We start from the raw sequence: 50,682 nt of genomic DNA, 5'->3' as shown, positions 1-50,682 counted from the left end.
GGAGCACAGGCCATCGGCCCCGTGCTCCAGGGCCTCGCAAAACCCGCAAACGACCTCTCCCGCGGCTGCTCCGCTGATGATGTCCTCCACATGATCGCTATAACCGTCAATCAGGTAATGTGAGGGATATCGCGTTGCTTGTGGGAGCATTGTCCGACTACCGGAGAGGCTTCTTCATGATCAATGGTCCATCCGATGCAGGTGCCGTATATCGCATTACGACCCGGATTGTCCGAGACTTGACCGGAGTTTTGTCCGCACATTCATTCAACGCCTGTTGAGCGCTGATTGCAAATTCTCGACCTGCCCGCCGAACTGGCTGATACTCGACAGTGACAATGCGCACCAACTCGCCCTCGGCATTATATGTAACCTCGAAAGTTGCAGACGCTCGTTGATAGTCCATGTCCTCGGGCAACTTCCAGCACTTGGAAGCCATATCGGCGACCAGTTGCGCGTCGTTTGCCACAGCAGGAAAAACTGCAAACAGCATCAGAATGGTTCCAACGACGCCAGTTCTAAGCATATTTCTCCCTTACGTTTTCATAGGCACGACTTCATTCCTATACGTAGTCGTTGAAGTGCGAAGGTGCTAGTCTGATACAGTTTTTGTCTGGAAATGTTGCATGGTCACCAGTCCGGATATTTCCTGTATTTTCCTGTTCATCGTCAGTTCATGCGCTAGGTTTCAGGATGCGAACTTGAAAGGAGTACGCAGAATGAACCTAGTTAAAGGACTGATCGCCGGTGTTCTCGGTGTCGGGATGCTGATCGGAGCGGGTGCAGCGAACGCAGCACCAATGCTTAACGTCGCAAAGCCAGACGTGAGTTCGAATGTCGAACAGGTCCGGGATCATCGGGGCCATCATTCACGGAAACACTGGAAGAAACGGCATCATTACCAGCGAAACCATTGGCGTTCGCATAACCGCCATTATCGTGGACCGCGCTGGCATTCACACCGTCATTACAGGCACAATGCCTGGCGCAACCATCACAGGCACCCCTATTACAGTGGGCCACGAGTGAGGCGGGGCCACTATTAATGACAGGGGCGCGCTACCGCGCGCCCTACTACCTTCGGTGCTGCTCCTTGCTCATTCATCCCTCATTGAGCAGGAAGGCTGCTCCGAAGGCTTGGGGGTTGATTTCCGGGCGACGCTTCGGCGTAGCCATTGCTATACGCAATGTTCCCTTGAGTGTTTGGCGTAAACGCGGTCCATATCGCCTCGGGATTTTGACCATTTTCCTGAGCCAACCAACCCACGCCGCTCACAACGAACGCGCACCATCATTTCGCCCGGTCACCCGGTGCGAATGGCGGCTGAGCAGGTTTCGCAATTGAAACAATTATCTTCATTTGACTTTCCTTTTGTTTTCGATTTTCATTAATTCACTTTCACACCGGCAAAGGCTGAACGTGTGATCGAGCGGAGGAACATGTCAGTTGCAAATGCGCGTGCCCTCTCTTCAGATAACGGTGATATAAACGTCAGAGATATCGCGAGAACGGCAGTCAGACGGGGCTACGTCAGGGCTCTGACCAACACGAATTGTTTTGATCCTGGCCAGCCACTCATGACCGTCAGGGGTAATAGTTGCGCTCTGCGCTATCGTCAAAATTGCGAATTGTCTGCTTATCAAAATAATCCGAACCGGGATTGTTCGAACACAGAAGATGTCTCTGCTTGTCGCGCCGCCTCACGTGAAGGCTCGCGCTTGTTGAGCGCCTGGTGCTGTGCTGTAGTATGTCGGATAGGGTCTTTTGGGAAACCCCGGTATGGTAGCGCCCGCACACTTCGTGAACACGTGACGAGACTGACCGTAGAACAGAAATTGTTGCGAAGAAACAAACTGGGCAGGTTGCTCATAAAGGGTAAGGCACAGTCCCTGAAAGCCCATATTGAGGGGATTAGCCAATAAGCGCAATAATTCCGACGGTTGGAGGAGGCCTCGGGACATATGCTGGAATTGCGAAATATCACGAAAATGGTGGGTGGAGAGACTCATATCCATTCCACAAGCCTCATTCTTCCACGCGGAAGCCTGAATGTCCTGCTCGGCCCCACCTTGTCTGGCAAGACTTCACTGATGCGTCTGATGGCCGGACTGGACAAGCCAAGCGAGGGCTCGATCCTGTTCGACGGGCAGGATGTTACCGGCATGCCCGTGCAGAAGCGCAATGTGGCGATGGTTTATCAGCAATTCATCAATTACCCGGCCTTGACCGTCTACGAAAACATTGCCTCGCCAATGCGCATTGCCGGCAAGGCACAATCGGAAATCGACAGTGAGGTTCGCAAGGCAGCGGAACTTCTCAAGCTGACGCCTTATCTGGATCGTACACCGCTCAACCTTTCCGGTGGCCAGCAACAGCGCACGGCGATTGCCCGGGCCATCGTGAAAAAGGCCAATCTGGTGCTGCTTGACGAACCGCTGGCAAATCTCGACTACAAGCTGCGTGAGGAATTACGCGAAGAGCTGCCGCGCATCTTTGCCGAATCCGGCGCAATCTTCGTCTATGCAACGACCGAACCTTCGGAAGCCCTGCTGCTCGGCGGCAATACGGCTGCGCTCTCGCAAGGCCGCATCACCCAGTTTGGCCGTACAATTGATGTATATCGCCGCCCTCTCGACCTCGTCACAGCACGCACATTTGCCGACCCGCCCTTGAACACGGCGCGCATGGTCAAGTCAGGCGACCGTTTCCTGCGGGCCGATCGCCCCGCCCTTCCCGTGCCGGGCCAGTTGGCCAAATTAAGCGACGGTCCGCTGACCATCGCCTTTCAGCCGCATCACCTGCTTGTGCAGCCAACCGAGAACACGACGGTTCCCATTCGAGCCCGTACTCTGGTGTCCGAGATCGCCGGATCGGAGAGCTTTATACATCTCGATTACGAAGGGGACCGTTGGGTCATGCTGGCGCACGGCATCCAGATCCTCGAGCCCGACCGCGAAATCGAAGTCTATCTCGACACGCGACACCTGATGGCATTCGACGAAACCGGTCGTGCAGTCGGCCATGCGGTCGATCTGGCGACGTAGGAGGGCGACGATGGCACGTATCACTCTCGATCATATCCGACACGCCTATAATGCAAAGGCACAGGCCGCAGGTGAATATGCGCTCAACATGGTCAATTATGAGTGGGAGGACGGCGGTGCCTATGCGCTGCTCGGCCCTTCCGGCTGCGGCAAGACAACTCTGCTCAACATCATCTCCGGCCTTCTGCAACCGACCGAAGGGCGTATCCTTTTCGATGGCCAGGACGTGACCGAACTTGCCACTGAGGATCGCAATATTGCGCAGGTTTTCCAGTTTCCTGTCGTTTATGACACGATGACCGTTTTCGACAATCTTGCTTTTCCGCTGCGTAATCGACGTATGCCGGAAGCGGAAGTGCAACGTCGCGTCAAGGACATTCTGGAGATGACGGACCTCGACGGCATTGCCGGGCGGCGCGCGCGCGGACTGACGGCCGATCAGAAGCAGAAGATTTCACTCGGTCGGGGTCTGGTACGCGCGAATGTAAACGCGATCCTTTTTGACGAACCGCTGACGGTTATCGATCCGCACATGAAGTGGGTGTTGCGTTCGCAACTGAAGCGCATGCACCGTCAAACGGGTTTCACGATGGTTTATGTCACACACGACCAGACGGAGGCACTGACATTCGCCGACAAGGTCGTGGTGATGCATAATGGGGAAATCGTACAGATCGGCACCCCGGCGGAATTGTTCGAGCGTCCGAAGCATACATTCGTCGGCTATTTCATCGGCTCGCCGGGCATGAACCTTATGCCAGCCCGGATCGAAGGCCGCACCGCGACAGTGGGCGCGCAAACCATTCCGCTGCCCGGCACACCGCAGACTGGCGATGCAACGCGCATCGAATTGGGTATCCGACCGGAATTTGTCAGGCTCGGTCGTGAAGGTCTGCCGATCCGTATCGACAAGGTAGAGGATATTGGACGTTACCGTATCGTGCGAGCGGGCTTCGAGGGGCAGAAACTGGCCATCGTGATCGGCGAGGATAACGAGATACCCACTGATCCGCATGTGACCTTCGATCCGAAGGCAATCGGTATATTCGCGGATTCGTGGCGCGTGGGAATGGAGGGCTGACTGTGGAAAAAAGCTGGAACAACAAGGCCTGGTTCATGGTCCTGCCGGTGCTGGTGCTGGTCGCCTTTTCTGCCGTCATTCCGCTCATGACAGTAGTGAATTATTCGGTGCAGGATACGTTCGGTAACAACCAGTTCTTCTGGGCTGGAACAGACTGGTTCGAACAGATCCTTCACTCCGGTCGCTTCTGGGATGCGCTTGGGCGCAATCTCATTTTTTCATTCATCATCCTGGCTATCCAGATACCTCTTGGTATCCTGATTGCCCTCAACATGCCCAAAAAGGGCTTCTGGGTCCCGGTGTGTCTGGTCACCATGGCATTGCCCTTGCTGATCCCGTGGAACGTGGTCGGCACGATCTGGCAGGTTTTCGGACGCAGTGACATCGGCTTGCTCGGCTATTACGCCAACTGGCTCGGACTGGATTACAATTACGTCAACGATCCGTTCGATGCCTGGGTGACGGTCATCGTCATGGACGTTTGGCACTGGACCAGCCTTGTGGTGCTGCTGTGTTATGCGAGCCTCGTATCCATCCCCGATGCCTATTATCAGGCAGCAAGGATTGATGGGGCTTCGCGCTTTTCGGTATTTCGCTACATCCAGCTACCCAAGATGAAGCGCGTTCTGCTGATCGCCGTTCTGCTCCGGTTCATGGATAGTTTCATGATCTATACTGAGCCTTTTGTGGTGACTGGCGGCGGGCCGGGCAATTCGACGACTTTCTTGTCGATCGATCTGGTCAAAATGGCACTGGGTCAATTCGATCTGGGGCCAGCAGCGGCTATGTCGCTGATCTACTTCCTCATTATCCTGCTCCTGTCGTGGGTGTTCTACACCGTCATGACAAGCCACGATCAGGAGGTGTGAGATGAACGCCGTGCAAGGAACTTCTGTAGGAGCCTCTGCGGGGACCGTTGTGGGCGGCACGCCTGCCATTGTGCCGGTTGCAAGCACCATCAGACAGCGATCAAGCAGACGAGACACGTCGCGGTTCGGCTGGTTGATCCCGACGATCTATATCGTGTTACTGCTTATCCCGATTTACTGGCTCATCAATATGAGCTTCAAGACCAATCAGGAAATCCTCACGTCGCTGACGCTCTTTCCACACCAGCCGACCTTGCAGAACTATCGCGCCATCTTTACTGACTCCGCCTGGTATTCGGGTTATATCAACTCGATCACCTATGTCGTCATGAACATGGTGATTTCAGTTTCGGTAGCGCTACCCGCGGCTTATGCCTTCTCGCGATACAATTTCCTGGGCGACAAACACCTCTTCTTCTGGCTCCTGACCAACCGAATGGCGCCACCGGCCGTGTTCGCCCTGCCGTTCTTCCAGCTCTATTCAGCCTTCGGGCTCATCGATACCCATATCGCGGTCGCACTGGCGCATTGTCTGTTCAACGTGCCGCTGGCAGTGTGGATTCTGGAAGGCTTCATGTCGGGCGTGCCGAAAGAAATCGACGAAACAGCTTATATCGACGGCTATTCGTTTCCAAAATTCTTCGTGAAGATTTTCATGCCCCTGATCGCATCAGGCATCGGCGTGGCAGCATTCTTCTGCTTCATGTTCTCCTGGGTGGAATTGCTGATTGCGCGCACACTCACGACGACTGACGCGAAGCCCATCGCCGCCACGATGACGCGCACGGTTTCCGCAGCCGGTATGGATTGGGGGCTTCTCGCTGCGGCCGGTGTTCTGACGCTGATACCCGGCGCACTGGTGATCTGGTTTGTCCGCAATTACATCGCCAAGGGCTTCGCCCTGGGGAGGGTATGACAATGTTTCATATGCCCGACTTTTCCTGGATGGCCTGGACCTGGCAGACTGCAGTGTTTTTCAGCGCGATAGCGATTCTGCTGCTGGGCATGTGCGTGTGGGAATATGTCTCGCCCGGCGGCTCGCCGCGCAACGGCATCCTGCGGTTCGAAACAACACGCGGCGACCGTTTGTTCATCTCGCTGCTCGGCAGCGCATTCATCAATCTGGCATGGCTTGGGCTGGTTGGTCCGAACCTATGGTGGGCTGTCGCCATTTCAGTGGTCTACGCCATTGGCGTATTCCGCTTTGTATAAGGAGTCCGAAGCGAGATACGTCCGCTTCATGCAGTAGTGGGCTCGGGGGACATACCGCGCCCAAAAAGTCGATATGCACTCGCAAGCTTTGGGAGGATCAACATGCGACGGCATCTAATGACGACTACGGCACTCATCGTGCTGGCAATGACAGGTGCAGCTTCGGCAGGAATGGATGAGGCGAAGCAATTTCTCGACAAGGAAATCGGCGACCTTTCATCCCTGTCGCGCGCCGATCAGGAAAAGGAAATGCAGTGGTTCATCGATGCGGCCAAGCCTTTCCAGGGCATGGATATTAAAGTCGTTTCGGAATCGCTGACCACCCATGATTATGAATCCAAGGTGCTGGCGCCCGCATTTACCGCCATCACCGGCATCAAGGTCACGCACGACATCATTCAGGAAGGGGATGTCGTCGAAAAAATCCAGACCCAGATGCAGACCGGCCAGAATCTTTATGACGGCTGGGTCAACGACTCCGATCTGATCGGCACGCACTGGCGCTATCAGCAAGTGCGCAACCTGACCGACTTCATGGCCAATGAAGGCAGGGACGTTACCAATCCGGGCCTTGATCTGGACGACTTCATCGGCAGCAAGTTCACCACTGCCCCGGACAAGAAACTCTACCAGCTTCCCGACCAGCAGTTCGCCAACCTCTACTGGTTCCGTTACGACTGGTTCAACGACGAAAAGAACAAGGCCGACTTCAAAGCCAAGTATGGTTACGATCTCGGCGTTCCGGTCAACTGGTCGGCATATGAGGACATCGCCGAATTCTTCACCGGCCGCGAGCTCGATGGCAAAAAGGTCTACGGCCATATGGACTACGGCAAGAAGGACCCGTCACTCGGCTGGCGCTTCACCGATGCCTGGCTCTCCATGGCCGGTAACGGTGACAAGGGCCTGCCGAACGGTTTGCCTGTCGACGAATGGGGCATCAAGGTCGATGACCAGTCGCGTCCCGTCGGCTCGTGCGTCGCGCGCGGCGGCGACACCAACGGGCCGGCTTCAGTCTACGCCATCCAGAAATATCTCGACTGGATCAAGGCCTATGCTCCGGCGGAGGCCCAGGGCATGACCTTCTCGGAATCCGGCCCTGTCCCATCGCAGGGCAATATTGCCCAGCAGATCTTCTGGTACACGGCGTTTACAGCGGATATGGCCAAGCCTGGACTGCCCGTTGTGAATGAGGACGGAACGCCCAAATGGCGCGTTGCCCCCTCCCCGCACGGTGTTTACTGGAAAGACGGCATGAAGCTCGGCTATCAGGACGTGGGTTCCTGGACACTGATGAAATCCACTCCAGATGACCGCGCCAAGGCTGCGTGGCTCTATGCGCAGTTTGTGACGTCCAAGACGGTCGATGTGAAAAAGAGCCATGTGGGACTGACCTTCATTCGTGACTCGTCCATCCATCACCAGAACTTTACGGACAGGGCACCCAAGCTCGGCGGTCTCGTCGAGTTCTATCGGTCTCCGGCCAGGGTACAGTGGTCGCCGACCGGCACCAACGTTCCTGACTATCCAAAGCTGGCCCAGCTTTGGTGGCAGGCGATCGGCGATGCATCGTCAGGCGCGAAAACAGCGCAAGGAGCGATGGATTCGCTTTGCGCGGAACAGGAAAAAGTTCTCGCGCGTCTGGAGCGCGCAGGGGTTCAAGGTGACATCGGACCGAAACTCGCCGAAGAGCATGACATCGAATACTGGAACAAGGATGCCGTTTCCAAGGGCAACCTCGCTCCTCAGTTGAAGATAGAAAACGAGAAGGAAAAGCCGGTTACGGTCAATTACGACGAACTGGTCAAGAGTTGGCAGAAGTAAAGCCGACGCGAAAACTCGTCGGTCGGCCTGTTGCGCCGACCGACAAACTACCTGTGGGAACCACATTGCGTGCAGCGACAATGCAATGTGGTTGGCTACAGAAAACCGTTCGGGACTGACAGTAGCGACAATCCACTCCCGAGGCGTGCAGGTTTATTTGATACGCTGAATTTCCGAATTCAATCTATTATCATCGAATACAGATCAAATCCGTCTTCTTTTAACATGCGGCCTTACAATATCCGCTGATATTGACAAGAAAAACTGCGTGATATTCTATCCTAATGCCGCGTTTTACCAACGCGGATCACCACAAAGGGAGGACAGAATGGATATCAGGCCGTCTATCTTTGCCTGGACTTTGACTTGCTCGCTGGCAGTATCCGGCGTTGCATTTTCGCAGGAGCCTCGCACGAAAGTCATCTTGGACGCTGACATGGTCGAGCTATTCGACGATGGTACCGCCATGCTCCTGCTGGAGCGGGCTCCCAACATCGATCTGCTCGGCGTGACTGTCGTTTCGGGGAATACGCCCATGCCAGCGGGTGTGGCTGCGGGTGTCCGACAACTGGAAGCGCTCGGCTCCGATGTGCCCATCTATGAAGGCAGCCGGTATGGTATTCGCAACTGGCGAGGAAATCGGGCCGCTCCAGACGTTCTGGCAGCCGAATTGCAGATCAGCCCTATCACAGGCTGGGGTGGCTATCTGCGACCGGATGCCGGCAATGAGATCGATGCGGATCCCACGGCAAAATGGCCCGACGTCTATAAGTACAAATATGGCGAAGCGCCAACCTATAAGCGGGTATATGGCCTGGATAATCCGGACCCGGACGGAAACAGAGACGCCGTGGACTTCCTTGTCGACACCGTCAACAAATATCCCGGCCAGGTTAAGCTGGTAGCAATCGGCCCACTCACCAATATTGCGAGGGCTATTCTCAAAGACCCGAGCTTTCCATCGAAGGTCGCCGAAATTGTTTATATGGGTGGCGCTTTCTATGTCCCCGGAAATTCATCAGCGTCGGCAGAGTTCAACTGGTGGGCGGACCCAGAAGCCGCCAAGATCAGTGTCCGAGCCAAATGGGGGGACCCGAAATCCGAAACCTTCAAAGCATACGGCAATCAGGTAATCTCCGGTCTGGAAGCCAATGAACATACAGGAGGAATGCCAGAGGGTCTGTATCGGCAAATGGTCGATAACAGCCCTCCCGGCATCAAGAAGCTCTGGCTTGCACGAGAGGAAAAGATCAAGGCGGACGGCGGGGCAGTATTCGGGCCCGACAATGTGTGGGACCTGTTTGCCGCAGCCTATGTCATCGATCCGTCAATCGTTCTGGCCTGGAACAACGCCCCTCGCCCGGCAAATGGTGCGGCTGCGCCTATCAGCGGTGTGTATGTCGACGTGAACACGGAGATGGGCCTGGACTATGGCCGAAGCCTTGCTTTCACCAACAATGATATTGGAGGCAATGCGGAAGCAAAACCGGGACCGGTCGGCACGCAAAAGGCTGCTATTCAGAACTACATCGATGAAGACAAGTTCTGGAAAGAGATCGTAGTTCCGTTGACCACCAGTTCGAAGAAGTAACTGCAAGCTTTAGCCCGGCGCGATTTGAAACATAAAGCGCCGGGTTCCAGAGCGCGTTTCGATCTGATCGATGGCCCCTTTGACTAGCTTGGACCTACTCTTCCCATCTTACCGTCAGCGAACCCGTCGTAATAGCCTCTCACGATAGGTATCGACAATAACGGCGAGGATGATCACGGTACCGATGATGATTGGTTTGTAGTTATCGCCGATACCGAGCAATTGCAGGCCCGTCGCCAGGACCTGCAGGATGCAGGCACCAGCCAGCGTGCCGACGATTGAACCTTTGCCGCCGAACAGGCTCGTCCCACCGATGATGACGGCCGCGATCGCATTGAGTTCGTAGCCGACGCCTGCAATCGGGCTTCCGATGTTCAGGCGCAGGAGATAAACAACCGCAGCGATACCCGCAGTGACACCGGAAATGACAAAGGCGGCTACTTTGTAGGCGTCAGGATTGTGTCCCGACAAGCGCACCGCCTCATCATTCGCGCCGACCGCATAGATCATGCGGCCGAAGACGGTGAAGCGCAAAATGAACCATCCAACAGCAATCACCACCACTGCGATCAGGAAAATCGACGGCAGGAAACCGCCGACAATCAGATTGCCGAAATCGACGAACCCCTGCGGAAGACCGGTGATGGTGGAATTGTTGGAAACCACACGCGCCGCACCGGCGGCGATATTCAGCATACCCAGAGTGACAATGAAAGACGGGATTTTCCAGTAGGTCGACACCTTGCCGTTGATGAACCCGCACAGCCCGCCAACGGCGATACACCCCAGGACAGCCAGCGGGATTGACAGGGCCGGATCCAGACCCGACGTCATGATAAGGGCGCCGACGACCGTGCATAATGCGAGAACTGAGCCGACTGAAAGGTCAATGCCACCAGTCAGGATGACAAAAGTCATACCCGCAGCCAGAACCGTGTTGATGGCGATCTGAACGAAGATCTTCAGCGCATTGCCCGACGTTGCGAAATAGGGTGCGGTGACGGAAAACACCAGCGTAATCAGGATCAGCGCCAGAAATACACCGGCATCGCGCAACAGAAAGCGCTTCAGCTTCTGGCGGTCAACAGCGCCGGGATGTTCGGCAGGTGCGGAAGTGGGCTCTGTCATGCGTGAACATGCTCCTGATAAGCGAGCGAAAGAATACGCTCTTGGTCGAATTGCGACCGATCCAGTTCTCCCACCAGTTTGCCATTGGAGAAAACAATAATGCGGTGACACATGCCGATCAGCTCGGGCAGATCCGAGGAAATCATGATAATTGCTTTCCGGTTGGCGGCCAGCATCCACAGGAGTTGATAGATTTCGCGCCTTGCGCCAACATCGACCCCACGTGTCGGCTCATCCAGTATCAGTGTGGACGACCCGCGGAACAACCATTTTGCCAGAACCACCTTTTGCTGATTGCCGCCGGAGAGATTACGCACCGGCGTGTCGATGGAAGATGTCTTGACGCGCAGCCGCTCGATGAGCTCGGTCACAGCGGCTTTCTCCACGCTGCTGTCCAACAAACCGCCATGCGAAATCTTTTTCAGATCGGTGATCGTGGCGTTGACGTATACAGGCATATCCAGCAGGAGCCCCTGGCTCTTACGGTCTTCGGTCAGGAAACCGAGACCGTTGCGCACAGCATCACGCGGGTCGCGAATCTTCACCGGCCTGCCATCAACATCGATTTCCCCAGCCGATCTTGGATCCGCGCCAAAGATCGCACGCATCACCTCGGTGCGACCCGATCCGACCAGACCGGCAACACCCAGAATTTCACCTTGCCGGACCGAGAATGAAACCGGTGGAGCCTTGCTGTTGCGCTTCACCCCCTTCACCTCCAACGCGACGGAACCGGGCTTTATATCGGCGTTGAAGCTGTACTCGTCCGCAATGTCACGACCAATCATCATACGCACCAGATCCGGCACATTCAGTCCCTGCAGGTTGCGCGTCTCGACCAGACGGCCGTTGCGCAATACCGTCACGCGGTCGCCAATCTCGAAGACCTCGTGCAGACGGTGGGAAATGTAGATGATCGTGACACCTTTCGTCTTCAGGCGCTTGATGATCGCAAACAGCCGTTCGATTTCCGGCGGCGTCAATGTCGCCGTTGGCTCATCCAGAACCAGCAGTTTGCTGTCATAGCCGAGCGCCTTGGCGATCTCGACCAACTGCATTTGTGCAACGCCAAGCTCCGAAACCGGCATGCGCGGGTCGAGCGCGAGGCCGACCTCGGCCAGCAATTCATCGGCACGCCGGTTCAGTGTTGCCCGGTCCATGATACCGAAACGCCTCGGCAGGCTCTCCAGCATCAGATTTTCCGCAATGGAAAGATGCGACAGCAGGTTGAGTTCCTGATGCACGATGCGAATACCCTGAACCTGCGCATCATGCGGGGTCTTTGGCCTATAGGGCTGGCCGTTCAGAAAAATTTCACCCGTATCGGGCTGGTATATGCCCGCCAGAAGCTTGATAAGGGTCGATTTACCCGCACCGTTTTCGCCTAGGATGATATGCGTCTCGCCGCGCTGCAGCTCCAGCGCGATACCATTCAGCGCAACCACACCCGGAAAGGTCTTGCCGACATTTTCCAATCTCAAAATGACGTCGGCTGACTGCATGTCTGTTCCTGCCTGCCGGATAAAGAGGCGCGGCGCCTGGAGCGCCGCCCCTTAGAACGCGTTTCGATCTGATCGAATCAGATCGGCGCTCTAACCATTTGTTTTGACGCGCATCTTATCCGAAAAGCGTTTCACACTTTTCGGGATGCGCTCTAATTGGCGATGTTTCAGAGATCCTGGGCGGTGATCAGCTTGATATCCGTCTTCACCCAGCCAGAGAATTTCTCGCCCGCCAGTTCCTTGAGGCCGTAATCTATGCCCATGGCAGCCATCTGCGCACCGAATTGATCGACCGTGGCCAACATCTTGCCGTCCTTGATCAAGGGCTGGACAGCAGGAATATTGTCGAAACCCACGACCTTTATCTGACCTGATTTTCCGGCAGCATCCAGCGCCTTCACGACGCCGAGTGCCATGGAATCGTTGGCAGCCATCACGCCCTGAATGTCCTGATATTGGGTCAGGAAGTTTGTCATCAGCGTGTTGGCCTCTTCCGTCTCCCAATGTGCTGTCTTGGAATCGAGCAGCGTCAATCCGCCTTCGGCCACGGCATCGTCAAAACCCTTCTTGCGCTCCTTGGCATTGTCGGCTTCCGGATTGCCTTCGAGGATCACCACCTTGGCACCTTTGCCCAGATCCTTGGCAAGCGCCATGCCGGCAAGCTTTGCTCCTTCGCGATTGTCAGGACCGAAAAAGGCAAGATCGACACCGGCCTGCTTTTTCGCCTCTTCATCGAGCGCCACATCAATGTTGATGACCTTGATTCCGGCTTCCAGAGCCTTCTTCACCGGCGTCACCATGGCTTTGGAATCGGCTGGAGCCAGCACAATCACGTTGAACTGCTGTGTAATAAAATTCTCGACCGCATCGACCTGAGCGGCAAAATCCCGCTCATCCTTCATGCCAACAGCCGCGAATGAGAACTTATCGGTGTTTTTGGCGGCATAATCCTCAGCGCCTGCCTGCATCTGCTTGAAGAACTCGTTGGCGAGCGACTTCATGACCAGACCGACTTTGGGTGTGTCCGCCGCAAAAGATGGTAAGGACGGTAGAAGCAGAGCACCTGCGCCCAGTGCGCTCGAGGTTATAAACTGGCGTCGTGAAATTGAAACCCGACCCAGTCCTGTAAAAATGGAACCTTTAGTCATGAATTCCTCCCCTCACTTCAGTAATAATCTGCCGTGTTACTGCAGCGTAGTGCGGGCGATAGAATACTGTCAAGACGGCAAGTTAAAGGGAGACGTTTACGGTTTCCGCCCTGCATAACGGAAACCATGTGGCATGAACCGGATCACGCTTCGACTGCATGCTGGTTGCTATCACAGGATGTTCAAAGTGTCAGAAGATTTGACTGCGATAGCTGGAACCGGCGACGGTCTGGCTGGTTAATGGCCATGGCGGGCGCAAACCAACAATGGGCAGGTGCCATGTACAAATTTTCGGCAATTGTAGCTGTAATGATATCGGCTCTCGTTTCAACCGTTCCCGCGCACGCACAGAGCATCGAAATAGGCCCTAACGGCATCCAGGTCATTCCGGACGGGGATGGACGCCCCAGCCGCGATGAAATCAGCGAACGTCGGGCAGCGAGAATTGCGCGCAGTGAAGGGATGGAGGAAGTCGACAGCGTTTCAAGACGTAGAAGCGTCTATATTGTCCGGGGAATAGACCGTCGTGACAACGAGATGCGCGTGGTCATTGATCGTCGCACCGGCGAAGTACTCGAAGTGCGCTAACCGTGATGCCAAGATGGGCAATAGCTGCGCCACAGCAGAGGAAATCAAAGCCAAGACGAATGAAGTTCTTGCCGACGATCCCTCAACGACACCTCAGCAGCCTGATCCCGCAACGACCGAGGCTTCACAGCCCCAGCAGAATGAAACACCGGCCCAATAATCGTCAGAAGACAGCGGTGCCCTCCCCGCCTGCCTGCATTACGGCAGGTAACGAGTTCCACCCGCCGAATTAGAGCATAATCCGACCGGAGTGAAACGAGGATCGATAAGATTATGCTTGAAATAGAATAAGTTAGAGCGCCGATCTGATTCATTCAGATCGGCGCTCTAACGGCTGGCGACGGAACGCCCCGGACAATCAACGAAAATGCGGCCCGAAGGCCGCATCTATTTCACGAAAAATATTGGCGCCTCTTAGAGGTCATACTGCTTCCGCGCGATCTCTCCAAGTCCGGCAGCATCCAGGCTTTTCAACGGAGCCAGGAAGGTAACCTGGATCACACCGGGATCACGACCTATTTCGATTGCGCCATTTACAGTCGCACGATTTCGGACTTCCGCCACGCTCATACCAAGCAGTTTCGCAGCTCTTTCCAATCCGTTCACAATAGCCGCATTCATGTTTGGCGCCGTGCCTATAACAGAAATCGGCGCGACCTCTTCCGTATTCTTCACGCCCCACTGTTGAGCCAGCTTTGCCGCCTTCAATTTTTCTTCTGTGCTGAAGGGGCGCGCCAAAGGAGGAAGATCTTCAAGCAAGGGGAAAAGAACGGGACCGTCATTATTGTAGTGCTTGAGTACTTCAACCTGAAGCGTGACACTTCCCGCGACGTCCATCGTGTGCCCGGCTATTTCTCCATCCCCCTGAGAGGCATGCATGTCTCCCATGTAAACACCGGCACCCTTCACCTTCACCGGGCAGACAAGAACGGCTCCGGCGCGAACAGCGTCGACATCCATGTGGCCATCCGTCTTGTGTTCCTGCAATTGCTCGGCTGTGAGTGCGTAATTGTGCGGTGCCCCAACCAGGAACGCGCCGAAATCACCGGCATTATGAGAATCCGGCATCGCTATTGACGGCGTTGTGCCTAGCTGCCCTAGAAATGGACGCATGCGCACGATTGCGCCGACAAGGTCGGACGGCGCATAATTCAAGATAGAATGCTGCACCGAGTTGTCAGGCAACGAGGCGTAATGATCGGCTCTTTCAGCAATCTTCCGCGCAGCATCTTGAGGCAATGTAAGGCCAACCGACTGCGTATCATCGAAAACAACCGTATAACCATGTTCCATTGAGAACGGTTTGACCGCGTTACCGCATTTATTGCATCGAACAGAATTCTGGCCAACGCCTTCGATATGCGTCTCCGGCCAAACCTCGTCACAGGTTGGGCAACGTGCGGCGACAAACGGATCCCCCAGACAAAACTGGTTGGAAACCGTGTCATGTCCGGAAGCCGTTGCCAGCGAGGTCACCGAAATATCGCGAATACGGATGACAACGCCATCACCAACCTCGGCTCCGTCGATGAATACAGGCTTGGTTACTTCGTGACCGCCGCGCAACCGAGGCGTAATCATCGGTCCCCAGCAGCCTGGAGCTGTATTGGCGATAATCGTTCCACCATTTTGAAGAGGCCCGAGCATTGGCTGGTTCGGGTCGAGAACGCTGTTCGTGAAACCGTCAACAAGTATGCTACGTTTGGCGCGCGAAGAATTACTGTCAGCCATGGCTGCCTCCATTTCAATGAATGCCGGCAGGATACGGCGGCCCACAGCGAATAGCATCTGATAATATCGCGTCTTTAAGTCGCGAAAGGCCCCTCCAATAGTCAGGCAATCTATACTAGAGCATTTCCAGCAAAAGTGCGAAGCGGTTTTGCGTAGGATAATGCGACAGAACAAATACTTAGAGCGGGTCGAGAACATCGTAACACATCAGCCCGACAACCGAATGAGATTGTATATCGAGCAATATTGCCTCCGAGAATCTGATCAAGCGCCGTTCACCGCCAGAAATGGATCTCTGGCGGCAAACCAACGGCCCGGCGATGACGGTCATTTTCTGTCAGATGTCGCCGAACACGATGCTATCCGGGCTAATATCCGACAAGGTCACACCTTCGAGCAGAATGCCGTGATCCGTCGCCCCGTTGAAGGAGACGAACAAGCCGGCATCCGTGTCCCGAGATGCCGTCACAAAGCTATCGAAGTCGTCGATACCGGTACTGTTCTGGGCGATGTAGGAAAATTCCAGAACGTCGCCTTCCGCCCCGCTAAAATCCCGTACGGTATCAATGCCTGTTCCGTCAGGTGCCAGAATATCCCATACGAAATTATCTGCGCCTGCGCCTCCGATCAATTCATCCGCACCCTCGCCGCCATCCAGACGGTCATTACCCTCACCGCCATCCAGCCTGTCATCTCCGGCATTGGCATTAAGGAAATCGTCGCCAGCTCGGCCCACCAGGAAATCAGCGCCAGAACCCGTCTGGAAAATATCGCGACCCTCAAAACCATAGAGGCTGTTGTCGTTAGCACCGGATACAGTGACTGCTATTTCCTCGATGTTCATGAAGCTGAGACCTGTCGGGGTTTGTCCAGTCGAAAGATCGAGATCCACCGCCGCGCTCCTGCCATCAAGGCTGACATCGAGATGGTCGAAACCTTCGCCGCCGTCCGCCACGCCAGTGCTTGTGGTTAAAAACCAGTCGTCGCCGCTTCCGCCCCGCATGACGTTGAAACCATCGCCTCCAGACAGGATATCGTTTCCGGAGCCGCCATCAAGAATATCGTCACCTTCATCCCCGTAGATGTCATCATCACCGGCTTCACCAAACAATGTGTCGTTTCCGGTACCGCCTGAGAGCGAATCTCGTCCCGCACCACCCAGAATCCGGTCGTCACCAGCGCCGCCGGACAGAACATAATCGTCGCCATCCGCTCCGTTGATCAGATCGTCGCCATCGCCACCCCAGACGGAATCGCGCCCCGCACCCGCAAAGAGCTGATCGTTACCAGCATCACCATTCAACACATCATCGCCAACACCGGATATGATCACATCATTGCCCGCACCGCCGCTGGCTTTGACAAATGCAAAAGTGGTTGCGTCGAGATAGTCGTTACCCTTGCCTGACTGAATCTCAAGCTGTTCAATACTGCTGAAATAGATGTGGTCGGCGGCACTATTCCCCATCATGAGATGACCGGCGCCAAGGCTGATATCCTGATCGCGCATATAGAGATCGATGATCATGCGATCTACACCCGACCCTCCTGCGATCGCACCGCCTGTATTAAAAATGGCAAACTGGTCGTCTCCACCGTCGCCGTCAATTCTGTCAAATCCATCTGCTGTTCGGATACGGTCGTCGCCCAGGCCTGTCGTGATGAAATCGTTGCCTTTACCTCCGTCTACAACGTCATCACCAGCATAGGTCGCGATATAGTCCGCATTGTCCGTTCCGACGATATGATCGTCTTCCGCCGTCCCTGGAATTCGAGCCATTGTCCTCTCCCTCACTAAATAGAGAGAGTATAATTTTCAATGCCATCAATTCTGTCAAATATATTGAAATGATACCAATATACTTATAAAATTGAAATATCCCCTTCTTTAAAGGAAGAGAAATAAAAATTTATATTGCAGATCGGACTGAATGAGGAGGAGGCGAAGCCAATACCGCCGTGGAAGTGACCGGCCGGATGCAGGCAGAACCACAGGCACAGTAAAGATGAACTGCCAGCGATACGCCTAGAGCATGTCTCCCGAAAGTGGGAACCGGTTTCGGGATAAAGACATGCGTAAAAACAAATGGATAGAGCATTTCCAATGATTCAATCAAAACAGGAAATGCTCTAGCTGCCCTTGAAGCCGAACCGCAGCGGTTCAGCCCTCCTGTTGTCTACCGGATACCGGAATACGCAAAGCGGTATTTGTGTCGAATAGATGCAGGCTATCTGCCATCACGTCGAGCCCTATATTCTGGCCTTCCCGCAGACGCATTGAAGCTGGAACAGCGATATTGAAAAAGTGCTTGCCGGTGCGAATTGTAACCAGACGATTCTCACCGTGAAATTCGTTGCGTTCAATCTCACCGCGAATTTGCCCTCCTTCCTCATTCAGACTGAATGAACCTGGGCGTATGCCGACCGTTACCGGACCCTGATGTAGCCCGGAAGGACAGGGCAAGCGGATGGTTTCGTCTGCAAGCTGTCCATCACTGGCATTGAGTTCGAAGAAATTCATATTGGGCGTGCCAATAAAGCCAGCAGCGAATAGCGTTGCGGGAGCCTGATAGATTTCCTCAGGCGTTCCCATCTGCTCTATGCGGCCATCCTTCATCAGCACGATCCGGTCTGCCAAAGTCATCGCTTCAAGCTGATCGTGGGTTACATAAATGCTGGTCGTCTTCAGTTCATGATGAAGATTGGCGATTTCGACCCGAAGACTCCCACGCAATTTTGCGTCGAGGTTGGACAATGGTTCATCGAACAGGAACACGTCCGGTGTTTTTATCATTGCGCGTGCGATCGCAACGCGCTGCTGCTGCCCTCCAGAGAGTTCCGCAGGTTTGCGTGCGAGATACGCTTCAAGCCCCAGCGCCGTCACCACCGGCGCCAATCGGGTAGCGATGGTCTGTTTGGGGGTGCCCGCGCGCTCCAGCCCGAAAACGATATTCTCCTGAACAGTCATGTGCGGATAGAGCGCATAGTTCTGGAACACCATGGCTATGCCGCGGTCACCGGGGTCGCGATCATTCACTCGCTGGCCGCCGATCATAAGGTCGCCGCCAGTGATTTCTTCAAGCCCGGCAATCATTCTCAGGATTGTGGATTTTCCGCAACCGGAAGGACCAAGGAAAACCACGAACTCATGATCATTGATTGCGAGGTTGAAATCACGGATAACTTCCTGTGCACCATATCGCTTCAGCATGGACCGGCATTCCACGGCGGCCATCAGATTGTCTCCTCGTTCAGGATGATCTGCAGCTTGATATCGGTCGCACGGCCTTCAGCCGCCCGATTGAAAGCGGCAATGGATTGTTCGAACGGAAAAGTCTCCGAAATCAGTGGCTTCAGGTTCACTTTGCCTGCACCAATCAAGGCAAGCGCACGATCGAACACATTGGCATAGCGGAAGACCGTTTCGATCCGGCATTCCCGTGCCGTTGCAGCCGAAATATCGAACGGCACCGGCTCCGGTGGCAAGCCGACCAGCACGACCGTGCCGCCAGGGCGCACGATCTTGAACAGGTCGCGAACGGCTGCCGCCGCTCCAGAACATTCGAAGACGATATCCGCTCCCCAATTGCCGGTTGCATCATTGACTGCATCCACGATGTCCGTTTCGCGAAGATTGATGCCTGTGATGCCATCATAGGTTTCTGCCAGTTTCAGCTTGGCATCCGAAAGATCCGAGATCAGGACGCGGGAACAGCCTCCCGCCAAGGCCGCCAGAGCGACCATGATGCCGATTGTGCCGCAACCGGTCACGACGGCCGTATCGCCCGGATTAATGCGCGCGCGCGTTGCAGCCTGCATGCCAACGGCGAAGGGCTCGACCATCGCGCCTTCTGCAAAAGATACGTTGTCGGGCAGCTTATATGTGAAGTTTGCGGCATGGATCGTTTCGGGACACAAAATTCCGTGGATAGGTGGAGTTGCCCAGAAACGCACAGCCGGATCGACGTTGTAGAGACCAAGCTTCGAAGCGCGAGATAGCGGATCAGGAATGCCCGGCTCCATACAAACACGGTCTCCCGGCTTAAGGTGTGTTACATTCCCGCCGACCTCGATCACCGTGCCTGCTGCTTCATGACCAAGCACCATTGGTTGTTCGACCACGAAGTCTCCGATGCGCCCATGCGTATAATAGTGCACATCGCTCCCGCACACCCCCACCGTATGCAGTTTAATGCGAACGTCATCCGGCCCCATGTCGGCAGGCAGCGCAATATCGCGCAGATTCAATTCGCCGATGCGTTCCAGAACAAGTGCTTTCATCGGATCATTCCTGATTTTGTTTTTTGGTGAAGACAGCATTCAATCCACCCGCAAGAAGCCCAAGCAGGATCAACGGCGGAAGGGAGAGAAGAACGACGGCGGCATTGAGGATGCCCCACGGCACATTCATGCCAAGCTGAGACATTTCAGAAGCGATGATAGGCAGCGTTTTGGCTCGAGACGTCGTCAACATCATTGCCAGAAGAAATTCGTTCCACACGAGAACGAAGGAGAAGGCGATGGCGCCAAATACCTGAAACCGGGCAATCGGCAGGGCAATACGGAAAAATGTTGCATAGCGCCCCAACCCGTCGACCCTGGCGGCTTCTTCCACATGGAGGCTCACGCGCTCAAACGCCGGAACCGACAGCCAAATCGTAATCGATGCGGTAATGATCAGATAAGTGATGATGAGAGAAAGGCGACTGTCATACAAATCGAGCGTGAGCCAGATCACCAACATGGGAATGGCGACCGCAACGGGAGGCAGAAAACGCAGCGATAAAACGAAAAACTGAGCCTCAGTCGTAATCCGGTTTTTGTATCGCGCGATGACATAAGCGGCAGGCACACCAATCAATGCGCCAATGACGACAGCGGACGAGCAGATGATCAGCGAATTCGTAAGCGCACGCGCCACCGAGCGACGGTTGAGCACATAGCTCATATTGTCCCAGACAGGCTGAAAGATGATTTTTGGTGTGCTTACCAGAAGATCGGCATTGGTCTTGAACGCATTGAGCAACGTCCAGAGCAACGGCAAAACGACGAGCGCTGCCGCAAAGACGAGAAGCACGCGCAGAAAGATGGTCGAAATTTTCATCGGTTCAATCTCTTCCAGGCAACAGTGAAAATGACGACGGTAAGCAGCATCATGATGACGGCCATCGATGAGGCGTAGGAGATCTTTCCGGATTCAATGAAGCCTTGCGAATAGGCATACATGTCGAGGGTTTCGGTCGAGATTCCGGGCCCGCCGCGCGTCATCACGTAAACCAGATCGAAAGAACGCAGGCTTTCGATGGCTTTGACGAGCAGAAGACTTATGAGCGGTGTCTTGAGCATCGGTAAAGTGATGAAGCGATGAATTTCCCATCTTCTGGCGCGATCGATACGAGCCGCTTCCATGGGCTGAGGCGGTAATGCTTCGAGCAGTTTCAACACGATGACCGCGAAAAACAAGCCCCATTGCCAAACGTCTACAAAGGCGACGGCGAGCAGCGCCCCGACAGGTGTCGAAAGAATGTCCGGAGTGGCGCCAGTCAGTTCGCGGACAGGCCAGGTCAGAGCGCCATAAAGCGGATGAAACGCGAACTTCCATACGAATGCGGCGCAGACGCGCGGCAGCAGCACAGGAATGATGAACAGGACGCAGAGAAGATTTCGCATACGCGGGCTGGCAGCTTCGAACATCGCAATGCCAAGCCCCACGCCGGTCAACATGGTGAGCACGACCGTCAGGACTTCCCATTTCAGCGAAACCCACAATGCATTGAGAAAACGCGGATCGGAAATCAGGGCCGCGTAGTTCGCAAACCAGACATATTCCGCCGCCGGTTGCGACAAAGTCCTGTTCTGCAGCGAAATGTTGATTGCAAAAACAGTTGGCACCAGCGCCAGGACGACGAGAATGAGCAGGGTTGGCCCCAAGAACAGATATGGGAGCGAGCGTCCGCGTTGCATGGACATTCCTTGTCTGAAGGCGATGATTGAGACAGGTTGCGGCGTGAGGCGCATCTGCCTCCAAAGATCGAAACCTATCCTGGGAGGCGGGGCGGCTCAGCCAATACGGCTATGAAACCGCCCCGAACGCACGACGCCTAGAGCTTTTCCGCGAATGCCTGAAGCTCGTCCAGCGTCGACTTGATATCCTTGCGGCTGCCGGTGATAAGCTCTTCCAGCATGATGCCCCACTGATTTCCCAGCTCCTGCCAGCGCGCGTCCTGCCAGAAGGTCACTGTCGTGCGGGCACCGGTGGCGGCCATTGCATCAGCAAGGTTCTGGCCGAAAGTCTCTGCATATTTCGGGCTTTGATAGGTGCTGGTACGAGTCAGTTCACCCGGCTGGCCTGCAGCCAGACGACGGGCTTCCTGCTCTTTCGACGTTGCCCAGGCAACGAAAAGTCCAGCGCAAGCCTTGTCTTCGTCAGTCGCATTGGCTTTCGACGCAATTGCAAAACCATGCGCGTAACCAGCGCCGGGAAGTGGTGTTGGTGGAACAGCAAAGGCAACCTTGTCGGCGACCTGGCTCTGCGCCTTATCAACCGACATGCCGCCGAGAGGGGCAGATTCGATGATGATTGCCACCTTGCCTGCGCGGAAGGCACCAGTCGATTCATCCCAGGAGCCTGTCTGTGTGCCGGGAGCGGAATACTTGAAAAGATCGAGATATTCCTGGGTTGCCTTCACCGCAGCTTCCGAGTTGAAAGCCGGCTTGCCATCCTTGAACCATTCGCCACCATTTGCCTTGAACAACGGCATCCAGCGCCAGACATTGGCTCCAGAGCCGCGCTGTCCGCGCAATGCGGTTCCGTAGATGCCATTTTCGGGGTCATGCAACTTGGCGACAGCCGCCTTGTATTCGTCCCAGGTCTTGGGTGGCTGAATGCCAGCCTTTTCGAGCAGATCGGTCCGATAGACCATCAGGTCGCCACCGCCCTGAACGGGCGCAAACCACTGCTTGCCATCATATGTGGCAGCCGCACGCATGCCTGCGTCGAAATCGTCGTAATCATATTCCTTGGGGTAGAAAGCCGCGAGTGGAACAATCCAGCCCGAGGACGCAAACAATGCGAGATTGGCCTCATCGACATAGTAGACGTTATAGCTGCCGACCGTGGACGCATCCGCTTGTGATTTGGCACGGCGGTCGTTCTCGTTCAGATAGCTGATTTCGAAACCTGCCCCGGAAAGTTCTTCAAACTCGTCCACATAGTCTTCGAGCAAGGTAAGCCCGTCGCGTGGCTGCGCCAGGACTCTTACATCCTTGCTGCAAACCGCAGCAGCCATAGCATCGGATGCGGCGGTAAGCGCTATGATGGCGCACCCCGTGCGCAAGATTGTGCGTAGCATGTCATCCTCCCAATTATGTTCCCACCGGATGCTCCTCTTCCCGGCACCCTGTGGCCTGAATTTTGTAAAAACGGTCAAAAGGGACTAGTTTGTTTTTCGTCATTAATTGATACTATTTTGACATTGTGACGCGGTATATGGTGTAATATCATGGTAATATCATCGGAATTTTCCTCTACACTTCCGAACGCATACGCCGCCACACGCGAGCGCATCACCCTGCCGGGTGGAAAATCCTATCTCATTCGTCGTGACGATTATCCCAATCCGATCTGCATCTGGAACTATCACCCAGAGTGGGAAATCCATTATATTCCTCACGCGCAGGGATTGGCTTATGTCGGCGATTATGTGGGACCATTTCAGCCCGGCCATCTGGTTCTTACCGGAACGAACCTGCCGCACAACTGGATCACGCCGGGCGCGACATCTGTTCCGGGGCGCGATCTTGTCCTTCAATTCAATGCTGACGCGCTTATTCAGGTGCGGTCCGTCTGCCCCGAATTCGAAGTACTTTATCGTCTGAAGCAGTTGTCCCGCCGCGGGATCGAAATCATCGGTAGAGAAGCGCTCGACATCGGAGAGATGATACTGGAATTACATCGACAGTCGGATGCAGCGGGCCTTGGACTTTTTCTTGAAATACTCAATGCGATTGATGGCGCTGAGCAAAAGCGGGCCTTGGCGAGCGAGCATTTCGTATCGCTCTACAGCGAAGCGTCCGACAAGCGGCACCGGCGTATCGATCAGGCTATCCAGATCCTGCAATCGAGCCCGGACCGCCAGATGCAGGACGTTGCCGAAGCTGTCGGGCTGGACGCGGCGTCTTTCTCCCGCGCTTTCAAACGACTGACGGGTATGACCTTCTCGACCTATAGCCGTTCTGTGCGTGTGTGGCGGGCGCGAACATTGCTGGTCGAAACGGATATCGCAATAACCGACATTTGTTTCGAAGCCGGGTTCAATAATCTCTCCAATTTCAACCGCTATTTTCTACTGGAAACGGGCCTCACTCCACGCGCCTATCGGAACGCGGCACATATCCGCGACAGCTCAATTGCCGCAGCGTCACGATCCCTTTGATTTCGCATCTCAATTTCTCAAATCTCAACATGATCCGGGCTTAGAGCGCGTTTCGATCTGATTGCATCAGATCGGCGCTCTAACTTCTTCTATTTCAAGCATAATCTTATCGATCTTCGTTTCACTCCGGTCGGATTATGCTCTAAAATGAGCTAAAATCCACGACTATGCCGGTTGCGATGATCAGCAGAACCGTTGCCGCGATGACGGCGTAAACGTAATCACGCTCACGCACAAAAAGGTACATCGTCAACACCACACGGACAATCGGCAAGAGGATAAACACCGCAATGCCCGCTTTCACGATGTCGTAGCCGCTGAAGAAAGACTGTGGCGGCTCGATGGCGGTCATGATGACACCGACTGCGATGATGGCAGTGGCGAACCATGTGCCATACCAAAGAAGCGATGCTATGACTTCGTCCCGGCGCCCGACATTTCCAGCAGCTTTCATTTCGAACCTCCAACAATTTCAATACCGAAAGCGCTCAGAAACATCTGGATCGCCAGCACGATGAGGACCACGACAAAGAAAATGCGCAGCTTTTCAGCAGGAAGGCTCATGAGCAGTCGGGCACCGACCAGCGCGCCTATGACCGAACCAAGCGCAATCGGACCCGTGATGCCGATATCGATATCGCCATGCACAAAATAGGCGCTTGCGCTTGCAGCGGCCGTCACACCGATCATGAAGTTGGAGGTGGCGGACGAAACCTTGATAGGCAGCTTCAACGCGGTGTCCATCGCCGGAATTTTGAGAACGCCTGAGCCTATTCCCAGAAGGGCCGAAACAAGTCCTGCTCCATACATCAGTGCCATGCCCAGCGGAACATGCCCGACCCGATAATGCACCTCCTGCCCCGTTATGTGATCGGGAAAGCTGGAATGCAGGCGCAGGCTTGTCGCCAGACTTGTCACGTCGGACGCGTTTGAACCGATTTCCTCGCGCCGTCTTACAAGCATTTGTTTCGCCGAAAGCACTAGAATGGCCGCGAACAAACCGTAGAGAAGTGAAGTCGAAACGATCCCGATGAGGAACACACCGGTCAACGCGCCGAATGTGGTTGCCGTCTCAAGAACAACGGCAAGGCGGATGTTGGTCAGCCGTCGTTTCAGGAGCGGAGCCGCGCTGCCGCAGGAGCAGGCGATGACCGAAACGATGCTCGCGCCGATGGCGACGTGAATGTCCACGCCAAAAAAAAAGCGTGAGTGCCGGCACGATGAAAATGCCGCTTGCCATGCCCAGCACACCGCCGAGCGCACTTGCACCGAAAGCGGCTATAAACAACCATAAAGCCAGCATTTTGCCCCCGGAGCTATTGACGATCACGCGGTCGCCGGGCCAGGCGAGTGACGAAGCTGATGAGGTCGCCGCGATAGTGGAGTTTTTCGTAATCTATCGCCCGATGCCCTTCAGTAAATGATGTACGCTCGATCAAAAACACCGCGCTTCCGGGCTCGACGGCAAGGGCCGCTGCGACGGCAGGCGCAGCGCTTACAGCCTCCAGCCGATACTCGGCCTCGATTAGCGGCAGGTCATATCTGTCTTCAAGCAGTGTGAAGATCGGCTCGACATCCAGGTCGTGCGTGACAATCTTCTCACCGATTTCACGCGGCAGATATGTTTCATCGAAAGACATCGCGACGCCGTCAGCGAACCGGACGCGTCGGATCCGCATGACCAGAGTTCCTGAAGGCAGAGCAAGCTGCCGCGCAACATCTGCATCGGCAGGCACAATCTCCTTGTCGAGCAGTTGCGCCGTCGCGGCCCGACCAAGCGCCTTCATGTCTTCGACGAACCCGGTCAACTCCGTCAATTCCTGAGTGACCTTGGGTTGAGCGACGAACGTGCCCTTGCCGCGGCGGATTTCGACGAGGCCCCGCGCCACCAGATTCTCGACAGCCTTGCGAACAGTCGTCCGGCTGACGCCGAAACGTTCGATCAGCCGCTCTTCCGGCGGAAGCTGGCTGCCAGTGGGCAAGACGCCCGCTGAAATATCGTCCGCCAGCAATGTTTCCACCTTGGCATAGAGCGGAGCATGATCTTCTGTAATTTTCATTAAGACATAATGACATCATGATGTCTCTATGTCAACGAACGCCACCCATGTAAATGAACCTTTTCATTCGTTGTTTGTTAACCATGCTGGAGGACATCGCCATGCAGTTGATTTTTTGGATTGAGATAACAGCGATCCTGGCCGTCAGCGCTGTCGTCTTCGGCATTACCTGGATCGAGACTCACAAGAAATGACGCGATTGTTGCTGATGGACCAGACATGGCTCTGGTTCGGCGTTATCGTGCCGACAGTCGTGGGCTTATATCTGCTCTGGAGACTGCCCCACTGAGATCAGTGGGTGCGACTGCATCCATGTGGCTGTTTCAGATAATCCCTTTCAGGCTCAAAAGCCCGAAGGCAGCGATTGTACAGGCATCTTTGATATCGCCGCGAAGGATCATCTCTATTGCTTCCCCGATAGGAAAACGGCGGCAGATCAGCCCCTGCTCTTCGGCATCAAGACTGGGCTTTCCCATCTGTAGTCCTATGGCGAGAAAGATGTGACACTTGTTGGCTGCAAAACCATAGGCTTCGTAAGTCTCGCCGAGATAGGCCATGTCCCCAGCTGTCAGCCCGGTTTCCTCTCGCAGCTCTCCACGAGCCAGAACCAGTGGATCGACGTCCGCCTGCTCCTGCCACGCTCCTTGCGGAAGTTCCCAGAAGCGGTTCCCGACCGGATAGCGGAACTGCTCCACCAGATAGACGCCGTCCTCGTCGTCCATCGCGAAAATCATTGCCGCATCGTTCTTCTCAACGACGCCATAAATGCTTTCACTGCCGTCCGGATAAACGATGCGATCCTCGCGAACCTTCATCCAACGATTTTCGTAAACCCGCCTGGACCCCAATGTTTTAATTTCGGACATTGCGTCCCCCAATAAAAATTTGTCGTGCTTTTCCGACAGGCTAGCGTCGAGGCTTGCCTGTCGCAAGAGACGGTTGAGTTGGCGCGCAAACTGCGCCAAGGTGCCGGGCATGTTCGATTGGCCACTCATATTTGCCAGCCTGTTAGCTATCGGCGTGGCGGTGTTTTTGATCTACTGTCTTGCGGTGATGATTTTTGCCAAGCCGGACGGCAAGCCTGTCGAGCCAACGGCCATCGACACGGTCGATATGCTGCCGTTCATGAACCACGACGCTGATTGATATCCCGCTCTCAAGGCCCAACCCTGCGCGTCTGAAATCTAGCCAGACGCAGCGCTACCATGCGAATTTTCCTGGTTCAGCGGTTGTTTTGGCATTGATTGCCTCGTTTCCAGCGAGCCAATAGTGCTAAAAATTCCATCAGCAAGAAATAGAATTATTCCTAAAAACAATGCCCGAAACACAACATCACAAGAATGTAATTTAGTACATTTTATAACATCATTATATCATAAACAGACATCACGATCAGCTCTATATCTTGCCAATGGAGATGCAGACCATGATCCACTCGACATCGAATACAGTCGCCTCAGGCGCACGGGCAGCCGGTGTTCGTGCGTTCAGCGGCTCCGGCAGGCTTCAGGAATTGCTTGCCGAAGTCGAAGACGCCAAGCGCAAGGCCAACAACAGCCTGCAACGCGCCCAGTCCGCGCCCAAGCCGCATGTGACGACGAATTCCATTTTCGCGTCTCTTTATGAGGAACATCTGCGGGATCGGGAATTGTTGTTTTCATCATTGCGGCAGCTTGATGATATGCGCAAAAATGCGAATATCTGAGGCGACGCACCCATGAACATGCTTTGCCGTGAAAGAATTACCCAGAATTACGATCAGCCTGCATACGCCATACCTTCTGCCGATATTTCCCCGATGGCTTTGACCGAGGAGCTCGTTTCGCTGAGCCTTCGGCTTGAGGTCGACCGCGGTCCCGATCCGGGCAGAGCACCGATCACCGACAAGGAGGTCGATGAACTGGCCGATCAGCTCTTTCACGAAGCAGGAGACGACCCGCTCTGGGTTTTTGCCTATGGCTCGCTGATCTGGAAACCGGATTTCGATGCGGTGGCCTCGCGCGCCGGAACGGCGAGTGGCTGGCACCGTTCATTCTGCCTCCGGCTGACGCGCTGGCGCGCAACGATGACCCAGCCGGGCCTCATGCTTGCGCTTCGACCGGGCGGTAGCTGCAAAGGGATTGTTTTCCGGTTGTCCGACGAGGACCGGCTTGGACAATTACGCCGAATGATCCGGCGCGAAATCAGTTCGATTGACGATGCCTATTCCATTCGCTGGGTGTCGGTCGATACCGGAGATGGGCCTGTGCGTGCGCTCGTATTCTGGGCCGGCCCGCGCGGAGACAGGCTTTCGGACAACATGCCCCTGACATCGGTAGCCCGACTGCTCGCGCGCGCCTGCGGACATATGGGCTCCTGCGCCGAATATCTCTATCTCACCGTCAAGCATCTGGAAGAAAAAGGCATCCGTGACCGCAATCTGTGGGAATTGCAGCGTCTGGTTGCCGAAGAAATCATCAGCATTTATTGCGAGGATGAAGTTCAAGGTGAATTGAAGCCAGCCTGAACGGGAAGCTGCGCGCTAGTGTGGCGAATCCGAAATTCGTATCACTCTGGAGCGGGGTTGCGAACGAATTTCGGATTCAAAGCCACACTAGGAACCCAATGAATCTAGTGTGGTTTACGGATTTGAAGTTCCTGGACGATGATGCCATGCAAATGACAGGAACTTCAAATCCACCACACTAGTCCTGATAAGCCAGACTATCACTGAAATTGCTGCTGAAATTGCGTCCGGCTTCACGGGCGATATTGGCCACAAGCGTGATCAGCCGCGTTGCCGCGCTCTCCAGATAGATAGCGCTATAGCTCGTCGCCGGGAAAGCAGCATTGGTATTCAGCACCTGCAGCTCGCCAGTCCGCAGCTCTTTCTGGATCACCACCGGCGGAATGACGGAAATCCCGACACCTGCCGAAATCATGTTGATCGTTGTGGTGAGCGAGTTGGAATAATGAACGGTCGCGTCTTTCAGGCGCTCTTCCGTGAAATAATTGATGATCTGCTGATAATTGTAGGAACCGCTCTCATAGGAAATGAGATTGCAGCCGAGCAGGTCATCGCGTGACAGCATGTCGTCTGCCCCGCCCGGAAACTGATTGCTGCGCGATATCCAGAACATGCCGAAAGTGCATATGTCGACGACACGCAAGTTGGGTGTCGGCTCAGGCCTTATGGCGAAAACGATATCGAGCTCTCGCTGCTCCAGCTTCTGCACGATCCCTTTTGATGACGAGGTCGTAATCGAGATACGGATCTGCGGGTAGCGTTGCCGGACAATATCGAGAATGCCCGGCAATATTGTCATGGCAAGGCTTGGAACGATGCCGATCTTCAGCGTTCCTTCAAGCCCGTTTTGCGGGCTCAGGCTTTCCACCAGATCATGGTAACGGCGCACCACATCGCGCGCGCCCTCGACAAAAGCTTCGCCTTCCGCCGTCAGGTTGACGTCGCGGGCATCACGGTCGAAGAGCCGGAAACCGAGCTCCTGCTCCATAGCACCGATACGATTGGATATTGCTGCCGGCGTCATGTTGAGGCGAGCCGCCGTCGCCCGGAAATTACGCAGTTCCGACAACCAGATCACCGTTTCCAGAAAACGGATATTCATGGACGGGTATGTCCCTTCCCATTTCAATTACCCGCGCGCCTGCGTTTCTTGAAGTCCCTTATTGCGCTCCGGGCAACCAGATTCGTCCTTTCTTTCTAAGACACTTGCGGGATGAAAATAAGCAAATAGTCATGTTCCATCCCACAAATGATCGGGGCCGGTCGAAACCGGCCCATATCGGATCAGTTTCCCGCGTGGGCGAGAATTTTATTGGTGGCACCGGACACGTCACCGAGCTTGAGACCGGTCTTCACCGAAGCCTCCCGCACCTTGCCCTTGTCCTGTATGTCGAGCGCGCGCGAGGCGACCGCGTTCACTTCGTCACGCGGCAGGACCAGAACCCCGCTCTCATCGGCCAGAATGGCATCACCGGGATTGACGACGACACCACCGCAGGAGACCGGAATGTTGATGCCGCCGCCCAGATCGTAGAGCCGGGTGGTGATGGGCGAGATGCCCCTTGCCCACATCGGAAAATCGGAATCCTCGATTTCCGTCAGGTCCGTGCAGGGACCATCCACGATCCCGGCGACGGCACCCGAGGCCTTCGCAGCGATGGTCACACCGCCGCCCCAGCACGCATAGCGGTCGTCGCCCATCCGGTCCACCACCAGAATATCGCCGGGACGGAGCATTCCGGTTACGTGGTGAAGCAGGGTGGAATCCGGACCCGGTATGGCGATGGTGACGGCGGTGCCGACCACACGGCGCTTCGGGAGGAGCGGCTGGATGGAACGATGCATGAAGCCAAAGAAGCGCCAGTGCCCGACGGTGGCTGTCTCGACCCCCGACAGGAGCTGGAGGTCACCCGCAGCAACCTGCTCCGGCATGGGATTGATCGTATACATATGACGCCTCCTATGCGCAGGCTTGCAACTGCTTGCCGATGCGGCGATGGCTGACCATGGGGATTAGCGAACGCACACGCTCGATCTGTGCACGCTCGATGCGTGCCGTCACGAAGCCGACGCCGTCGGACGCCCGCGCCACGACATGGCCCCACGGATCGCAGACCAGCGAGTGACCATAGGTATGACGCCGCTCGCCATTCGAAACCGTGCTGCCGGTCTGGCCGCAGGCGGCAAAATAGGTCTGGGTTTCGATGGCACGGGCACGCGCCAGCACCTCCCAATGATCCTTGCCCGTTTGCAGTGTGAATGCGGCAGGAAGAACGATGACATCGGCACCGGCCTTTTCCAGCTCAAGATAAAGCTCGGCAAAGCGAATGTCGTAGCAGATCGCGCAGCCAATCTTGAACCCGTCAAGGTCATAGACGACGACATTCTCGCCCGGCTTGACGGTTGCGGATTCCTTATAGGCCGTCCCGTCCGGTCCGACGATGTCGAACATATGGATCTTGCGATAATGCGCGATCTCCTTGCCTTCGCGATTGAAGACGAAGGTGGAATTGTAGATGCGCTTTTCATTCGGAACCTTTTCCATCAGGGTTCCGGCATGGACGAAGACCTTATGCTCGCGGGCAAAATCCTGCGCCATCTTGTAGGCAGGACCGTCGGGAACGCTCTCTGCCGCTGCAAGCTTTTCTTCCGGAGTACCGCCATAATATTCGAAATATTCGGGCAGCACGATCAAGTCCGGAGAATCCGTGCGCACGGCATCTTCCATCAATCCCCGCGTAATGCGCAGGTTTTCTGCCTTGTCGGTCTGCGGGCTCGTTTGGATCAGACTAATCTTCATTTTTTCCTCCAGCGAATGAGTGGGTATTCAGTTCAGGTAATCGTCAGGCAACGAGGGCTTCGCTTTTGAGCATGTTCACAGTCGAGACCATGCCCTGGCGAAGCGTCATGTTCTGGGTGGCGACGACCAGCATCGTGGCACCCTCTTCCTGTGCGAACCGCCGCTCGGCTTCGGTCCAGGCGGGCATGATCCATGGCTTTCCGGCAGCGCGTGCAGCCGCCGCACAGCGGCGCAGGTCAGCCTTGTCGTCGTCATTGAAAGCGTAGGCTCCCCGACCGCGCGCAAGCGCCAGATCCGAAGGGCCGGGAAACAAGCCGTCGACCGTATCCAGCGCAATGATCTTCTCGACGTCGGCAAGGCTTTCCGCCGTCTCGATCATCGCGAAACATTTGGTGCGCTTGTTCTCTTTTTCGAAGGCATCGGTCGCCGGACGGGCATAACCGAAAATGCGGCCACCGGTATAAGAGCGCGTGCCAACCAGCGGATATTTTGCAGCTTTTGTCACCTGATGAGCATGTTCCACACCGAGAATATGCGGAACGATGACGCCGTCCGATCCGAAATCCAGCGCCTGCTGGATGGCTTCCGGCGTCGGTGCCAGCACCTTGGTCAGGGTGGAGAGACCCTGCGCCTTGGTGAAAGCCAGAAACTGGTCCAGCGTCGACAGATCGAAAGTGCCGTGTTCGAGTTCGAGAACGAAGGATGAGAAGCCGCAGGTCCGGGCAATTTCCAGATAGCTGAAATGCGGTTGCGACATCCAGAGGGCGATATTTTCCATGCTTGCAGTCACTTTCAGTTGGGAGGTTATTTGCCGATTGTGCGTGACAATCCGAGTGTGCGTTCGATGACGAAGATGATGAGCAGCGTCGCCGTAATCAGCACGACCGAAATGGCTGCTGTCATCGGGTCGGTGCGGCTTTCGACATAGTTGAAGATTTCCACCGGCAGCGTCGTCATGCGCGGCCCGGTGATGAAGAGCGAGATCACCACCTCATCGAAAGACAGGAGGAAGGACAGAGCTGCACTTGCCACCAGACCCGGCATCATCAACGGCAGGGTGATGCGACGAAACACGGTGAACGGCGATGCGCCCAGCATCGTGGCGGCCTCTTCGACCGATGGCGGCAGGGTCGAGAACGCCGTTATCATGATGCGGATGACGTAAGGGGTCGTCACGATCAGATGGGCGATCACGAGGCCCGTAAATGTGCCGAGCAGTTCCAGCCTCACGAAGACCAGCAGAATGGCAAGGCCAAGCACGATGGACGGCAGAAGCAGCGGCGCGGTAAAGAGGTTCAGCACCGCTTCGCGTCCACGGAACTGATAACGGCGGATCGCATAGGCCGCCGGGATACCTGCCAGAAGCGACAGGACGGTGACGACCGATGCAATGCCGAGGCTGATCCAGAACGCCTGAATGAGCGTTTCATGGTGCAGCATTTCCGCATACCACCGCACGCCCCAGCTCTGCGGCGGAAAAGTGAGATAGTTGTCGTTGCTGAACGATAGCGGCACGACCACCAGAATGGGGGCCAGCAGAAACAGATACAGCAGGCCGACCAGAAGGCGGAATGGCAATGAAGTTGAACCAATCATCTCGTTTCTCCTTTGCCAATCAGTCGATGTGACGTGCGATGCGGGAATAGACCATCAAGGCGAGACCGAAGATGATCAGGACAATGACGGAGGTTGCGGCGGCTCGCGGCCATTCAAGCTGGATCACAGCCTGATCGTAGATTTCCGTCGCCAGCAGGAACACGCGTCCGCCGCCCAGCAATTTCGGCGTGATGAAGGAGCTGATCGCCAGCACGAAGCAAAGCAGGCAGCCAAGCGCTATACCCGGCAAGGTGAGCGGCAGGATGATCCGGCGAAACCGCGTGAAGGCATTGGCGCCGAGTGATGCCGCAGCCTCCTCAAGCGAGGCGTTCAGACGCCCGAAACCGGCAATCAGCGACAGCGCCATATAGGGGATCAGGATTTCGACCATGCCGATGAATACGCCGAGCGTATTGTTGACGAGCCTGATGGGGGAGGAAATGATGCCAAGGTTCATCAAGGCTCCATTGACGAGCCCCTGGTCGCCGAGAAGCACCATCCAGCCATAGGTGCGCACCACGCTGCTGACGAGCAGCGGCGAGACCGTCACCACGAAAAGGAAGTTGCGCCAGACCGGCGAAACACGATGCAGGAAAAGCGCTATTGGATAGGCGCAAACCAGCGTTGCCAGCGTGATGAACGCGCTCAGCCAGAGCGAGTTGAACACAAGCCCCCAATTGAAGCTGTCGGTGAAGAAATTGATGTAGTTTTCGAACGTGTAGCGGTCTGTCAGGACGCCGCCGCTTTCGCTCTGCAGGAAGGATATTTGAGCCAGATGCGCAACCGGCGCGATGAAGGCGATGAGATTGATCAAGGCCATCGGCAGAAGCAGCGCAACTGCGACGAGACTATAGCGCCGGCGTCTCGATGACTTTGCCGGAATGATTTCGGTTGATGTGATCGCTGTCATGACATCAGCTCCCGAAAACCAGCATATCTTCCGGTTTCCATTCGCACAGCAGCCGGTCGCCGGTATGGAATGCATGTCCCGCGCTGGCGGTCGGCACTTCAACTTTCAGGCAGGCGCCCTCGATTTCGATGTCGTATTGAACGATGTCACCGATATAGGTCGTGCGCTCGACCACGCCGTGCGCGCTGTTGGTAACGACACTGACCAGATTGCGATCGCGGTTGGGGGTCAGATTGATGCGATGCGGTCGAATGGCGATCTGCCCGGTCCCGCGTGTCTTTCCATGCGTGTTGCAGCGATAGGCGGCGCTGCCCAGACGGCAGACATTCTCATCGACGATCTCGCAATTGTGGACATTGGCGCGACCGACAAATTTGGCCACAAACAGGGAGGACGGCTTTTCATAGATTTCTTCCGGCGAACCGAGCTGCGCCAGCTTACCGCTATCCATCACGCCGACGACATCGCACATTGTGAGTGCTTCGACCTGGTCATGTGTGACGAAAACTGTCGTGATGTCGAGGCGCTTCTGAATCTCGCGGATTTCGATCCGCATGTCGTCGCGCAGCTTCGCATCCAGATTGGACAGGGGCTCGTCGAGCAGAAGAATGCGCGGGCGGATAACCAGCGCGCGTGCCAATGCCACACGCTGCTGCTGGCCACCGGACATTTCCTTGGGTTTACGCGAACCATAGCCGGGAAGCCGCACCATTTCGAGCGCTTCCTCAACGCGCTTCTTCGCCTCAGCCTTGCCGACCTTGCGCATATCGAGACCGAAAGCGACATTTTCGGCCACGGTCATGTGTGGGAACAGGGCGTAGTTCTGGAAAACCAGACCGATATCGCGCTGATGGGGCGGCCTGTGCGAAATATCGTTGCCATCAATCAGGATGTTGCCGTCCGAGATCGATGCGAGACCGGCAATCATGCGCAATGTCGTCGTCTTGCCGCAGCCCGACGGGCCGAGGAGGCCGAGCAGTTTTCCGCGCGGCAGATCGAGATGAAGATCGTCCACTGCCCGGTAGTTGTTACCGTAAAGCTTGGTAAGGGCCTTCAACTGTAGAAATGAGCTTTCTGCTACCATATCGAAACCTGTGAGGGGTCGTTGCCGCCCCGGCGAAACGGGGCGGAAGCGTGAATTTCAGGGTGAGGTAGGGTTTTAACGACCAGCCGGAATGATCTGGCGACGCCAGGGATTGAGCAGCTTGTCGCGCATATCGCCGATTGTCATCCAGTTGACCGGAATAAGCTTTTCGCGCTGGGCCGTATCCATGTACGGAATGCGCTTCTTCGTTTCGTCGTTCACATCCGCTTTCGTGTTCGATGGCGCATAGAACATGATCTCGGCGAAACGGGCCTGCGCCTCGGGGCTTATCGCGTAATCGATGAATGTCTTGGTTGCATCCATATTCTTGCCGTTGGCAATCGCACTGATGACGTTCACCTGCGCAGCCGTACCTTCCTTCGGACCAACCGACTGAAGCTTTCCGCCGGTCTGGTCGAAATAGAACTGGGCGCGGGCATTGTAACCGATCGACAAGGTCGCCGTGCCGTTTGCAACCAGCGTATAGGCATCGGGCTTCGGTTCCCACGTCTGCACGGCGGGTGCGAGTTCCACCAGCTTGTCGACGCCCGGCTTCACGGTCTTCGTATAGTCGTCTTCACCGGCGAGGCGGTTCGCGATGATCGTCAGCAGGATGGCCTGAATATCGCCACCGCCCTGTGCCGGGATGATGACCTTGCCGCTTTGCTGCTTGTCCCAGAGCGCTTCCCAGCTATCCGGTGGGCTTTCCGCAAATGCATCGTGATTATAAAGCAGCGAAAGCGTGTCATATGTGATCGGAATTGCGGAGCCAGCGAGTTCCTTGCCGAGATCGGCGACATCCGCATAATTTTTGAGCGATGCTGGATCGAGCTTTTCGACCAGCCCTTCCTCATCAGCAATCTTGGCGACCGAAAGGTCATAGATCACCGCATCCGTCTGGGGTGAGGATTTCTGGGCGCGCATGTTGCCGAGCGATGTCGCTGCATTCTGCACGCCGTAATACGTGACCTTGATGTCGGGATGTTCCTTCTGGAACGGTTCGATGACGGCCTTGACGTAATTGTCCTGGAATGCGCCGCGATAACCCATCACGGTGATTTCCGCAGCATTGGCCGCCAAAACAGTCATTGCCGAAACACTCAACGCCAGGCTTGCCAGAAAAGCCGATTTTCTTTTGATCGAACGTGCCATCAGTCACTCCCCTTTTGTTTGAGGACAAGGTGAAGAATGGTGGCCGGAGCGTCCAACGACTTATTCTGTCCGCTTGTTCGATTTTGCTTTATGCCTTTGAATTTCCGGGCTTTCTGCCCCCCGTGACACGCGACGACACGTTAATGATGCAGCCTGCATTTCAGGCGTGATGAAATAGTAATCCGTTGCCTGTTTTTTAAGCAGACACTTTGCACTCTCCATTGCACAAATCTTGGCGGTTTGATCGCAATGGCCTTTGCCGCCTTGAAAACGCGCCAAATTCGAAACTGGCACGGTCCTTGCTTCTATTAAATCGAACACCGAGCCGCGCGACACTGCATGACTTGGGGTGATTGATCAACCGAGGATGACAGAGAGACTAGCGATGACCAAGTACAAGCTCGAATACATTTGGCTCGATGGATGCACCCCTGCCGCGGGCCTGCGCGGCAAGACGCAGATCAAGGAATTCGATGCTTTCCCTACGCTTGAGCAACTGCCGCTCTGGGGCTTCGACGGTTCATCGACGATGCAGGCCGAAGGCCACAGCTCCGATTGCGTCTTGAAGCCAGTCGCGATCTATCCCGATCCTGCGCGCAAGAACGGCGTTCTCGTGATGTGCGAAGTCATGATGCCGGATGGCGTCACGCCGCATCCGTCCAACAGCCGCGCAACCGTCCTCGAAGACGACGATGCATGGTTCGGCTTCGAGCAGGAATATTTCTTCTACAAGGATGGTCGCCCGCTCGGTTTCCCGGAACAGGGTTTCCCTGCCCCGCAGGGTCCATATTACACCGGCGTCGGCTACAAGAATATCGGCTCCATCGCCCGCAAGATCGTCGAGGAACATCTCGATCTCTGCCTCGATGCCGGCATCAATCACGAAGGCATCAATGCGGAAGTGGCCAAGGGCCAGTGGGAATTCCAGATTTTCGGCAAGGGCTCCAAGAACGCCGCCGACCAGATCTGGATGGCCCGCTATCTCCTGCTTCGCCTCTGCGAACAGTATGAAATCGATATCGAATTCCACTGCAAGCCGCTTGGCGATACCGATTGGAACGGTTCGGGCATGCACTGCAACTTCTCGACCAAATATATGCGTGAGGTGGGCGGCAAGGACTATTTCGAAGCGCTCATGGCGCAGTTCGACAAGAACCTGCAGGACCATATCGACGTTTACGGCCCGGACAACCACATGCGCCTGACCGGCAAGCATGAAACCGCCCCGTGGAACAAGTTCTCCTACGGCGTTGCCGACCGTGGCGCGTCGATCCGCGTTCCACACGCATTCGTCAGGGATGGATATCGCGGTTATCTGGAAGATCGCCGCCCGAATTCGCAGGGCTGCCCGTACCAGATCGCTTCGCAGGTTCTGAAGACGATTTCCGAAGTCCCGACCTCGGAAGACGAAGCACTCGCTGCTTAATTTTTAGACAAATGGCCTGCTTGAAAAATTTAGCAGGCCGTTTTGCTTCATTCTCGCGAAACTGCAGACAACAAAAAAGGCCGGGGCGAAAACGCACCGACCTTCCTCATCATCGCTTTCCTACCAGTGCCAGTACATCCGTGGTCAAAAGCATCAAGCGATGAAGGCTATTGCGAGCGACAGACGCGTTCCAGCGCTCTTAAGCAATGCCTATGACAACCATATAGGTGCACATCTTGTTCAAAACAAGGTCGTGCAACAATTTAGTTCGCAACAGCCTAATCTAGCTTTTTCCCTTCCCGCGCAGGGCACCCGAATAGTTCCATAGCGACTTGTTGCTTGAGGAAACAGCGATTGCACCCTGTGTCATCGCTGTGCCGACATCGCTTTCGTTGCAGATGAATCCTGACGCTACGATAGGCGGCAGACGGCGCTTGTCCTCCACGGAGAGATAGCCCAGCATCGGCGATGGCATGATCTGCACCAGATTGGGTGCGCTTTGCGAGATCGCCTTCAGGCTGCGGGGCCAGGTGGAGCGGTCGGTCACAAAGACCTTCTGCATGGTCAGAAGGCCGCATTGAGCGGCCTTCTGGATGGTTGGAACGCGGGTCGACAGCAGAACCGAAATGCCAATCTCGGCAAGAAACTCGATGGCTCCCTTGTCCTGCGACAGGCCTTCGCAACTGTCGATGTTCAGAACGATCAGCTTGTTGCTTTTCTTGAGCGCGTTCAGCACTTCAGCCACATGGCGCAGGGCAATGTTGGCAACGATGCCAACTTCCGCCTTGCTGTCCAGAAATGCCTGAAGATTGTCTACGCCGTAGAGCGTTGCCATGACTGGCGCCCGCAAAAGCCGCTCACCGATCGTTCTGTCCAATGTCATTCCATCATTTTCCGTCTCTTGGCATGTCGAGCGAAAGTCCGAGCTTGCCGGGGTTAAGCAGGTTGTCCGGGTCGAGCGCCTTCTTCACCGTTTCCAGCAGCGGAAATGCCGATCCGAGAGCGTCCTTCATGTAAGGCGCGCGGAGCAGTCCGACGCCGTGGTGATGGCTCAATGCTGCACCATACTTGATTAGAACGGCATTGGCAGCATCCCATGCAGCACGATACCATTCAGCGCGTTTTTCCACGTCCACGTCACCGCGCAGCGAGAAATAGAGGCAGGCGCCGTCGACATAGGCATGCGACTGGTGCGCCGAACCGGCCAGCGTACCCGGCACTGCATTGATGGCGGCAACGACCTCATCATAGATCGCAGGCAGATCGCGCCAGCATCCGGTCATTTCCAGCGTATCGGCAACAAAGCCTGGGCTGCGCTTGAAGCCCTCCGCACTCTTGCCGGTCAGATAGCGCGTATCGAGCCACTTCTCAAAGATCGTATCGCCATCGAGCTTGTCACCGAGTTCGGCGCAAACCTTTTCACTGATCGCCATAACGGCATCGACCATTTCCTTCGCGCCTTCATCGGCAATCAGCAGCACGTTGCTTTCTGGGAGATTGAACTGCACACCGCTTTCCAGCTCGTCGTAAAGACGTAACGCAGCCGGATTGGCACCGCCCTGCATGATACGACGGCAGGCTTCCAGACCGATGCCGAAGCTCTTGAACCCATAGGCGATAGCGCGGGCATAGTCCGGCAGGCGATGCAGTTTCAGGCGCGCCTTCACGATAATGCCGAGCGTGCCTTCCGAACCGATGAAGATCTGCTGCAGATCGGGGCCGATCGCTGCGCGGGCATAGTTTCCAACCGTCACCAGCGAACCGTCGGCCAGCACGACTTCCATGCCGTAGACCATATCCTCGATCTTGCCGTAGCGCGTGGAAAGCTGGCCTGCGCCGCGGCAAGCGATCCAGCCTCCCACGGTGCTGATACCGTATGAAGACGGCCAGTGCCCCATGGTCATGCCATAGTCGCGCTGGATCGTTTCCTCGAAAATATCGCCGAACATGCCAGCTTCAACTTCAACGATCTGGCTGTCCGCATCGAAGCTGACAAGACGGTTGAGATTGCAGACGTCGAGCACGATACCGCCGCGCAGCGGCAGCGCCGCGCCCGTAACGTTGGAGCGCCCGGCAGAAACCGTGACCGGAACCTTGGCTTCATGCGCAAGGCGCATGACGGCCTGAACCTGTTCCACCGTCGAAACGCGAACGAACACGCCGTCAACCGTTGCAGGCTTTCCGCCCGTTTCCGCGACCATCGTGCGCGCCCACCAGTCGCGGGTGTTCACAACGAGGTCTTCGCGCGCGGTCAGAACTTCGTCCGCAACGCCCTGCAGCTTCTCGACGAGAGCAGCATCCACCGAAACGGCGTTCTGGGCCAGTTCGGCCTCGGTGCCGATTTCCTTGATGCTGCCGGCATAATGCGGCTGTGTCGGGGCGCCGACGACATAATTTCCGCGATTATAACCGCGCTTGATGGCTTCCTTGCTGATCATGTTCAGTTCACTCCTGTGAGAATGGATTTTTCTTTTTCGGTCGCGGCCACATAAGCGGCGACCTGACGGTCGATTTCGGCCTGGGGGAGACCAAGTTCCTCACCCAGCAGGGCGCCAACTTTTGCGGCAGCGCGGGCAGAGGCATCGCGCGCCATCAGGCGGGCACGCATACGACGCGACAACACGTCATCGATGGTCCGGGCAAGTTCGTGCCGGGCGGCATAGACGACTTCGCCACGGGTATAGGGCAGTCCTTCCACGACGGGCTCGGCCAGTTCAGGACGAGCGGCCATCAGATCGCTGACGAAGCGCGATTCCGTACCGTAACGTTCGCCCAGATGCGCTTCCATGCCGCCGGAAGCCACGATTGCCTGCGCGTCATAACCGGCAGCGCCCAGCAGAAATGCCTTCTTCGTGGTACAGCGACGACGATCGCCGAGAACTTTCGCCGCAGCATCCACCGTCTGTTCGGCCATGTGGCGCGACGTCGTCAGCTTGCCGCCCACAATCGTGACAAGGCCGTCAGGTGCAACATGCACAGAATGGTCACGCTTGACATCCATGGTGCTGCCGCCTGACGAGGCAGCGACCAGCGGACGACATCCGGCAATGCTGCCGACAACATCGTCCGGCGTCAGGTCGATATTGAGCGCGCTGCATGCGCCCTCGATCAGAAAATCAAGCTCGCGGCGCGTGCAATGCACATCATCGAGGTCGCCCTGATAATCCTCATCGGTCGTGCCGAGATAGGAGACATTCCCCCAGCGCGTGATGGTCGCACGGCGGCTGCGCCCCGGTACAGGCACCGTCACCGTGCAGTCGTTGCGGATTTTCAACCAGGGGATTGCCACGTGAACGCCCTTGGCGGGGCGCACATGCAACGGCTTTTCGCCATCCTTGCCGAGCCCCATCCAGTCCCGCAGCCATACGCCCGTCGCCATGATGACGGTCTTGGCGCGCACCCGGATTTCCTTGCCTTCGACGGTATGCACGATAGCGCCATCGACCCGGCCCGAACTGCGGGTAATCTCGGCTACCTTCGAATGATTGAGGACCGTGGCTCCGTAAAAACCGGCAGAACGGGCAAGCGCCAGCGTCAGACGTGCATCGTCGACGCGGGCATCGAAATACATGAGACCGCCACGCAGATATTCGTCCCTGAAGGTCGGACAATGCGCCAGCACTTCGGCAGCGGTCAGCTTCTGGTGCAGAATGCCTTCGCGCCAGCCGCCAGCCAGATCATATGTCCAGAGCAAGCCTTCAAACGCCTTGGCAAAGCGTGAATCGAACACACCATCCCGTTCCAGAATGGGGAACAGGAAAGGCAGACGCTGCACCAGATGGCTTGCATTGCGGCGCAGGCGCTGGCGCTCCAGCAGGGAATGACGAACCAGGCCAAGATTGCCCTGCTCGATATAGCGCAAGCCACCATGCACCATCTTGGAGGATTTTGACGACGTGCCGGATGCAAAATCATCCTTCTCGACCAGCGCAACGCGAAAGCCGCGCAGACTTGCGTCAAAGGCGCAGTAAGCACCGGTCACGCCACCACCGACGATCAGAATATCGTAGGTTTCAGTGGCAAGACGGTCTTCCTGTTCCGACCGGTTCAGCCTCAGCGGCTCGGTGCGGATCATCCGGGCGCGATCCTTGTCCGCGCGCCGGGAGCGCAGATTCAGCATTTCAACTCCTGTTTATTCATAGTGACCCGACTGAACGCGTGCGACTTCCTCATCCGTGAGGGAGTGCCATCGCGCTCTACGGTCCTGTCTTTCCGCTTCGCTGGTCTTGGGGATGAAAAGATTGCCTTCGGGCAGCGTGGCGCGGGCTTCCGCGAGGTCGCTCCAGAGCAAGCCATCGCTGCCTGCCAGAAACGCGGTGCCCCGCAGGCTCGCGCGATCCTGATCCGCCATGCGCCTTACTGGCACACCACTGAGATCAGCCTGCAATTGCAGCAGCGTATCGCTGGAGGAAAGCCCACCGCCTGCCACCACTTCCCGCACAGGAACGCCAGCCACTTCCGAGCTCGCCTCCGCACAGGAAACGACCGAATGGGCAATGCCTTCCAGAATGGCATGAGCAAGATGCGCCCGGCTGTGTGCCATCGAAAGGCCGGTCAGCGATGCTCGGCCATCCGGAACGATATTCGGCTGGCGCAATCCCGTCAGGGTTGGCATGAAGAACAGGCCGTCGGAAGACGGCACGGTTGCAGCCAGTTCGCTGATTTCCCTGGCATTCTCGAACCAGCGCATTTCATTGCAGAGCCAGTTGAGCGCCGATCCTGTTGTGGCGGCATAGGTCTCGACCGCGAAATGCGAGAGGTTCTCGCTCCGCCAGGCCGTCATGGTGAAAGTTGCTTCATAGAGGCCGGGATTTTTCGGCGTCTGCTTTCCGATCACAAGATCGACGAAGCTGCCCGTGCCATGCACGCACATAGCCTGCCCCGCATCGTGACAGCCAAGACCGACCAGACCACCGAGCTGATCGCCGCAAGACGCCTTGATCGGCACGCGGATACCCAGAATATCCTGCCGCGTATAACCGAAATCGTCAGCGTCCTGTTTCAGCTCAGGCAACAGCTCCAGCGGAAAATCCTGCGCCTCTACCCAATCGGCGAAATAGCGATGCTCACCGAGAATATAGGCCCCGGCAGAGGTCGCATTCGTCGGCGTGGTGACGGCTTTGCATTCTTCTGACAGGTTCCAGAGCAGCCAGGTGTCGACGGTGCCGAAAGCAAGCCTTTTTGCCTTCCATGCCTCGCGCACGGCGGGGGTCTCCTGCATATGGCGTGCAGCCCACAGATAGATCGCCCGTCCGCCGACAGGACGCCCGGCAAGCGACACGAGTTTCGCGTTCCAGATAGCTCCGAGCGGTTTCAGCTCTTCGGCATAGCGTGAATCCTGCCAGACCATGGCCGGAACCAGCGCCCGACCCGTTTGCGTATCCCACAGAACACCGGTCGCGCGCTGCGTGGCGATTGCCATTGCAGCGATTTCCACGCCAGCATCACGCGCCGCAGCAATCGTCTTGCCGCACACTTCGATGGTCTTTTGCAAAAGAACATCGGCGTCCTGTTCCACCACGTTATGACGCGGGGAAGAGACGGCAAGCGTCGTGTAATTGACGGCGGAGACCGAACCGTCGGCCGCGACAAGCGCGGCCCTGGTTCCGGACGTTCCTTCATCAATGGCCAGAATGGCCTGTTTGCGTCCGTTCACATTATCCTCCGTTGTTACCGGTCGCCTTCGAACTGCGGCGCATTCGGCTCGTCATCCGGGCTGACCTTGGTACGGGTCGGGTCCCACTGAATGATCGAGCAGATGATGCAGGCAATCAGCGGAACGACCGACAGGATCAGGAACGTCGGGCCGAGGCCGTAGTTCTCGCGGAAGAGCGGGAAAACCAGCAGCCCAAGCGCCGCACCCATGGCGCCGAGCGCACCGATGATGCCGTTCGCGCCTGCACGCAGTTCGCTGCGGAACGAGAGCGACGACAGGCTCTTGCCATTTGCGCCCGGACCGCCGGAATGGAACAGGATGAACAGCGAAGGCACGATCACTGCAAGCCAGGTCGGCATGGTGTCATGGAACAGGCCCATGATGACCAGCATGACGAAGACCGCGCCGAAGCCGATGGCGGAAGCCTTGCGCAAGCCAAGCACGCGCCCGATGACCGGCGAAGAGAAACCGCCGATGATGCCGAAGACGTTGAACACCAGCGTGCCCAGCATGGCATAGAGGAAATCCTTGCCGAACAGCGCCGCACTGATGAGCGGCAGGTACCAGCCCACGGCAAAATACTGGATCGACTGCCCGATCTGGACGGTCGCGGCAAGAATGGTGCGCGGCAGATAGATGCCACGGAAAATCAGGGCGACATTGGCAATGCCGCGGCGAGCCTGATTGAGAACCGGCAAACGGTCTTCCGGCAGGGCGGCAATGAAATCACGATGATAGATACGGGTCATCGCACGGGCGGCCTCTTCCAGCCTTTCCTTGCGGGCAAGCCAGATCGGGCTTTCAACCATGAAGACGAGCTGCAGCATCATGATCGAGAAAGCGAAGACACCGGTTGCCGCGACCGAATAGCGCCAGATCGAGTCACCGACATCCCAGCTATAGAACAACATGGCCAGAAGCACGTTTGTACAAACGGCTGTATACCAGATGCCCTGCCAGGTGTTGAGACGGCTGCGCAGATGTGCCGGTGTGAATTCGGCGAGCACAGCCATGGCGATGGCAAAATCGATACCGTAGGCGGCACCCACGAAGAAGCGCCCCATAAGAATAACTTCATAGGAATGGGCCGTCATCACCAGCACCGCGCCGATGAGCGCGATGAACTTTGCGAAGACCAGCGGGCGCATGCGGCCCCAACGATCGGCGATCCAGCCACCAATCGGATTGAATGCAATCGCTACCCACGAAGCGAAGGATGTCATCAGCGCGACCTGCGCCGCATCCAGTCCCAGGTCGCGTGTCATCGGCCCAAGGCCGGCGCTCAACGCCGAATTGGCGAAGGCATCAAGGAACAGGCCACCGAGGGCAAGCCACCAGATAATACCGGCGCGGCCTCGAATACCGTCATTCGCATCAATGTAGGAAATAATATCCGGCACGCCCCTCAGGGCTATTTTACTACCGTGCATTACGGCGTCCTCCCAACGTCGCTAAGACATCTGCAAGAGGACTTATCCGGATTCCAGACACAGTAAGACCATCCTTGCAGATGGTCTTAAATCTTCAGTCTGCATTTACGGTTATAGACGGTTCGGACAGCTTGTCAATCCACACATACGCTGACTATCCACACCCAGACTGAGAAGGCAGCGCCGAATGACCGGCGCCGCCTCGCGAAGCTTCAGGCCACGTTCAAAACGCTTTCGGGCGCAAAAGCTTCATAGCCGAGCGCTTCCGCGACCGGTCTGTTGGTTATGCGTCCCTTGTAGACATTCAGGCCATTGCGCAGATGTTTGTCCTCGGCAATCGCCCTCAGACCACGATCGGCAAGCGCCAGACCGTAATGAAGGGTCGCATTGTTGAGGGCGTGGGCAGAAGTTACGGGAACGGCGCCCGGCATATTGGCCACGCAGTAATGCACGATCCCGTCCACTTCGTAAGTGGGATCGGAATGTGTCGTGGCATGGGAGGTCTCGAAGCAGCCTCCCTGATCGATAGCCACGTCGACGATAACCGCACCCTTCTTCATGCCGGACAGCATTTCATGGGTAACGAGTTTCGGCGCTGCAGCACCGGGGATCAGCACAGCGCCGATGACGAGATCGGCAGAGAAGACTTCGTCTTCCAGCGCCTGAATGCTGGAATAACGCGTGTGAACGCGACCGGCGAATATATCGTCGAGCTGGCGCAGACGCGGCAGCGAGCGATCCAGAATGCATATGTCGGCGCCAAGGCCCGCTGCCATTCTGGCTGCATGAAGCCCAACGACACCACCGCCGATAATCGTGACTTTTGCCGGTAGCACACCGGGCACGCCGCCCAGCAGGATACCAAGGCCACCATTGGCTTTCTGGAGCGCTGTCGCACCGGCCTGTATCGACAGGCGACCCGCCACTTCCGACATCGGAGCGAGCAACGGCAGTCCGCCGCGATCATCCGTTACGGTTTCATAGGCAATTGCCGTTACGCCGGAAGCGAGCAGACCTTTGGTCTGTTCCGGGTCGGGCGCAAGATGGAGATAGGTGTAGAGAAGCTGGCCTTCGCGAAGCTGCACCCATTCGGAGGGCTGCGGCTCCTTGACCTTCACGATCATGTCGCACTTCTCGAAAATGTCTTTTGCAGAAGTGGCAATTTTCGCGCCAGCGGCGATGTAGCTGGCATCATCGGCACCAATACCGGCACCTGCCTTTGTTTCAATCCAGACTTCGTGGCCATGAGCCACATATTCACGAACTGCGGCGGGGGTCAGTCCGACACGATATTCATGGTTCTTGATTTCCTTCGGGCAACCGACACGCATAAGCGTTCCTCTCATTTTTTGCCCACTTGCCGTGGGTCGTTGTCGATCCGAAAATGAGAACATCTGCAGCATGCAATGTCCTTGCAAAGAAGATTTGCGCACCCCGGTTTTTTGGTGAATTATTGCGCAAGCCACCCCCTTTTTCGAAGGTTCTTCGAATGAGCAATCTTGATCCTATCGATCTTGCAATCCTCAGATCATTGCAGGGCAATGCACGCATCACCAATGCAGACCTTGCGGAAAAGGTTGGATTGTCGCCTTCCGCCTGTTCGCGCCGCCTCGATATTCTTGAGAAAAACGGTGTAATCGCAGGCTATCATGCCCGCTTGTCCCAGAAAGCGCTCGAATACCGGATGATTGCGATTGTCCATATCTCGCTCTCGGGGCAGTTCGCCAAAACGCTGGCCGAATTCGAGGCTGCGGTGAAACGCTGCCCCAACGTGCTGGTCTGCTATCTGATGTCGGGCGAATACGACTATATTCTGCGCGTTGCGGCGCGCGATCTCGAGGATTACGAGCGCATCCATCGCGACTGGCTTTCGGCTCTTCCGCATGTAGTGAAGATCAATTCCAGCTTTGCCCTGCGTGAAGTGATCGACAGGCCGAATGTCGGGCTCTAATACCAAAACTCGATGAGTTTGACTCATCGAGTTTTGGTTAAGCCTGTGCGGCGATTGAGCATTTTCAGGGCGCGATGCGTTAGCATCTTAGCGCCCTGCTATAACAGTTTATTTTGACGCGCATCTTTTCCGAAAACCGTTTCACACTTTTCAGGATGCGCTCTAGATTGAAGCTTTCGATTCCCTGATCGTTGGAGCCATGCTGCAGTTCACCAGAAGAGTTTTGCAAGAGGCCGGTTGGGGGCTGCCTGCCTCGGTGGCTCTGCATCTGGTGCTGGCATTGCTGTTTCTGGTCCGCCTTCCGGAACTTCCCTCGCCTGCTTCTGAACAGAGCGTCAATGTGGAACTGGTTCAGCCCCCACCCCCTGAAAAGAAGCCGCAGCAGCAGGCACCGAAACCGCCGGAACAGGCCACCCCTCCACCTCCACCGCAACCGCAGGCGTTCGAGTCTGCGGCCGCAAAGCAGGAGGTGAAATCACCCCCGGAGCAAGACCTGCCGCCCACGACACCTGAAGAAACGCAAAAGCCGGACGACCCCTCGGACGCCGCTGCCGCGACGGATGCCGAGCAGGCTAGGGAAGAACCGTCTGCAAAGGAAGCCCAGCCTTCGGAACAGCTTCTTCAAACCGAGAAGCCATCCGAAACCGGTCAGATCGCGGTATCTGAAGAGCCGAAGCCCCAAACATCGCAAGAAAAGCCAATTCCCGCCGAAACAGCTCAAACGGCAAAGGATCAGAAAGCCAACGCTCCCAAACCGGCCACTCCGGCCAAAAAACTGACGCGAGCGCACGAAATCTATTCAAAGGATGCCATGTCCGATCCTCGTGTAAAACAGGCGCTGGGCAAGCTCGCGCCCAAAGACCGGATCATCCAGATATGCGGTATCGAGGCGCTCGAACAGGTGCGCCGCCATCAACCTGGTGCATTTCCAGATATGCTCGCACGGGAAGGAGGTTCCGTTTCAGCAACTGGCCTGACAGTCAGCGACGGCGCCTTTCGCAGCCAGCGCAAATGGTATGCTATCGACTTTACGTGCAAGGTCGATGCGGAAACGATGGTGATCGACACTTTCAGCTACAATATCGGACGGGCCATTCCCGAAGGAGAATGGGCCAGAAGGCAGCTTCCAAGGGATTAGCATCAGCGCTTTCAAACTGCCCTTTGCACGGCCCAAATGAACATGCCCGTATCCGCAACAAGTGTTGCAACACACCACACTTCGGGCTTTAGTACGAACGACAACCCCTTCCCCATGGAGATTTTCGCTGCGCGGCATTGATTTCAGCTCCTGGCAAAGTCTGACAGCCACCCTGTTCGGCCTGGCGCTCTTTACGCTCATCGGCGTCGGCATCCGCCTGCTTATGATGTTGACGATACAACAGCGACGCGAGCGCATGAATCGCCAGATCAACGAACGGCTGAAGACACTCATTGCCGCCTACAAGACGCTTGGCGGTTCGTTTACCGGCGACCTTGCCGTCGATCCGCGCCATTTGCGGGAGTTGCGGCGTCCACCGGAAACGGAAGAAGCCGAGACGGTGGAGATCGTTGCGCATTCTGAACGCCGCCGACGTATTCGCGATTCTGTCGAGGCGGCGCTTTCGGATGTTCTTCTTCTGGGGACGGAAGAGCATGTAAGGCTTGCAGAAAAGGCGGCCCGGGAACTGGTGGCAGGACACCCGATCCATACCGGTGAGCTGGTCGCGTCATTGCGCAGTTTTATTCGAACCGCCCTTGATCTCGATCCTATCCCGCTCGACCTGCAAATCCCGTCTCAGGGCCCGACACGACCATCCAGCGGCAGCGGACGCAGCAAGGATGACCGAGCGAAGGGCGAAGGTGGGAAAGGCGGTGGCGGCATGGGAATGGGAGGTGGCATGGGCGGCGGTATGGGGCTTGGAAGCACCAGCGACGATGATATGGCATCGGGACATCGAACATGAAAATGTCGTCTATGCGATGTATCAACATCCTGTCATTTTCAAACCAGAGCGCACTCCGAAAAGTGCGAAACGGTTTTCGGAAAAGATGCGCGTAAAAACAAATGGATAGAGCATTCCCGATGATTCAGTCAAAACAGGAAGTGCTCTGGACAGCATAATTGAAATTCAAGGAGACTGGCATGACTGTGCATTTTGCCCCGCAACTGACCGTGTGTGGAATTCAGGAACTACCCGAACAGCGGGCGCGCAAAGTCACTCATGTCCTTTCGCTGGTCGATCCGGACCTTCCGGAACTCGATGCGTTTCAGTCTTTCGAGCAACACCATCGTGTGACGCTGCGTTTTCACGATATCATCAATGCCGCCGACAACCACACAATGCCGACGCCCGATCACGTGAGCGCAATTCTCCAGTTCGGCTCGGAATTTCAGAGCGCACAAAACCCGCAAGCGCCGAGCCATCTGCTGGTCCATTGCCATATGGGCGTGTCGCGCTCGACCGCAGCCATGGTTTCCCTTATGGCACAGGCCAACCCGAATGAGTCTGCTGAAAGTCTCTTCACCCGTCTGGTCGCCATTCGTCCGCAGGCCTGGCCGAATTCCCAGATGATCGGCTTTGCCGACGAACAACTTGGACGTGGAGGCGAACTGACGGCCGCATTGCGCAGGCATTATGGACGCCAGATCGGGAGCAATCCCCAGTTCACCGAATGGATGACGACACTGGGACGTCAGGCAGAACTGCAGATGGCGCTGCGGGACTGACTCAACCCTTCAAATCGTGGTCGGCCATCGACCGTCTTGTTCAGTTCGAACCTTCTTCCCCGGCAAGTTTCGTGACCTTGCCGGGAGGCGTCAGCGGTTCGGGGACCGGAACACCGGTATGCAGTTGATCAAGACCTGAATAAAGATCACCCTGCACCTGTGCCGTCAGCCGTTCGGCATCGCGCAGACGAATATCGCGTAGCGTATCCTCTGCCAGACTTTCATCCAGACCAAGCTCACAAAGCGCCTCCTTTCCGAAAAGAAGCGCGGATTCGAATGTTTCACGCAGTTCAAAATCCACGCCTGCTTTCAGCAGCTCGATGGAATGTGTGCGATCATAGGAACGCACCATGAGCTTCGCCGCCGGGAAATGGGGCTTGACCAGCTCTACGATCCGATTGGCCGTTTTCCGATCATCCACGCAGATCATGATAACCTCCGCCTCATCGGCACCCGAATGATGCAGGATGTCGAGGCGCGATCCATCACCATAAAATATCTTGAAGCCGAACCGGCCCGCTTCACGAATGCGATTGGGATCGGACTCGATAATGGACACATCCGATCTTTGGGCCAGAAGCAATTGTGCCGCGATTTGTCCGAAGCGCCCGAAGCCGATCATCAGCACCCGGCCTTTGAGATTAAGCGCAGCTTCAATGCCCTCGAGAGACGGTACTTCCGCACGCAGAAGCCGCCCCCCCAAAAGCAGCACTAATGGGGTCACCGCCATCGACAGAATGATGACCGTCGAAAACAGCGCGTTGTCGCGCGCTGAAATCAACCCGTTACCGAACGCTGACGTATAGAGCACAAAGGCGAATTCTCCACCTTGCGCAAAGAGCAGGGTTCGTTCGAGCGCCGAATGATGGCTGGAGCCGAAAATACGGGCGACAGCATAGATGCCGATTGCCTTTGTAATCACATAGGCAACGAGGAAGATGAGGACCGAGGGCCAGTCCGAAGCAACCACACCAAGATCGAGTGACATGCCGACTGCCAGAAAGAACAGCCCCATCAGGAGCCCCTTGAATGGCTCGATGTCGCTTTCGATCTGGTGCCGGTAGCTGGAACCGGACAGCATGACCCCGGCCAGGAACGCACCCATTGCCATGGAAAGGCCACTCGCTTCCATCAGCAGGGCTGCCCCGAGTACGACGATCAAGGCGCCCGCCGTCAGAACCTCGCGCGCTCTCGCACGGGCCAGCAAGGAAAAGAACGGATCAAGCAGCCAGCGCCCCACAGCGACCAGC

The 50,682-nt window shown here is 56.2% G+C and carries 47 protein-coding genes and 1 pseudogene (1 of these 48 cut by a window edge); 19 read left to right on the top strand and 29 right to left on the bottom strand.

Annotated features, from left to right (window positions below; translation table 11 throughout):
* From FIB18_RS20035 to FIB18_RS19990, 9 genes are all read left to right on the top strand, one after another.
* A partial coding sequence (locus tag FIB18_RS20035) for a phosphate acyltransferase (protein ID WP_268898999.1) occupies positions 1 to 123 on the top strand: 123 nt, incomplete at its 5' end.
* 711 nt (positions 124 to 834) lie between these two features.
* A complete protein-coding gene (locus tag FIB18_RS20025) occupies positions 835 to 1,029 on the top strand; it encodes a hypothetical protein (RefSeq protein ID WP_140022370.1) in 195 nt (64 codons plus the stop codon).
* Positions 1,030 to 1,962: 933 nt separating this feature from the next.
* The gene (locus FIB18_RS20020; RefSeq protein ID WP_140022369.1) at positions 1,963 to 3,045 is read left to right on the top strand and encodes an ABC transporter ATP-binding protein; all 1,083 of its coding nucleotides are present in this window, start codon (positions 1,963 to 1,965) and stop codon (positions 3,043 to 3,045) included.
* A gap of 10 nt (positions 3,046 to 3,055) precedes the next feature.
* Positions 3,056 to 4,126 carry an ABC transporter ATP-binding protein gene (locus tag FIB18_RS20015; RefSeq protein ID WP_140022368.1) on the top strand — a complete coding sequence of 357 codons (1,071 nt, stop codon included), beginning with the start codon at positions 3,056 to 3,058 and terminating at the stop codon, positions 4,124 to 4,126.
* Positions 4,127 to 4,128: 2 nt separating this feature from the next.
* Positions 4,129 to 4,995: a carbohydrate ABC transporter permease gene (locus FIB18_RS20010; protein WP_105543890.1), complete on the top strand. Its 867-nt coding sequence runs from the start codon at positions 4,129 to 4,131 to the stop codon at positions 4,993 to 4,995.
* 1 nt (position 4,996) lies between these two features.
* On the top strand, positions 4,997 to 5,911 hold the full coding sequence (locus FIB18_RS20005; RefSeq protein WP_140022367.1) for a carbohydrate ABC transporter permease: 915 nt from the start codon (positions 4,997 to 4,999) through the stop codon (positions 5,909 to 5,911).
* Between the two features lie 2 nt (positions 5,912 to 5,913).
* Positions 5,914 to 6,207, top strand: coding sequence for a DUF2160 domain-containing protein (locus FIB18_RS20000; protein ID WP_140022366.1), 294 nt, complete (start codon positions 5,914 to 5,916; stop codon positions 6,205 to 6,207).
* A gap of 102 nt (positions 6,208 to 6,309) precedes the next feature.
* Positions 6,310 to 8,031, top strand: coding sequence for an ABC transporter substrate-binding protein (locus FIB18_RS19995; RefSeq protein WP_140022365.1), 1,722 nt, complete (start codon positions 6,310 to 6,312; stop codon positions 8,029 to 8,031).
* A gap of 328 nt (positions 8,032 to 8,359) precedes the next feature.
* Positions 8,360 to 9,622: a nucleoside hydrolase gene (locus FIB18_RS19990; RefSeq protein WP_140022364.1), complete on the top strand. Its 1,263-nt coding sequence runs from the start codon at positions 8,360 to 8,362 to the stop codon at positions 9,620 to 9,622.
* A 114-nt stretch (positions 9,623 to 9,736) separates the two neighbouring features.
* Here FIB18_RS19990 and FIB18_RS19985 read toward each other — a convergent pair whose 3' ends face one another.
* The 3 genes from FIB18_RS19985 to FIB18_RS19975 form a co-directional block, all read right to left on the bottom strand.
* The gene (locus FIB18_RS19985) at positions 9,737 to 10,750 is read right to left on the bottom strand and encodes an ABC transporter permease (RefSeq protein ID WP_140022363.1); all 1,014 of its coding nucleotides are present in this window, start codon (positions 10,748 to 10,750) and stop codon (positions 9,737 to 9,739) included.
* Positions 10,747 to 12,252, bottom strand: a complete 1,506-nt coding sequence (locus tag FIB18_RS19980; protein ID WP_140022362.1) for a sugar ABC transporter ATP-binding protein — start codon at positions 12,250 to 12,252, stop codon at positions 10,747 to 10,749. Before FIB18_RS19980 ends, FIB18_RS19985 begins: the two co-directional genes overlap by 4 nt.
* A gap of 167 nt (positions 12,253 to 12,419) precedes the next feature.
* A complete protein-coding gene (locus FIB18_RS19975; protein WP_140022361.1) occupies positions 12,420 to 13,400 on the bottom strand; it encodes a sugar ABC transporter substrate-binding protein in 981 nt (326 codons plus the stop codon).
* Positions 13,401 to 13,679: 279 nt separating this feature from the next.
* Between FIB18_RS19975 and FIB18_RS19970 the strand changes: the two genes are divergently transcribed.
* Positions 13,680 to 13,988: a PepSY domain-containing protein gene (locus FIB18_RS19970; RefSeq protein ID WP_140022360.1), complete on the top strand. Its 309-nt coding sequence runs from the start codon at positions 13,680 to 13,682 to the stop codon at positions 13,986 to 13,988.
* Between the two features lie 414 nt (positions 13,989 to 14,402).
* On the opposite strand, the gene FIB18_RS19965 is transcribed toward FIB18_RS19970, so the two are convergent.
* The 7 genes from FIB18_RS19965 to FIB18_RS19935 all read right to left on the bottom strand — a co-directional run bounded on the left by FIB18_RS19965 (position 14,403) and on the right by FIB18_RS19935 (position 23,071).
* A complete protein-coding gene (locus tag FIB18_RS19965) occupies positions 14,403 to 15,719 on the bottom strand; it encodes an acetamidase/formamidase family protein (RefSeq protein WP_140022359.1) in 1,317 nt (438 codons plus the stop codon).
* 337 nt (positions 15,720 to 16,056) lie between these two features.
* Entirely contained in the window at positions 16,057 to 17,499 is a 1,443-nt protein-coding gene (locus tag FIB18_RS19960) for a calcium-binding protein (protein WP_140022358.1), read from the bottom strand.
* Positions 17,500 to 17,880: 381 nt separating this feature from the next.
* Positions 17,881 to 18,954 carry an ABC transporter ATP-binding protein gene (locus FIB18_RS19955; protein WP_140022357.1) on the bottom strand — a complete coding sequence of 358 codons (1,074 nt, stop codon included), beginning with the start codon at positions 18,952 to 18,954 and terminating at the stop codon, positions 17,881 to 17,883.
* Positions 18,954 to 20,000: an NAD(P)-dependent alcohol dehydrogenase gene (locus FIB18_RS19950; RefSeq protein ID WP_140022356.1), complete on the bottom strand. Its 1,047-nt coding sequence runs from the start codon at positions 19,998 to 20,000 to the stop codon at positions 18,954 to 18,956. The genes FIB18_RS19955 and FIB18_RS19950 overlap by 1 nt, the downstream gene beginning before the upstream one ends.
* Before the next feature lie 4 nt (positions 20,001 to 20,004).
* Positions 20,005 to 20,823, bottom strand: a complete 819-nt coding sequence (locus FIB18_RS19945; RefSeq protein ID WP_140022355.1) for a carbohydrate ABC transporter permease — start codon at positions 20,821 to 20,823, stop codon at positions 20,005 to 20,007.
* Positions 20,820 to 21,683, bottom strand: coding sequence for a carbohydrate ABC transporter permease (locus tag FIB18_RS19940; protein ID WP_109988125.1), 864 nt, complete (start codon positions 21,681 to 21,683; stop codon positions 20,820 to 20,822). Before FIB18_RS19940 ends, FIB18_RS19945 begins: the two co-directional genes overlap by 4 nt.
* A 137-nt stretch (positions 21,684 to 21,820) precedes the next feature.
* Positions 21,821 to 23,071 (bottom strand): ABC transporter substrate-binding protein, encoded by a 1,251-nt coding sequence (locus FIB18_RS19935; protein WP_140022354.1) that lies wholly within the window; start codon positions 23,069 to 23,071, stop codon positions 21,821 to 21,823.
* A 150-nt stretch (positions 23,072 to 23,221) separates the two neighbouring features.
* Here FIB18_RS19935 and FIB18_RS19930 point away from each other — a divergent pair, with 150 nt between their 5' ends.
* Positions 23,222 to 24,154, top strand: coding sequence for an AraC family transcriptional regulator (locus FIB18_RS19930; protein ID WP_140022353.1), 933 nt, complete (start codon positions 23,222 to 23,224; stop codon positions 24,152 to 24,154).
* 142 nt (positions 24,155 to 24,296) lie between these two features.
* On the opposite strand, the gene FIB18_RS19925 is transcribed toward FIB18_RS19930, so the two are convergent.
* From FIB18_RS19925 to FIB18_RS19910, 4 genes and pseudogenes are all read right to left on the bottom strand, one after another.
* Positions 24,297 to 24,608: a DUF1634 domain-containing protein gene (locus tag FIB18_RS19925; protein WP_140022352.1), complete on the bottom strand. Its 312-nt coding sequence runs from the start codon at positions 24,606 to 24,608 to the stop codon at positions 24,297 to 24,299.
* Positions 24,605 to 25,457: pseudogene (locus FIB18_RS19920) on the bottom strand (sulfite exporter TauE/SafE family protein). Before FIB18_RS19920 ends, FIB18_RS19925 begins: the two are co-directional and overlap by 4 nt.
* A gap of 13 nt (positions 25,458 to 25,470) precedes the next feature.
* Positions 25,471 to 26,214, bottom strand: a complete 744-nt coding sequence (locus tag FIB18_RS19915; RefSeq protein ID WP_140022351.1) for a GntR family transcriptional regulator — start codon at positions 26,212 to 26,214, stop codon at positions 25,471 to 25,473.
* A 323-nt stretch (positions 26,215 to 26,537) separates the two neighbouring features.
* Positions 26,538 to 27,080 carry an NUDIX domain-containing protein gene (locus tag FIB18_RS19910; RefSeq protein WP_140022350.1) on the bottom strand — a complete coding sequence of 181 codons (543 nt, stop codon included), beginning with the start codon at positions 27,078 to 27,080 and terminating at the stop codon, positions 26,538 to 26,540.
* Positions 27,081 to 27,189: 109 nt separating this feature from the next.
* Here FIB18_RS19910 and FIB18_RS24855 point away from each other — a divergent pair, with 109 nt between their 5' ends.
* The 3 genes from FIB18_RS24855 to FIB18_RS19900 all read left to right on the top strand — a co-directional run bounded on the left by FIB18_RS24855 (position 27,190) and on the right by FIB18_RS19900 (position 28,720).
* Positions 27,190 to 27,360 (top strand): hypothetical protein, encoded by a 171-nt coding sequence (locus tag FIB18_RS24855; RefSeq protein WP_155723803.1) that lies wholly within the window; start codon positions 27,190 to 27,192, stop codon positions 27,358 to 27,360.
* Positions 27,361 to 27,640: 280 nt separating this feature from the next.
* Positions 27,641 to 27,919, top strand: a complete 279-nt coding sequence (locus FIB18_RS19905; protein WP_140022349.1) for a hypothetical protein — start codon at positions 27,641 to 27,643, stop codon at positions 27,917 to 27,919.
* A 12-nt stretch (positions 27,920 to 27,931) separates the two neighbouring features.
* Complete coding sequence (locus FIB18_RS19900; protein ID WP_140022348.1) at positions 27,932 to 28,720, top strand: gamma-glutamylcyclotransferase; 789 nt, start codon at positions 27,932 to 27,934, stop codon at positions 28,718 to 28,720.
* A 178-nt stretch (positions 28,721 to 28,898) separates the two neighbouring features.
* Here the strand turns inward: FIB18_RS19900 and FIB18_RS19895 are convergent, their stop codons facing one another.
* The 8 genes from FIB18_RS19895 to FIB18_RS19860 form a co-directional block, all read right to left on the bottom strand.
* The gene (locus FIB18_RS19895) at positions 28,899 to 29,822 is read right to left on the bottom strand and encodes a LysR family transcriptional regulator (RefSeq protein ID WP_140022347.1); all 924 of its coding nucleotides are present in this window, start codon (positions 29,820 to 29,822) and stop codon (positions 28,899 to 28,901) included.
* Between the two features lie 182 nt (positions 29,823 to 30,004).
* Positions 30,005 to 30,670, bottom strand: a complete 666-nt coding sequence (locus FIB18_RS19890) for an RraA family protein (RefSeq protein ID WP_140022346.1) — start codon at positions 30,668 to 30,670, stop codon at positions 30,005 to 30,007.
* Between the two features lie 10 nt (positions 30,671 to 30,680).
* Complete coding sequence (locus tag FIB18_RS19885; protein ID WP_140022345.1) at positions 30,681 to 31,520, bottom strand: carbon-nitrogen hydrolase family protein; 840 nt, start codon at positions 31,518 to 31,520, stop codon at positions 30,681 to 30,683.
* A gap of 43 nt (positions 31,521 to 31,563) precedes the next feature.
* A complete protein-coding gene (locus FIB18_RS19880) occupies positions 31,564 to 32,298 on the bottom strand; it encodes an HpcH/HpaI aldolase family protein (protein WP_140022344.1) in 735 nt (244 codons plus the stop codon).
* A gap of 26 nt (positions 32,299 to 32,324) precedes the next feature.
* Entirely contained in the window at positions 32,325 to 33,116 is a 792-nt protein-coding gene (locus FIB18_RS19875) for an ABC transporter permease (RefSeq protein ID WP_140022343.1), read from the bottom strand.
* Between the two features lie 19 nt (positions 33,117 to 33,135).
* The gene (locus tag FIB18_RS19870; protein ID WP_140022342.1) at positions 33,136 to 34,026 is read right to left on the bottom strand and encodes an ABC transporter permease; all 891 of its coding nucleotides are present in this window, start codon (positions 34,024 to 34,026) and stop codon (positions 33,136 to 33,138) included.
* Between the two features lie 4 nt (positions 34,027 to 34,030).
* Positions 34,031 to 35,110, bottom strand: a complete 1,080-nt coding sequence (locus FIB18_RS19865; protein ID WP_140022341.1) for an ABC transporter ATP-binding protein — start codon at positions 35,108 to 35,110, stop codon at positions 34,031 to 34,033.
* A gap of 75 nt (positions 35,111 to 35,185) precedes the next feature.
* Positions 35,186 to 36,262, bottom strand: a complete 1,077-nt coding sequence (locus FIB18_RS19860) for an extracellular solute-binding protein (RefSeq protein ID WP_140022340.1) — start codon at positions 36,260 to 36,262, stop codon at positions 35,186 to 35,188.
* A gap of 385 nt (positions 36,263 to 36,647) precedes the next feature.
* Between FIB18_RS19860 and FIB18_RS19855 the strand changes: the two genes are divergently transcribed.
* Positions 36,648 to 37,688 carry a glutamine synthetase beta-grasp domain-containing protein gene (locus FIB18_RS19855; RefSeq protein ID WP_140022339.1) on the top strand — a complete coding sequence of 347 codons (1,041 nt, stop codon included), beginning with the start codon at positions 36,648 to 36,650 and terminating at the stop codon, positions 37,686 to 37,688.
* Positions 37,689 to 37,971: 283 nt separating this feature from the next.
* Here FIB18_RS19855 and FIB18_RS19850 read toward each other — a convergent pair whose 3' ends face one another.
* From FIB18_RS19850 to ald, 6 genes are all read right to left on the bottom strand, one after another.
* Entirely contained in the window at positions 37,972 to 38,571 is a 600-nt protein-coding gene (locus FIB18_RS19850) for a glycerol-3-phosphate responsive antiterminator (protein WP_140022338.1), read from the bottom strand.
* A gap of 4 nt (positions 38,572 to 38,575) precedes the next feature.
* On the bottom strand, positions 38,576 to 40,126 hold the full coding sequence (locus FIB18_RS19845) for an FAD-binding oxidoreductase (protein ID WP_140022337.1): 1,551 nt from the start codon (positions 40,124 to 40,126) through the stop codon (positions 38,576 to 38,578).
* A 2-nt stretch (positions 40,127 to 40,128) separates the two neighbouring features.
* Positions 40,129 to 41,808 (bottom strand): glycerol-3-phosphate dehydrogenase/oxidase, encoded by a 1,680-nt coding sequence (locus FIB18_RS19840; RefSeq protein ID WP_140022336.1) that lies wholly within the window; start codon positions 41,806 to 41,808, stop codon positions 40,129 to 40,131.
* A gap of 12 nt (positions 41,809 to 41,820) precedes the next feature.
* Positions 41,821 to 43,344, bottom strand: coding sequence for an FGGY-family carbohydrate kinase (locus tag FIB18_RS19835; RefSeq protein WP_140022335.1), 1,524 nt, complete (start codon positions 43,342 to 43,344; stop codon positions 41,821 to 41,823).
* 14 nt (positions 43,345 to 43,358) lie between these two features.
* Entirely contained in the window at positions 43,359 to 44,774 is a 1,416-nt protein-coding gene (locus FIB18_RS19830; RefSeq protein WP_140022334.1) for an MFS transporter, read from the bottom strand.
* 212 nt (positions 44,775 to 44,986) lie between these two features.
* Positions 44,987 to 46,105 (bottom strand): alanine dehydrogenase, encoded by a 1,119-nt coding sequence (gene ald, locus FIB18_RS19825; RefSeq protein ID WP_140022389.1) that lies wholly within the window; start codon positions 46,103 to 46,105, stop codon positions 44,987 to 44,989.
* A gap of 158 nt (positions 46,106 to 46,263) precedes the next feature.
* Between ald and FIB18_RS19820 the strand changes: the two genes are divergently transcribed.
* From FIB18_RS19820 to FIB18_RS19805, 4 genes are all read left to right on the top strand, one after another.
* Positions 46,264 to 46,725 carry an Lrp/AsnC family transcriptional regulator gene (locus FIB18_RS19820; protein ID WP_140022333.1) on the top strand — a complete coding sequence of 154 codons (462 nt, stop codon included), beginning with the start codon at positions 46,264 to 46,266 and terminating at the stop codon, positions 46,723 to 46,725.
* Positions 46,726 to 46,924: 199 nt separating this feature from the next.
* Positions 46,925 to 47,863, top strand: a complete 939-nt coding sequence (locus tag FIB18_RS19815; protein WP_140022332.1) for a DUF930 domain-containing protein — start codon at positions 46,925 to 46,927, stop codon at positions 47,861 to 47,863.
* A gap of 256 nt (positions 47,864 to 48,119) precedes the next feature.
* On the top strand, positions 48,120 to 48,668 hold the full coding sequence (locus FIB18_RS19810) for a hypothetical protein (RefSeq protein ID WP_235894932.1): 549 nt from the start codon (positions 48,120 to 48,122) through the stop codon (positions 48,666 to 48,668).
* A 179-nt stretch (positions 48,669 to 48,847) separates the two neighbouring features.
* Positions 48,848 to 49,432: a tyrosine phosphatase family protein gene (locus tag FIB18_RS19805; RefSeq protein ID WP_140022331.1), complete on the top strand. Its 585-nt coding sequence runs from the start codon at positions 48,848 to 48,850 to the stop codon at positions 49,430 to 49,432.
* Positions 49,433 to 49,472: 40 nt separating this feature from the next.
* Here the strand turns inward: FIB18_RS19805 and FIB18_RS19800 are convergent, their stop codons facing one another.
* On the bottom strand, positions 49,473 to 50,682 hold the 3' portion of the coding sequence (locus FIB18_RS19800; RefSeq protein WP_140022330.1) for a monovalent cation:proton antiporter-2 (CPA2) family protein. Its footprint extends 584 nt past the window's final position; the window shows 1,210 of its 1,794 coding nt (coding positions 585-1,794); its start codon lies beyond the right edge, outside the window; it ends in the stop codon at positions 49,473 to 49,475.

This window comes from Brucella pecoris, assembly GCF_006376675.1.
Classification (GTDB): Bacteria; Pseudomonadota; Alphaproteobacteria; order Rhizobiales; family Rhizobiaceae; genus Brucella; species Brucella pecoris.
The sequence above is the reverse complement of the archived record's forward strand: the minus strand, read 5'-3'. Positions and strand labels throughout refer to the sequence as shown.

Excerpts from the sequence above, each read along its gene's own strand:
- FIB18_RS20025 (WP_140022370.1), top strand. The coding sequence starts at position 835 with ATGTCGAACAGGTCCGGGATCATCGGGGCCATCATTCACGGAAACACT.
- FIB18_RS20020 (WP_140022369.1), top strand. The coding sequence starts at position 1,963 with ATGCTGGAATTGCGAAATATCACGAAAATGGTGGGTGGAGAGACTCAT.
- FIB18_RS20015 (WP_140022368.1), top strand. The coding sequence starts at position 3,056 with ATGGCACGTATCACTCTCGATCATATCCGACACGCCTATAATGCAAAG.
- FIB18_RS20005 (WP_140022367.1), top strand. The coding sequence starts at position 4,997 with ATGAACGCCGTGCAAGGAACTTCTGTAGGAGCCTCTGCGGGGACCGTT.
- FIB18_RS20000 (WP_140022366.1), top strand. The coding sequence starts at position 5,914 with ATGTTTCATATGCCCGACTTTTCCTGGATGGCCTGGACCTGGCAGACT.
- FIB18_RS19995 (WP_140022365.1), top strand. The coding sequence starts at position 6,310 with ATGCGACGGCATCTAATGACGACTACGGCACTCATCGTGCTGGCAATG.
- FIB18_RS19990 (WP_140022364.1), top strand. The coding sequence starts at position 8,360 with ATGGATATCAGGCCGTCTATCTTTGCCTGGACTTTGACTTGCTCGCTG.
- FIB18_RS19985 (WP_140022363.1), bottom strand. The coding sequence starts at position 10,750 with ATGACAGAGCCCACTTCCGCACCTGCCGAACATCCCGGCGCTGTTGAC.
- FIB18_RS19980 (WP_140022362.1), bottom strand. The coding sequence starts at position 12,252 with ATGCAGTCAGCCGACGTCATTTTGAGATTGGAAAATGTCGGCAAGACC.
- FIB18_RS19975 (WP_140022361.1), bottom strand. The coding sequence starts at position 13,400 with ATGACTAAAGGTTCCATTTTTACAGGACTGGGTCGGGTTTCAATTTCA.
- FIB18_RS19970 (WP_140022360.1), top strand. The coding sequence starts at position 13,680 with ATGTACAAATTTTCGGCAATTGTAGCTGTAATGATATCGGCTCTCGTT.
- FIB18_RS19965 (WP_140022359.1), bottom strand. The coding sequence starts at position 15,719 with ATGGCTGACAGTAATTCTTCGCGCGCCAAACGTAGCATACTTGTTGAC.
- FIB18_RS19960 (WP_140022358.1), bottom strand. The coding sequence starts at position 17,499 with ATGGCTCGAATTCCAGGGACGGCGGAAGACGATCATATCGTCGGAACG.
- FIB18_RS19955 (WP_140022357.1), bottom strand. The coding sequence starts at position 18,954 with ATGGCCGCCGTGGAATGCCGGTCCATGCTGAAGCGATATGGTGCACAG.
- FIB18_RS19950 (WP_140022356.1), bottom strand. The coding sequence starts at position 20,000 with ATGAAAGCACTTGTTCTGGAACGCATCGGCGAATTGAATCTGCGCGAT.
- FIB18_RS19945 (WP_140022355.1), bottom strand. The coding sequence starts at position 20,823 with ATGAAAATTTCGACCATCTTTCTGCGCGTGCTTCTCGTCTTTGCGGCA.
- FIB18_RS19940 (WP_109988125.1), bottom strand. The coding sequence starts at position 21,683 with ATGCAACGCGGACGCTCGCTCCCATATCTGTTCTTGGGGCCAACCCTG.
- FIB18_RS19935 (WP_140022354.1), bottom strand. The coding sequence starts at position 23,071 with ATGCTACGCACAATCTTGCGCACGGGGTGCGCCATCATAGCGCTTACC.
- FIB18_RS19930 (WP_140022353.1), top strand. The coding sequence starts at position 23,222 with ATGGTAATATCATCGGAATTTTCCTCTACACTTCCGAACGCATACGCC.
- FIB18_RS19925 (WP_140022352.1), bottom strand. The coding sequence starts at position 24,608 with ATGAAAGCTGCTGGAAATGTCGGGCGCCGGGACGAAGTCATAGCATCG.
- FIB18_RS19915 (WP_140022351.1), bottom strand. The coding sequence starts at position 26,214 with ATGAAAATTACAGAAGATCATGCTCCGCTCTATGCCAAGGTGGAAACA.
- FIB18_RS19910 (WP_140022350.1), bottom strand. The coding sequence starts at position 27,080 with ATGTCCGAAATTAAAACATTGGGGTCCAGGCGGGTTTACGAAAATCGT.
- FIB18_RS24855 (WP_155723803.1), top strand. The coding sequence starts at position 27,190 with ATGTTCGATTGGCCACTCATATTTGCCAGCCTGTTAGCTATCGGCGTG.
- FIB18_RS19905 (WP_140022349.1), top strand. The coding sequence starts at position 27,641 with ATGATCCACTCGACATCGAATACAGTCGCCTCAGGCGCACGGGCAGCC.
- FIB18_RS19900 (WP_140022348.1), top strand. The coding sequence starts at position 27,932 with ATGAACATGCTTTGCCGTGAAAGAATTACCCAGAATTACGATCAGCCT.
- FIB18_RS19895 (WP_140022347.1), bottom strand. The coding sequence starts at position 29,822 with ATGAATATCCGTTTTCTGGAAACGGTGATCTGGTTGTCGGAACTGCGT.
- FIB18_RS19890 (WP_140022346.1), bottom strand. The coding sequence starts at position 30,670 with ATGTATACGATCAATCCCATGCCGGAGCAGGTTGCTGCGGGTGACCTC.
- FIB18_RS19885 (WP_140022345.1), bottom strand. The coding sequence starts at position 31,520 with ATGAAGATTAGTCTGATCCAAACGAGCCCGCAGACCGACAAGGCAGAA.
- FIB18_RS19880 (WP_140022344.1), bottom strand. The coding sequence starts at position 32,298 with ATGGAAAATATCGCCCTCTGGATGTCGCAACCGCATTTCAGCTATCTG.
- FIB18_RS19875 (WP_140022343.1), bottom strand. The coding sequence starts at position 33,116 with ATGATTGGTTCAACTTCATTGCCATTCCGCCTTCTGGTCGGCCTGCTG.
- FIB18_RS19870 (WP_140022342.1), bottom strand. The coding sequence starts at position 34,026 with ATGACAGCGATCACATCAACCGAAATCATTCCGGCAAAGTCATCGAGA.
- FIB18_RS19865 (WP_140022341.1), bottom strand. The coding sequence starts at position 35,110 with ATGGTAGCAGAAAGCTCATTTCTACAGTTGAAGGCCCTTACCAAGCTT.
- FIB18_RS19860 (WP_140022340.1), bottom strand. The coding sequence starts at position 36,262 with ATGGCACGTTCGATCAAAAGAAAATCGGCTTTTCTGGCAAGCCTGGCG.
- FIB18_RS19855 (WP_140022339.1), top strand. The coding sequence starts at position 36,648 with ATGACCAAGTACAAGCTCGAATACATTTGGCTCGATGGATGCACCCCT.
- FIB18_RS19850 (WP_140022338.1), bottom strand. The coding sequence starts at position 38,571 with ATGACATTGGACAGAACGATCGGTGAGCGGCTTTTGCGGGCGCCAGTC.
- FIB18_RS19845 (WP_140022337.1), bottom strand. The coding sequence starts at position 40,126 with ATGATCAGCAAGGAAGCCATCAAGCGCGGTTATAATCGCGGAAATTAT.
- FIB18_RS19840 (WP_140022336.1), bottom strand. The coding sequence starts at position 41,808 with ATGCTGAATCTGCGCTCCCGGCGCGCGGACAAGGATCGCGCCCGGATG.
- FIB18_RS19830 (WP_140022334.1), bottom strand. The coding sequence starts at position 44,774 with ATGCACGGTAGTAAAATAGCCCTGAGGGGCGTGCCGGATATTATTTCC.
- ald (WP_140022389.1), bottom strand. The coding sequence starts at position 46,105 with ATGCGTGTCGGTTGCCCGAAGGAAATCAAGAACCATGAATATCGTGTC.
- FIB18_RS19820 (WP_140022333.1), top strand. The coding sequence starts at position 46,264 with ATGAGCAATCTTGATCCTATCGATCTTGCAATCCTCAGATCATTGCAG.
- FIB18_RS19815 (WP_140022332.1), top strand. The coding sequence starts at position 46,925 with ATGCTGCAGTTCACCAGAAGAGTTTTGCAAGAGGCCGGTTGGGGGCTG.
- FIB18_RS19810 (WP_235894932.1), top strand. The coding sequence starts at position 48,120 with ATGAATCGCCAGATCAACGAACGGCTGAAGACACTCATTGCCGCCTAC.
- FIB18_RS19805 (WP_140022331.1), top strand. The coding sequence starts at position 48,848 with ATGACTGTGCATTTTGCCCCGCAACTGACCGTGTGTGGAATTCAGGAA.